General features: G+C 33.8%; 44 protein-coding genes (2 of these 44 only partly in view). 23 read left to right on the forward strand and 21 right to left on the reverse strand.

Annotation, left to right across the window (positions count from 1 at the left end; genetic code table 11):
• Together NYQ10_RS03475 and NYQ10_RS03480 are read left to right on the forward strand one after the other, a co-directional pair.
• Positions 1 to 76, forward strand: partial view of a hypothetical protein gene (locus NYQ10_RS03475; protein ID WP_095953867.1) — the 3' end only. 347 nt of this gene lie to the left of the window's left edge; 76 of the gene's 423 nt are visible here — the last part of the coding sequence; its start codon lies beyond the left edge, outside the window; the stop codon is at positions 74 to 76.
• A 91-nt stretch (positions 77 to 167) separates the two neighbouring features.
• Entirely contained in the window at positions 168 to 659 is a 492-nt protein-coding gene (locus NYQ10_RS03480) for a septal ring lytic transglycosylase RlpA family protein (protein WP_184159255.1), read from the forward strand.
• Between the two features lie 30 nt (positions 660 to 689).
• On the opposite strand, the gene NYQ10_RS03485 is transcribed toward NYQ10_RS03480, so the two are convergent.
• Positions 690 to 1,145, reverse strand: coding sequence for a DinB family protein (locus tag NYQ10_RS03485; RefSeq protein ID WP_289880996.1), 456 nt, complete (start codon positions 1,143 to 1,145; stop codon positions 690 to 692).
• A gap of 80 nt (positions 1,146 to 1,225) precedes the next feature.
• Here NYQ10_RS03485 and NYQ10_RS03490 point away from each other — a divergent pair, with 80 nt between their 5' ends.
• The 6 genes from NYQ10_RS03490 to NYQ10_RS03515 all read left to right on the forward strand — a co-directional run bounded on the left by NYQ10_RS03490 (position 1,226) and on the right by NYQ10_RS03515 (position 5,116).
• Positions 1,226 to 1,573: an arsenate reductase family protein gene (locus NYQ10_RS03490; RefSeq protein WP_289878910.1), complete on the forward strand. Its 348-nt coding sequence runs from the start codon at positions 1,226 to 1,228 to the stop codon at positions 1,571 to 1,573.
• Between the two features lie 94 nt (positions 1,574 to 1,667).
• Positions 1,668 to 2,528, forward strand: a complete 861-nt coding sequence (locus NYQ10_RS03495; protein ID WP_289878911.1) for a YicC/YloC family endoribonuclease — start codon at positions 1,668 to 1,670, stop codon at positions 2,526 to 2,528.
• 5 nt (positions 2,529 to 2,533) lie between these two features.
• Positions 2,534 to 3,124: a hypothetical protein gene (locus NYQ10_RS03500; RefSeq protein ID WP_289878912.1), complete on the forward strand. Its 591-nt coding sequence runs from the start codon at positions 2,534 to 2,536 to the stop codon at positions 3,122 to 3,124.
• Positions 3,125 to 3,148: 24 nt separating this feature from the next.
• A complete protein-coding gene (gene gmk, locus NYQ10_RS03505; RefSeq protein WP_276171791.1) occupies positions 3,149 to 3,721 on the forward strand; it encodes a guanylate kinase in 573 nt (190 codons plus the stop codon).
• Positions 3,722 to 3,832: 111 nt separating this feature from the next.
• Positions 3,833 to 4,414 (forward strand): nicotinate (nicotinamide) nucleotide adenylyltransferase, encoded by a 582-nt coding sequence (gene nadD / locus NYQ10_RS03510; protein WP_289878913.1) that lies wholly within the window; start codon positions 3,833 to 3,835, stop codon positions 4,412 to 4,414.
• The gene (locus NYQ10_RS03515; protein WP_289878914.1) at positions 4,415 to 5,116 is read left to right on the forward strand and encodes a hypothetical protein; all 702 of its coding nucleotides are present in this window, start codon (positions 4,415 to 4,417) and stop codon (positions 5,114 to 5,116) included.
• Between the two features lie 42 nt (positions 5,117 to 5,158).
• On the opposite strand, the gene NYQ10_RS03520 is transcribed toward NYQ10_RS03515, so the two are convergent.
• The 5 genes from NYQ10_RS03520 to NYQ10_RS03540 form a co-directional block, all read right to left on the reverse strand.
• On the reverse strand, positions 5,159 to 6,628 hold the full coding sequence (locus NYQ10_RS03520) for a nicotinate phosphoribosyltransferase (RefSeq protein ID WP_289878915.1): 1,470 nt from the start codon (positions 6,626 to 6,628) through the stop codon (positions 5,159 to 5,161).
• A 7-nt stretch (positions 6,629 to 6,635) separates the two neighbouring features.
• Entirely contained in the window at positions 6,636 to 7,469 is an 834-nt protein-coding gene (gene prs, locus NYQ10_RS03525) for a ribose-phosphate diphosphokinase (RefSeq protein WP_289878916.1), read from the reverse strand.
• Between the two features lie 74 nt (positions 7,470 to 7,543).
• Positions 7,544 to 8,236: an NUDIX hydrolase gene (locus tag NYQ10_RS03530; protein ID WP_289878917.1), complete on the reverse strand. Its 693-nt coding sequence runs from the start codon at positions 8,234 to 8,236 to the stop codon at positions 7,544 to 7,546.
• A gap of 111 nt (positions 8,237 to 8,347) precedes the next feature.
• Positions 8,348 to 8,716, reverse strand: coding sequence for a PKD domain-containing protein (locus NYQ10_RS03535; RefSeq protein ID WP_289878918.1), 369 nt, complete (start codon positions 8,714 to 8,716; stop codon positions 8,348 to 8,350).
• 84 nt (positions 8,717 to 8,800) lie between these two features.
• Positions 8,801 to 9,706: a LysR family transcriptional regulator gene (locus tag NYQ10_RS03540; protein ID WP_289878919.1), complete on the reverse strand. Its 906-nt coding sequence runs from the start codon at positions 9,704 to 9,706 to the stop codon at positions 8,801 to 8,803.
• A gap of 85 nt (positions 9,707 to 9,791) precedes the next feature.
• Between NYQ10_RS03540 and NYQ10_RS03545 the strand changes: the two genes are divergently transcribed.
• From NYQ10_RS03545 to NYQ10_RS03575, 7 genes are all read left to right on the forward strand, one after another.
• Complete coding sequence (locus NYQ10_RS03545) at positions 9,792 to 10,562, forward strand: type 1 glutamine amidotransferase domain-containing protein (protein WP_289878920.1); 771 nt, start codon at positions 9,792 to 9,794, stop codon at positions 10,560 to 10,562.
• 414 nt (positions 10,563 to 10,976) lie between these two features.
• Positions 10,977 to 12,134: an iron-containing alcohol dehydrogenase gene (locus NYQ10_RS03550; RefSeq protein ID WP_289878921.1), complete on the forward strand. Its 1,158-nt coding sequence runs from the start codon at positions 10,977 to 10,979 to the stop codon at positions 12,132 to 12,134.
• A gap of 353 nt (positions 12,135 to 12,487) precedes the next feature.
• A complete protein-coding gene (locus tag NYQ10_RS03555) occupies positions 12,488 to 13,483 on the forward strand; it encodes an NAD(P)H-dependent glycerol-3-phosphate dehydrogenase (protein ID WP_289878922.1) in 996 nt (331 codons plus the stop codon).
• Positions 13,484 to 13,883: 400 nt separating this feature from the next.
• Positions 13,884 to 16,556 (forward strand): TonB-dependent receptor, encoded by a 2,673-nt coding sequence (locus NYQ10_RS03560; protein WP_289878923.1) that lies wholly within the window; start codon positions 13,884 to 13,886, stop codon positions 16,554 to 16,556.
• 18 nt (positions 16,557 to 16,574) lie between these two features.
• Positions 16,575 to 17,885: a DUF4876 domain-containing protein gene (locus tag NYQ10_RS03565; protein WP_289878924.1), complete on the forward strand. Its 1,311-nt coding sequence runs from the start codon at positions 16,575 to 16,577 to the stop codon at positions 17,883 to 17,885.
• A 12-nt stretch (positions 17,886 to 17,897) separates the two neighbouring features.
• On the forward strand, positions 17,898 to 19,490 hold the full coding sequence (locus tag NYQ10_RS03570; RefSeq protein ID WP_289878925.1) for a DUF6850 family outer membrane beta-barrel protein: 1,593 nt from the start codon (positions 17,898 to 17,900) through the stop codon (positions 19,488 to 19,490).
• A 3-nt stretch (positions 19,491 to 19,493) separates the two neighbouring features.
• Entirely contained in the window at positions 19,494 to 20,633 is a 1,140-nt protein-coding gene (locus NYQ10_RS03575) for a cytochrome-c peroxidase (protein ID WP_289878926.1), read from the forward strand.
• A gap of 143 nt (positions 20,634 to 20,776) precedes the next feature.
• Here NYQ10_RS03575 and NYQ10_RS03580 read toward each other — a convergent pair whose 3' ends face one another.
• The 4 genes from NYQ10_RS03580 to NYQ10_RS03595 form a co-directional block, all read right to left on the reverse strand.
• Positions 20,777 to 21,184 (reverse strand): hypothetical protein, encoded by a 408-nt coding sequence (locus NYQ10_RS03580; RefSeq protein ID WP_289878927.1) that lies wholly within the window; start codon positions 21,182 to 21,184, stop codon positions 20,777 to 20,779.
• A 91-nt stretch (positions 21,185 to 21,275) separates the two neighbouring features.
• Complete coding sequence (gene pheS, locus NYQ10_RS03585) at positions 21,276 to 22,295, reverse strand: phenylalanine--tRNA ligase subunit alpha (RefSeq protein WP_184159214.1); 1,020 nt, start codon at positions 22,293 to 22,295, stop codon at positions 21,276 to 21,278.
• Positions 22,296 to 22,379: 84 nt separating this feature from the next.
• The gene (locus NYQ10_RS03590; protein WP_354669347.1) at positions 22,380 to 22,892 is read right to left on the reverse strand and encodes a hypothetical protein; all 513 of its coding nucleotides are present in this window, start codon (positions 22,890 to 22,892) and stop codon (positions 22,380 to 22,382) included.
• A gap of 29 nt (positions 22,893 to 22,921) precedes the next feature.
• The gene (locus NYQ10_RS03595) at positions 22,922 to 23,278 is read right to left on the reverse strand and encodes a hypothetical protein (protein ID WP_276171780.1); all 357 of its coding nucleotides are present in this window, start codon (positions 23,276 to 23,278) and stop codon (positions 22,922 to 22,924) included.
• Between the two features lie 245 nt (positions 23,279 to 23,523).
• On the opposite strand from NYQ10_RS03595, the gene NYQ10_RS03600 reads away from it, so the two are divergent.
• The 4 genes from NYQ10_RS03600 to NYQ10_RS03615 all read left to right on the forward strand — a co-directional run bounded on the left by NYQ10_RS03600 (position 23,524) and on the right by NYQ10_RS03615 (position 27,316).
• Positions 23,524 to 24,069 (forward strand): CvpA family protein, encoded by a 546-nt coding sequence (locus NYQ10_RS03600; RefSeq protein WP_289878929.1) that lies wholly within the window; start codon positions 23,524 to 23,526, stop codon positions 24,067 to 24,069.
• A 267-nt stretch (positions 24,070 to 24,336) separates the two neighbouring features.
• On the forward strand, positions 24,337 to 25,482 hold the full coding sequence (locus NYQ10_RS03605; RefSeq protein WP_289878930.1) for a helix-turn-helix domain-containing protein: 1,146 nt from the start codon (positions 24,337 to 24,339) through the stop codon (positions 25,480 to 25,482).
• A 159-nt stretch (positions 25,483 to 25,641) separates the two neighbouring features.
• A complete protein-coding gene (locus NYQ10_RS03610) occupies positions 25,642 to 26,634 on the forward strand; it encodes an alpha/beta fold hydrolase (RefSeq protein WP_289878931.1) in 993 nt (330 codons plus the stop codon).
• Positions 26,635 to 26,641: 7 nt separating this feature from the next.
• Positions 26,642 to 27,316 (forward strand): hypothetical protein, encoded by a 675-nt coding sequence (locus tag NYQ10_RS03615; RefSeq protein ID WP_289878932.1) that lies wholly within the window; start codon positions 26,642 to 26,644, stop codon positions 27,314 to 27,316.
• A 187-nt stretch (positions 27,317 to 27,503) separates the two neighbouring features.
• Here the strand turns inward: NYQ10_RS03615 and NYQ10_RS03620 are convergent, their stop codons facing one another.
• From NYQ10_RS03620 to NYQ10_RS03670, 11 genes are all read right to left on the reverse strand, one after another.
• The gene (locus NYQ10_RS03620) at positions 27,504 to 29,900 is read right to left on the reverse strand and encodes a glycoside hydrolase family 95 protein (protein WP_289878933.1); all 2,397 of its coding nucleotides are present in this window, start codon (positions 29,898 to 29,900) and stop codon (positions 27,504 to 27,506) included.
• A 323-nt stretch (positions 29,901 to 30,223) separates the two neighbouring features.
• On the reverse strand, positions 30,224 to 32,170 hold the full coding sequence (locus NYQ10_RS03625) for a sialate O-acetylesterase (RefSeq protein WP_289878934.1): 1,947 nt from the start codon (positions 32,168 to 32,170) through the stop codon (positions 30,224 to 30,226).
• Between the two features lie 115 nt (positions 32,171 to 32,285).
• Positions 32,286 to 33,785, reverse strand: a complete 1,500-nt coding sequence (locus NYQ10_RS03630; RefSeq protein WP_289878935.1) for a cellulase family glycosylhydrolase — start codon at positions 33,783 to 33,785, stop codon at positions 32,286 to 32,288.
• 95 nt (positions 33,786 to 33,880) lie between these two features.
• A complete protein-coding gene (locus tag NYQ10_RS03635; RefSeq protein ID WP_289878936.1) occupies positions 33,881 to 36,118 on the reverse strand; it encodes a glycoside hydrolase family 3 C-terminal domain-containing protein in 2,238 nt (745 codons plus the stop codon).
• A 90-nt stretch (positions 36,119 to 36,208) separates the two neighbouring features.
• Positions 36,209 to 37,765: a GH39 family glycosyl hydrolase gene (locus NYQ10_RS03640; protein WP_289878937.1), complete on the reverse strand. Its 1,557-nt coding sequence runs from the start codon at positions 37,763 to 37,765 to the stop codon at positions 36,209 to 36,211.
• 272 nt (positions 37,766 to 38,037) lie between these two features.
• Complete coding sequence (locus tag NYQ10_RS03645) at positions 38,038 to 40,044, reverse strand: glycoside hydrolase family 97 protein (protein ID WP_289878938.1); 2,007 nt, start codon at positions 40,042 to 40,044, stop codon at positions 38,038 to 38,040.
• Positions 40,045 to 40,312: 268 nt separating this feature from the next.
• Entirely contained in the window at positions 40,313 to 42,712 is a 2,400-nt protein-coding gene (locus NYQ10_RS03650; protein ID WP_289878939.1) for a glycoside hydrolase family 31 protein, read from the reverse strand.
• Positions 42,713 to 42,907: 195 nt separating this feature from the next.
• Complete coding sequence (locus NYQ10_RS03655; protein ID WP_289878940.1) at positions 42,908 to 45,394, reverse strand: glycoside hydrolase family 2 TIM barrel-domain containing protein; 2,487 nt, start codon at positions 45,392 to 45,394, stop codon at positions 42,908 to 42,910.
• Positions 45,395 to 45,530: 136 nt separating this feature from the next.
• Positions 45,531 to 46,400 (reverse strand): hypothetical protein, encoded by an 870-nt coding sequence (locus NYQ10_RS03660; RefSeq protein WP_289878941.1) that lies wholly within the window; start codon positions 46,398 to 46,400, stop codon positions 45,531 to 45,533.
• An 18-nt stretch (positions 46,401 to 46,418) separates the two neighbouring features.
• Complete coding sequence (locus NYQ10_RS03665) at positions 46,419 to 47,996, reverse strand: RagB/SusD family nutrient uptake outer membrane protein (RefSeq protein WP_289878942.1); 1,578 nt, start codon at positions 47,994 to 47,996, stop codon at positions 46,419 to 46,421.
• A 12-nt stretch (positions 47,997 to 48,008) separates the two neighbouring features.
• Entirely contained in the window at positions 48,009 to 51,095 is a 3,087-nt protein-coding gene (locus NYQ10_RS03670; protein ID WP_289878943.1) for a SusC/RagA family TonB-linked outer membrane protein, read from the reverse strand.
• A 577-nt stretch (positions 51,096 to 51,672) separates the two neighbouring features.
• Here NYQ10_RS03670 and NYQ10_RS03675 point away from each other — a divergent pair.
• The 4 genes from NYQ10_RS03675 to NYQ10_RS03690 form a co-directional block, all read left to right on the forward strand.
• Positions 51,673 to 52,389, forward strand: coding sequence for an NUDIX hydrolase (locus NYQ10_RS03675; RefSeq protein WP_276171763.1), 717 nt, complete (start codon positions 51,673 to 51,675; stop codon positions 52,387 to 52,389).
• 58 nt (positions 52,390 to 52,447) lie between these two features.
• Positions 52,448 to 53,149, forward strand: coding sequence for an NUDIX hydrolase (locus tag NYQ10_RS03680; RefSeq protein WP_289878944.1), 702 nt, complete (start codon positions 52,448 to 52,450; stop codon positions 53,147 to 53,149).
• Positions 53,150 to 53,311: 162 nt separating this feature from the next.
• Positions 53,312 to 55,108, forward strand: a complete 1,797-nt coding sequence (gene lepA / locus NYQ10_RS03685; RefSeq protein ID WP_109190982.1) for a translation elongation factor 4 — start codon at positions 53,312 to 53,314, stop codon at positions 55,106 to 55,108.
• Positions 55,109 to 55,369: 261 nt separating this feature from the next.
• Positions 55,370 to 57,671: the 5' portion of a fibronectin type III domain-containing protein gene (locus NYQ10_RS03690; protein ID WP_289878945.1), read on the forward strand. Its footprint extends 1,166 nt past the window's final position; the window shows 2,302 of its 3,468 coding nt (coding positions 1-2,302); the start codon lies at positions 55,370 to 55,372; its stop codon lies beyond the right edge, outside the window.

Genomic DNA, 57,671 nt, shown 5'->3' on the forward strand with positions numbered 1-57,671 from the left:
TAAAACCTTTGCTATATTTTACGGATTAGGATTATTGCTTATTTTAAGCAGAATTCCATGGAACCTTTGGTTCTAGAAAAAACCAATTAAAAGCCCTTTCAACAGGGCTTTTTTTATCTCGGCATATTATTTGTACAAACTCCCCCAAGTCTGAAAAAAAATAACCCATGAGAAATAAAAAAATCATTTTATTCGCCACAATCGCTTTCACTTTAATTAGTGGTTTTACCTATGTTATAAGTCAAACAAAACCTGCAACAGACCCAAAAATTACTCAAGACACTGTAAAAAATGCAAGACCAAATATTATTGCATTGCCAGTTGACTCAGTTTTCACAGACAAAGGCTTGAAACTTCGACCATACAAAAAAAACGCACATGCCTCCTACTATGCAGATCGTTTTAATGGAAAAAGAACCGCTAACGGAAGCAGATTCAACAACAACAGTTATACTGCAGCTCACAAAAAACTTCCTTTTGGAACTAGAGTAAAAGTAACCAATGAAGCAAACGGAAAGTTTGTTATTGTAAAAATTACCGACCGCGGTCCATTTGTAAAAACCCGTGAGATTGATTTATCCAAAAGAGCTTTTATGGACATTACCAAAAACAAAGGTGCCGGAGCAATGAAAGTTACAATCGAAACAATAGTAGAATAAAAAAATCCCGCTCTTGAGCGGGATTTTTATTTAAACCAATTTTCTCAAAGTCATCGCGATTCCAGTATGAATTCCTTCGTGATAATTATTAAAATCTAATGCATCTTGAACATTACTTAATGTAAATCCCATGCTTGTTGTGTATTCATTATATTCGACAAAAAGACCACTTTCGAAATCATTTTTTGTTTTTTCGAATGTACTCAAAAGCAAAGTTTTAATTTCATTCACTTCTTCTTCCGAAACATCTCCTTCAGGTTTTGTTCCTTTTCGATATTTCGAAATAAATTCTTCCGAAACCATTGTTGGAAGTCCCGATAATTTGTACACCAATGTTTGCTGTGCAGCAACGCAGTGCGCTACATTCCAGATAAGATTATTATTAAAACCTTGCGGAATTTTATTTAATTGTTCTAAAGAATGTCCTTCTAAGATTTTTAAGAGAATTTCTCTGATTGTTTTTTGCGTTTCAAAAACCGAACTCATATTATTATTTTTTTTTCTAAAATTAATCATTTTTAAGTTTCAAATGATTTTTCTTTGTAGTCTAATACAATTCAAAAATCATGGACAAAATATATTATTTAGCTTCTTGCGATACGTGCAGAAAAATCATTAAAAGCTTACCAGAAAACAATTTGGTTTTTCAAGACATTAGACAAGATCCAATTACTGAAGATCAGCTTGAAGAAATGTACCAACTTTCAGGAAGTTACGAAGCTTTATTCAGCAAAAAAGCACAGTTGTACAAATCAATGGATTTAAAAAACAAATCTTTGACCGAAACTGATTTTAAAAAATACATTTTAGAACATTACACTTTTTTAAGCCGTCCGGTTTTTATTATTGACGGTAAGATTTACATCGGCAACAGCCAAAAAAATGTCGCAGAAGTTATAAAAGCATTATCGTAAGAATCCTATTCTGTAATTTGTACGAAACTGATTTACAATTTACAACACAAAGCAGCAAACTTTTAATTATCTTTGCGCCTTTATACTCAATTATATGATACAATCTATGACAGGGTTTGGCAAAGCTTCTTTGCAATTGCCTACAAAAAAAATTACTGTTGAAGTAAAATCCTTAAACAGCAAAGGTTTAGATCTAAATGTAAGAATGCCATCGCTTTACCGCGAAATGGAATTAGGATTACGTACTCAGATTTCGACCAAACTGGAGAGAGGAAAAATTGATTTTGCGATTTACATCGAAAACACCGCAGAACAAACCACAACTAAAGTAAATGTACCTGTTGTAAAATACTATATCGCACAGTTAAAAGAAGTCAATCCTGATGCAGATGAAACGGAATTAATGAAAATGGCAGTTCGTATGCCTGACACATTAAAAACAGAACGTGAAGAAATTGACGAAGATGATTGGGAACAAATTCAGGTTATTATTGACGAAGCGCTTCAAAACATTTTAAATTTTAGAAAAGACGAAGGTGAATCTTTAGAAAAAGAATTCAATCTAAGAATTGGAAATATTCGCCAATTTATGAACGATACTTTAGCTCTTGATCCAGAACGCATTCAAGCAATTAAAGATCGTTTGCAAAATGCTATTTCAGAATTACAAGTTAATGTAGATGAAAACCGTTTTGAGCAGGAATTAATCTATTATTTAGAGAAATTAGACATTACGGAAGAAAAAGTACGTTTAGGAAACCATCTGGACTATTTTTTAGAAACTTTAAACGGTTCTGAAGCTAATGGTAGAAAACTTGGTTTTATTACTCAAGAAATGGGGCGTGAAATCAATACAATGGGCTCAAAATCAAATCATGCTCAAATGCAGAAATTGGTTGTAATGATGAAAGATGAATTGGAAAAAATTAAGGAACAGGTATTAAACGTTCTTTAGTTGTTATGAGACTATATTTCATTTTCTTCTTTCTAATAATATTTAAATCTTTCGGTCAAGAAGTCTCTGAAATAAATAAAGCGTTAGGAATATCTGATTCTTTAGAATATCAACAAGAAATTCGCATTTATAAAAATTCAATAGGCAATAATACTGTTATTTTTAGAATGTATAAAGAAAAGAATAATTGGTTAGGGGAAATATCTTACTACGATTCTAGATTAAAACAAATAACTAAAATCAATGGCATAGTTTTTCCAAAAGAAAAAATTGGAAAATTAAAGCCAGTAGATCCAGAATTAATTTGGCTAAAAATTCTGATGACGAATGTTGAATTTTTGCCCAATATTAAAGATATCAGCTATAAATTTGGCACACCAAAAATAGAATTCGAAAAAGGTGAGCCAACAATTGTAACGAAAAAAAGACTTGTTGTAGACGGAGAAGGATATGATGTTTACATCAGAAATAGAAAAACCAAAAACAGTTTCTATTTTGACAATCCTAAAACTTATTTAAAGTATTATCCAACAGTAGATGAATTAATTTCATATAATGAATTACTATCTGTTCTAGAGAAAGAATTTAGCTTTTAAAGGCAGATCACACATAAACACACAATGAACAAAGGAAAATTAATTGTTTTTTCGGCACCATCAGGATCGGGAAAAACAACTATCGTAAAACATTTATTAGGGCAAGAAGATTTAAATCTTGAATTTTCAATCTCGGCTGCCTCACGTGACCCGCGCGGAGAAGAAGTTCACGGAAAAGATTATTATTTTATTTCGTTAGAAGAGTTCAAAAAACACATTAAAGCAGAAGATTTCTTAGAATGGGAAGAAGTATATCGTGATAACTTTTACGGCACTTTAAAATCTGAAATCGAACGTATTTGGGCTTTAGGAAAAAATGTAATTTTTGACATTGACGTTGCCGGAGGATTACGTATTAAACATAAATTTCCGGAACAAACTTTAGCCGTTTTTGTAAAACCACCAAGTGTTGACGAACTTAAGCGTAGATTAAAAGAACGCTCTACAGAAAGCGAAGACAAAATCAATATGCGTATTGCAAAAGCATCTGTAGAATTGGCAACAGCTCCTCAATTTGACGTAATTATCAAAAATTATGATTTAGAAGTTGCTCTTGAAGAAGCGCATCAATTGGTTAAGGATTTCGTAAATAAATAAATTCTATTCCGCAGAGAATCACAAAGAAAAATACACAAAGATTCGCAGAAGCTTTTTAAACTTTGCGAATCTTTGTGCTATCTTAGCGACTCTCTGCGAAACTATAAAAAAATGAAAGTAGGTCTTTATTTCGGAACATATAATCCTATTCATGTTGGTCATTTAATCATTGCCAATCATATGGCAGAATTTGCCGATTTAGATCAGATTTGGATGGTCGTTACGCCACATAATCCATTAAAAAAGAAAGCGACTTTATTAGATGATCATCATCGTTTGCAAATGGTTTTTCTGGCGACGGAAGATTATCCGAAAATAAAACCCTCAGATATTGAGTTTAAATTACCTCAGCCGAATTATACCGTAATTACTTTAGCGCATTTACAAGAGAAATATCCAAATCATGAATTTTCTTTAATTATGGGCGAAGACAATCTGAAAACGCTTCATAAATGGAAAAACTATGAAGTAATTTTAGACAATCATGACATTTATGTTTATCCGAGAATTTCTGATGAACCTGAAAATGTTGAGCTAAAATCGCATCCAAAAATTCATGTAATTGATGCACCAATTGTGGAAATTTCTTCGACTTTTATTCGAAAGAGCATTAAAGAAGGTAAAAATATTCAACCTTTATTGCCTCCGAAAGTTTGGGAATATATTGATCACAATAATTTTTATAAGAAGTAAATGCTTTTTTCTGCTTCAATTTTTATTCCTGAAAAACCTAAATTCTTTAATTTAACCCTTTCAGAAAAATTATCATATTTGTCTATTGGAACAGTTATTTTGTATGGTTTAATATTACTTCTGATTGAACGATTTTTAGGTTATAAACTATCTCAGTACTTTTACTACCCTATAGCAGTTCTTTTGCTCTTTCATTTAGCCGGAACTTTTATTAGGCTTGCAGAATTTGAAAATTTCAATGGATATTTAAAAGGGAAAATTGCATTTGACGAAGATTTTCTCGTAGTAAATGAAATAGAATACAACTATTCAAATCTACAAGATCTTGTGATTTATGGAAATTCTTTCTCAGGAGAAAAAACACAAAACTATAGATCTGGTCCCATGTATGGAAATGGCACTAAAAACCTTATTTCATTTACTTATGATGGGATTAAAGTTGAAAAGTATTTTCAGTTAAACTCAGAAAGGCATCTTGACGAATTACAAGAGGTTTTAATTCATATTTTAACAACTGAAAAACTTCCTTATAAAAGAGAATATCTAGATTTTATAAATGATGAACATCGTTCATTTTTACTTTTCGAATTATTTATTGGAAAATTAATCCGCGAAAAACGAATGGAATGCAAAGAAGGAATTAATTTAATCGGTCTTAATTCTAAAGATGCAGCAGAGTTTAGAATAAAGTATTGTTCTTAAAATAAAAAACCTGAATTTTAAATTCAGGCTTTTCTTTTATAATTATGCTTCGATACTTACTTCACTTTTCACTCGAGTTCTAATCTCACTAAGTGATTGATCTACTAAAAGTTTTCCATCTCTAAAAACCTCTTTCAATTCACCTTGTTTTTCTTCTTCCCAAGAAACATTATCAGTTAAATGATACTTTCCATCGATTAAATCAATTTTCATCAATCCTTTAGCAGATTTTTTGGTTCCGTCATCTGTAATCGGGTCTTTGAATATCGCTCTTCCCTCTCCGTTTACTTCTCCGTAAGTTGCTTTCATCGCAAATCCGAAAGTATCTCTGGTATTGTATTGATAAGTAAAAGATCCAATTCCTAATACGACATTCGTAGAAGCAAATCCTTTAGCTTTTAATCGTTCGCAGATTTGAGTTGCACGTGCTACGGTGATACTATCTCCATAAATCGCACCAATTTGAGGCACTAATTCTTTAAACCCTTTTGTATTTGTAGAACCTCCAAAAACATCCCAAAGTAATTCAATAACACCTTTCTTTTCTTGTTCTGTTTTTCCGTTCGGATTTCCGCAGATAATATCAACTGGATCACCGCTATCAGGACGAATTACGACTTTTCCTTCTCTAGAAACAATTTCTTCTTTTAATCTTGGAAGATAATCTGTTAAAACTTTCCATAAATCCCAAGTATCAGAAACGATAGAAACAATTCCTTTTGGATAAACTTGCGTAATCAATCTCTTGAAAGTTTCATATTCACCTTCTGTTGTTCCCATGCACATTACAGAATGTTCTGTTGCAGCTACAGAACCCGCTACAAGCTCTAAATCTGAATTAGCATTGTAATATTCTTCTAAGAAATCGATCGCCGGAATAGTATCAGAACCTGTAAAACTCAATAAATGTCCCGCTGCAGAAGTCAAAGCCGCTTCGATTCCACCCATTCCTCGCATTGAGAAATCGTGTGCTTGCCAATCTACAAATTCTGGAACAGAAGAAGTTTCCGCCGCATATTTGTCTAACACTTTTCTGTATTGTTTTGCCAAAGTCGCAGAATTACAAGGAAGCCAAACCACAGCAGAAAGTAACGTTTCAAAATAATTTGTCAACCAGAAAAATTCTGGAATTGTATTGTACATCGTAAACATCGGCACACGCAAAGGAACACTTGCTCCTTCTGGCAAGGCTTTAAAAACCATCGGAATATAACCTAAATCGTGCAAATCTACGATATGTTTTGTTCCAACTAAATTTTCTCCCAAATAGTTATTGATTCTTTTCGCATATTTATTTACGACTTCTTCTTTTGGCTTTTTAAAGAAATATTCTTCAAAATCATGAATGATATATTTTTTAATGAAGTATTGCAGTCCAAAAAATACAACTTCGTCTAGCTCCTCGATTCTAGATTTTCTTGGTGTCCAGTTAGAATACACAATTGTTGTTCCGTCTGGATATTGTCTTCTGTGGTCAACTTTGTAACCGTCGGTTAATAGTAGTGGGTTCATATATTTTTTATATTAATTTTTCTAATTTAATTTGGATAACACTTTGATCGTCAAAATCTTTAAATGAATTTGTTGTAAAAATGCCATCAAAGCAATTTAAAACTTCGAAACCTTTATTGAAAATTCCGTGGCTTACGGCTAAGTATAATTTTCCGGCATTTTTCTTTTTCAATTCTTCGGCCAGTCCGACAAAAGTTCCACCACCGTCGCAAATATCATCTACAATTAAACAATCCATTCCGTTTAAATCATCTTCGTAAACTTTAAACCCAGACAATTTTCCAGTTTTCACATCGCGGCTTTTACTGCATTCTACAACTTCTACTCCGCCTAAAAACTCAGATACTTTGTAGATTTTTTTCAAAGCGCCTCCGTCTGGAGAAATCAATTTTACATTTTCTCCAATTCTATTTAAAACTTCTTTGATAAAAGTATAATTTGGAATAACTGTACTATTATTCAACAAAGCTGGAGTAACTTCTGAGTGCGCATCAAAAACATAAACTTTGCTCAATTGTAAAGCATTTATAATATCAGCATATACTTTTACAGAAAGTGGTTCGCCTGGAATCATCACGCGATCTTGTCTTGCCGCTGGAAAATAAGGAATAAAAAGATCGATAATTTTAACGTCCATTCTACGTAAAGCATCAACTGTGACACACAATAAACCTAAATCATTGAAAGAGTTTAGTCTATGTGTAATTGTAATTTTTCTATTCGGATCAAAATCTGGATTGATTTTAATATGTGGCTCTCCTCCAGAGAAAGTAAAACTTTGAAATTTGATTTCTTCCTGATTTTGAAAAGGAGCGAATTTTGGGTCAAGATTTAGTATCATAATTTTTTAGTTTGCGTTAATTATACGCAAATGTAGAATTTAATTTTAAATAAACAATTTATTTTGTGTAATATTTACGCAAACTTTATTTCGAAGTGAAAACCTTTTTCTATTAACTCTTTGTACTTTAATTTATTAAATCTAAAAAGTTTAGCTGGACGTCCGCTTTTTACAGGTGAAATATTTTCAGTTTGCTCTAAAATATCAAAGCTTAGTATTTTTTTTCGAAAGTTTCTTCGGTCGATTTCTTTTTCTAAAATAGTACAATAAAGGTTTTCAAGATCCGAAAACAAGAATTCTTCTGGAAGTAAATCAAAACCAATTGGTTCGTAAGTTAGTTTAGCTTTTAGTCTTTCTATTCCTTTTTTTAAAATCAAATTATGATCGAAAGCCAAAGACGGAATTTCGTCAATTTTAAACCATTGCACTTTTTCGGCATCTGTATTCGCTTTAATTTCTAATGTAGAAGCATCGATTAAAGCGTAATAAGCAACAGAAATAACACGATTTCTAGAGTCTCGGTAAATATCATCGCCAAAAGTGAATAATTGTTCCATAAAGGTTAATTGCACACTAGTTTCTTCATGCAGTTCACGAATAACGGCATCGCTCAAAGATTCTTCATCTTTTACCAAACCGCCAGGCAAAGCCCAATATTTATCAGAAGAACCAAATTGCTGTTCAATCAATAACGCATACAAACCGCTGCTTTTATATCCAAAAACAATTGCATCGACGGCAATTCTAATATTTTGCAATTTTTCCATATTTAAAAATCATATCGAACAAATATAACGAATGAGGATCAACTTTGTAATCTATGCATACGCAATAAATTACAAAGTTGATCCTCATTACTATTTTTTACTTGTGGTATTTTAGTTCACTGTTACACTTTTCTTTGGGCTAACTGTACAGCTTCCGCCACCTTTTTTTAGTGTTACATCTGCTTTAACTTCAAAAGTTCCTGCAGCACTGTAAGTATGCGATACGGCTCCTGTCGAAGTATTTATGGTTTCGGTTTTTCCGTCGCCAAAAGTCCATTTTACAGACGTTACGGTATTCTCTCCACTATATTGAATGGAGTAATTAATTATTTTTGAATTTGTTCCGTCAGCAGTATGCTTTAGTTCGGTTAATATTGAATCACCAAAACAATCTACTATTGCTTCATCATCGCTTTTACTGCAAGAATTGCTCATAAAAAACACGATGGTAATCATCAAAACTGTCGCGATCTTTTTCATAATTTGTTTGTTTAGGAATTTACTTACCAAAGTTATTCTTTTTTCAATACAAAATAAAACAAAACACTGAATTACAACACATTATTACAACCTATTCCCAAAAAACAGTTTTAACTCTTTAGCAATAGTTTCGAAAAACGAATTTGAATTGGTATTCTTTGCCGTCAATAAATACACAAATTCTTCTGGAACGTGAAAACTATTCCAAACCAATTGCAGTTTATTTTCTTTAATTAATTTTCTAGCGTTGCAATTCCATGTTGCCGCAACGCCATCATTTTTAGCCAAAAGTCTCAACATTTCAGATTCTGATGGAATAATGTAATTGGGAACCATAGAGGGTCTTTTTTTGTTGAAAGCATGCAGCCAAAAGACTTTTATGTGCGGAATTCGCGCATCATGACTGTACCATTTTTGTCCGTTGAGCCATTGCTCAATTTCTGTATAATTATCTGCTTTTAACCTCTGGCGAAATTCTGTTATATCCAAACTTGTTGGTGCGACCAATATCAATTTGATTTTACCGACAATTTCGTAAGTAGTATCAAAAGTATCGAACCTTTTTGTTGTAATGGCAAAATCGAGTTTTTTGGCATCGACCAATGCAAAAAGTTCTTCATTTTCTGCGAAAGTGAAATCGATTAAATCAAACTTAGAAATAAGAAGATCGCCAACGCAGTCAAAAAGATGTTTTGAAATCCCGACTGAAATTAATCGATTGGCATCTTCGGCTTTGGTTCTAAAGCTAGTTTCCACATTTTCAAGCCTTTCTAACGCATCTATTATCAAATTATTTAGTAACTTAGCATATTCGGTTGGCTCAACTCCTTTCGATTTCCGGTTAAATAATTTATTTCCGACGTGCGCCTCAAGCATTGAAATCTGCTGACTAACCGCTGGCTGACTCATAAATAATTCCTTCGCAGCCACTGAAAAATTACCGTTTTTGTAAACTGCCTTAAAAGTTCTGTACCATTCTAGATTTACCATGATATAAATATATTTATAACAAACATAGTTTATTTTATTTTTACTGATATCACATAAGCCGTAAATTTGTTGAAAATTTAATCTTATGAAGAAAATAGCATTACTCGCAATAACTGCATTTACAGCCGTAAGCATTTCTGCTGAGGCTCAAAAGTCTAATAAAAAAAGTATGAAAAAAGTCTTATTTGTTGTTACCAGCAATGATAAACTGGGCAATACAGGAGAAAAAACAGGATTTTGGTCAGAAGAATTTGCTGCGCCATATTATGAATTACTAGATCAAGGCGTTGAAATTACAATTGCTTCTCCGCTTGGAGGACAACCGCCAATTGATCCAAAAAGTGCCGATCCGGCTTCGGCAACAGAAGACACGAAACGTTTTGATGCTGATAAAGTTTTACAAGAAAAATTAAAAAACACTTTAAAACTTTCTACAGTTGACCAAAAAGATTACGACGCAGTATTTTATCCAGGAGGTCACGGTCCGCTTTGGGATTTGGTTGAAGACAGAAGTTCAATTGCTTTAATTGAATCTTTCTACACGCACAAAAAACCAGTTGCTTTTGTTTGTCACGCTCCTGCCGTTCTAAAAAACGTAAAAGTTGATGGACAATATTTAGTGAAAGGTAAAAAAATTACCGGTTTTACTAATGAGGAAGAAGAAGCAGTAGGTTTGACAAAAGTGGTTCCGTTTTTATTGGAAGACGCTTTAGCATCAAACGGAGGAATTTTTTCTAAAGGTCCAAACTGGCAACCATACGCAGTTGAAGACGGACTTTTAATTACAGGACAAAATCCAGCTTCATCGAAATTGGTGGCAGGGAAATTGTTGAAGGAATTAAACCGTAAAAAATAATTATAATATATTTTGAAAGAAAAGGAAATTACATATTACAATCAATTAAATGAAACATTAGAAAATTGTGAATTAGAATTTTTAATAAATGAAGAATCTGCAATATTCAAAATGATAGATTTATACGAAAAACTTCATGAAATAAATTATCATGACCTTTCTAATAGTATAGAACTTTGGATTTCCTAAAATCCTAAAGGAAATATACTGGAATATATTAGATTGAAACAATATTTAAATTGCACAACAATAATCGAGATTGTGCAAAACCATAATCTTTGATTCTTTCAAAATCATAAATTAATAAAAAAATTAAATAACAACGATGCTAAGTTTGCTGAATAAGTTCAAACAAAAAACTTAGAACCTCAGTCCCGAAGCCTCGGGATAGCATCTTAAAACCTTAAAAAAAAAATGCTCAACTTTGAATTATATAATCCGACGAATTTAATCTTCGGAAAAGGACAAATTGAAAAACTTTCGACTTTAGTTCCAAAAAATGCTAAAATATTATTGGCTTATGGCGGCGGAAGTATTTTTAAAAACGGAATTTACGATCAAGTAATCAACAATTTAAAAGGTTTTGAAATTGTAGAATTTGGCGGAATAGAACCAAATCCAAGATTTGAAACTTTGATGAAAGCTGTTGATGTAATTAAGGCTGAAAAAATCGATTTTATTCTTGCTGTTGGCGGAGGATCTGTAATTGATGGCGTGAAATTTATTTCAGGAGCCGTTAATTTTGAAGGAAATCCGATTGACATTCTACAAAAAAGAATATTAATTAAAGAAAATGCTTTACCGTTTGGAACTGTTTTGACGCTTCCAGCAACAGGAAGCGAAATGAATTCTGGTTATGTCGTGACAATTGAAGCAACTCAAGAAAAATTATCTTCTGGTGGAAGTGCTTTGTTTCCGCAATTCTCTATTTGCGATCCGACTGTAATTGCTTCTTTACCAAAAAGACAACTTGAAAATGGTGTTGTAGATGCTTTTACACACGTTATGGAACAATATTTAACGTATCCGACTGATGCTTTTCTACAAGACAGAATTGCAGAAGGAATTTTACAGACTTTAATTGAAGTTGGTCCAGGCGTTGTAGAAAATCCGACAGATTATACTTTGGCTTCCAACTTTATGTGGAGCTGTACAATGGCGTTAAACGGATTAATTCAGAAAGGTGTTCCGAGCGATTGGGCAACGCATATGATTGGTCACGAACTAACAGCACTTTACGAAATTGACCATGCTAGAACTTTGGCGATTATCGGTCCGAGTTTGTACACTGTAATGTTTGAAAGTAAAAAAGGAAAATTGGCTCAATACGGAAGACGAATTTTTAATTTAACAGGTTCTGATGACGAAGTGGCAAAAGAAGCAATCAATAAAACGGTTGAGTTTTTCCATACAATGGGAATGGATACGAAACTTTCTCAATATACAAACGACTATTCAAAAACAGCAGAATTTATCGTAAATCGCTTTGATGAAAGAGGTTGGAAAGGTTTAGGCGAAAAGCAATTAGTAACTTTAGATAAAGTGAAATCTATTGTTGAACTTAGTTATTAGTCGCAGTACTCAGTATCAGTTTACAGTTAGTATGTCACTGAATACTGTGACTGAGACTGAAAACTATTTCATATAAAAATCAAAAAAGGCGTTCTTAATAAATTTAGGAACGCCTTTTTAAAATACTAAAACAAAACTAACTAACTCAATTCCTTGTAAATTCATTAAAATTCTAATTTATAAAGTATTACAACGTAAGTCGTGTGTTTTTATTGTATAGTGTTTGAAAAAAAATATTTAATCGCAAAAACTCTTGAAAGTCATTGTAATTAAAGGCTTTTTTAAAATTTCTTAAATCAGGTTTTGCTTTATTAGCACATTATTAAGTACTTTTGTTTTAAATTATTAAAATAATGAGCGAAAAATTAAAATTTGCAGTGATTGGTGGTGGAAGTTGGGCAACGGCAATTGCGAAAATGTTATGCGTTAATCTTTCAGAAATTGCTTGGTACATGCGAAATGATTCGGCAATCGAACATATTCAAAAATACAAGCACAATCCAAACTATTTAAGTTCGGTTGAATTTGACACTAATAAACTCAAATTAACTAACAATATAAACGAAGCGATAGAATATGCAGATTACATTATTTTTGCAATTCCTTCTGCGTTCCTTGATGCTGAATTGAAAAATATGACGGTTTCTTTAGCCGATAAAATTATTTTTTCTGCCATTAAAGGAATTGTTCCTGAAACGAGTTTAATTGTTGGGGAACATTTTCATATTCAATATGATATTCCATATTACAATATCGGAGTAATTACAGGTCCATGTCACGCAGAAGAAGTTGCATTAGAAAGACTTTCGTACTTAACCATTGCTTGCGGTGATCCAGATAAAGCAAAAATGGTTGCTAAAACACTTTCTGGAAATTACATTAAAGCGAAAATCTCAGACGATATTATTGGAACGGAATACGCAGCAATGCTAAAAAATATTTACTCTATCGCTGCCGGAATTGCTCATGGTTTAGGTTATGGCGACAATTTTCAGTCGGTTTTAATGAGTAATGCAATTCGCGAAATGAAGAAATTCATTAGAAAAGTGCATAAAATGAAACGTAACATTAATGATTCTGCTTATTTGGGCGATTTATTGGTTACAGGATATTCTGTTTTCTCTAGAAATAGAATGTTCGGAAATATGATTGGTAAAGGTTATACCGTAAAAAGCGCCATGATGGAAATGAGTATGGTTGCTGAAGGTTATTACGCAACAAAAAGTGCTTATAAATTAAATCAAGGTTACGGAGCAAAAACACCAATTATCGATGCTGTTTATGCCGTTTTATACGAAGGAAAAGATGCTAAATCTGTTTTTAGAAAACTGACTGAATCTTTGGATTAAGTTCTTTTTAGAAAGAGACAAGAAGCAAGAAATAGATTAATCTTAATAATAGAAAAAGAGCTGGAAAAGTATTTCTGGCTCTTTTTTTTGTTTTAAAAAATTAGAAAAAGAATAAACAAAACAAGAAACTAAGATTCCTTTTAACAGGAATTATTCTGTTTTAGAATACATCAAACCTACATCTTAGCTTAAAAAATACCTATTTATATTCTTACAAAAAAAATTAAGAAAAATTTAACTGTTTATCAGCACTGTAGCTTTTAAACTATGCCTCTATATTTTCTTATTTTCTCACAAATTGAATTGTACTCCATTTTACAAATTCCTTATTTTTCATTGCTTCGCAAAGAATTATTGATATTTTTGCATCACTATTTTTATTTGTTCTAATTAAATACAGATGCGTTTTATTACAATTCTTCTTTTGTTTACCCAGATTCTTTTTTCTCAAAAGACGATTTCGGGTAAAGTTTTATCTAAAGAAACTTCTACATCTTTGGCAGGTGTTTTTGTTCGCGATACCAAAACTGAAAACTGGACTATTTCTGATAAAGATGGAAATTTCAGTATCACTATTCCCTATTTTCAAGATATTGAATTGAACTTTTCCATTCTTGGAAAAAAAGATGTTAATCAGATTTTGAAGAACAATCAAAATTCGATTACGGTTTATTTGGAAGATAATACGCTTTTCCTTAAGGAAGTTGTGGTTACAGCCGAAAAGAAAAGGCAGTATTCAGAATTAATCTTGGAAAAAAATGCAATCAATAACGTACAAGCATTTTCTTTGGATGATGTTTTACAGCAACTTCCAGGACAAACCATTACAACTTTTGACCTAAACGAGTTTAAAAACATTGTTTTTAGAACTGCAGTACCATCTAGTCCTACTTCAACCGTTAAAGCATTTGGAACTTCTTTTGTCATGAATGATATTCCGATATCAAATAACGAGAATATGCAAGCTTTTAATCCAAATGGACTTACGTTCAACACATTTGGAACAAGAGATAAAACTTTTACAAATGCAAACGCAGGAGTCGATTTAAGAGAAATCTCAACTAATAACATTGAAGAAATTAAAGTTATTCAGGGAATTCCATCTGCAAAGTACGGTGATTTAACTTCTGGACTTGTCTTAATAACAACGAAAGTTGGTAGAAGTCCTTACAGGGTTTCTGCTTCTCTAAGAGATGCTACATCAGAATTAAATCTAACTAAAGGCTTCAAATTAAACGCAAACAATTCGATGAATATAGCGCTTAATTACCTTGACAATAAAGCAGATCCAAGAGATAATTTATTAAACTATGAGAGAGTTAATGGAAATATGTCGTGGTTATATAAGAATCAGTCTTCAACCATAAAAAACACCGTTAATACTTCATTCCGTCTAAACTTAGATGAAGCTAAAACTGATCCTGATGATATTAATGCTGCAGTAGCAAGAAATCAGAAAAAGGGTTTTTCAATTTCAAATAACTTCATGTGGAAACCCAAAAACTTATGGATTGACGGTATTAATATTAACGGAAGTTTTAGCTATGATAAACAATTTTCAAGAAGAGACAGATATATTAATGTTGCCAATGCCGCTGCTACTGATAGTTACGAAGAAGGTATTCATGATGCTATTATACTTCCTTCTCAATATACTAGCATCAATACTGTCGAAGGTATTCCAATTTCGACTTTTTTAACTTTAGAGACAACCAAAGTATTAACTAATGAAAGCAAATGGATTCATAGTCTTGTTTTAGGAATTTCAAATCGAACAAGTGCTAACAAAGGTGAAGGAAGAAAAAATGCAGTTACAGGTTTACTAAATTTTTATGCACTAACACAAAACAATGACAATACTTTAGGTTATAGAGATTATCAATTTACTAACTCTAAAACTGAGAATCAAATGTCTGCTTATGCTGAAGACAGAATTTTTAAAAAATTTCAAAATGAACAGATTTTAAATGTCGATTTAGGAGTTCGATTTGACAATCAGCTAGGTAATATGTCTTTACAACCTCGTATTAATTCATCTTTTACATTTAATAAAATAATTAAAGTTCGAAGTGGATTTGGGATATCATCTAAAGCTCCATCATTAAATCAGCTTTATACTGGAGACCGTTTTTTGGATAAAATTGTTGGAAGTGGAATTTATACTTATCCAGGAATTTATCAAAAAGCGTGGATTCAAACTCTTATTACTCCTGGAGATAATTTAAATCTTAAGCCAAGTAAATCTTATCGAACCGAATTAGGTTTTGATTTTAACCTGCCATTTGGAATATTAAACTTCACAGGATATTATAATAAACTTTACAATGGTTTTTCGAGCGAAAAACATCCTGAATATAGAGTGATTCCAAAAGCTGAAGTTGTAATTGTTGGAACGGAAATTCCGACTTACCAAATTGTTGGAACTGAAAATTTTTATTATTTCACGAATACCTTAACTAACAATAATTCTTCTGAAGATAAAGGGATAGAAGCCATTATAAATTTTAAAAAGATTAAGCCTCTGAACCTTGACATCAGTTTAAATGCGTCTTACGTTCATACTAAAGATTTTTCTAATGTAAAAACATATGTGGCCTCGGCTAGTCTTTTATCACCCGAAACATACGGAGTTTTTGATCCTAGAACAAGTTTATACGACAATTTTACTATTAGCTCAAATTTCAACTATCATATTCCCTCAGTTGGATTATTAATTTCGATGAGAACAGATCATGTCTTATTAAAAAACACAAAATCTCCTACATCAAATTTTCCAAATGGCTATTTAGACAAGGAATTGGTATATCATGATATTCCAGTTGAAGACAGGACAAATGTTCAAAAATACGGACATCTTATTCAAAAATATAATGAAAGCGAAAATAAACTGCCGAAAGCTGTTCACAATTTCCATTTACGAGTTTCCAAAGATTTTTTAAATGGTTTTAGTGTTTCTCTTTATGCAACAAATTTCTTAAATGTAAAACCATACTATTATGATGATTCTGGCGACAAAATACTATCAAATGTTGCTACATTTTCATTTGGGACAAGACTTGACTACGAATTTTAAATCTCTAAATATTATACTATGAAAAAATCTTTCCTTATTACTATAACATTATTATTTGCAATACTTATACAATCTTGCAGCAACAATGATGAAAATGAGGCTTTAAAGCCCGTTAATTTCTCCATCAATGTAAAATATGATGAAACATTCAACAATGTTATTACCCAAAATTCTGATGTCACCATAGTAAACAATGAAACTGGAAATAAATACACCGTAAAATCAGATGTAAATGGTGTTGCTCAATTTAATCAAATCATACCTGGAGTATACTCAGTTTCGGCAACCAAAGTAATGCAATCAGCAGAATTCACTGAAACTTTTGGTTATACTCCAACAGAAGCAGAAATTAATTTTAATGGCTCTGAAAGCAGTTTAACGGTAACCAGCACTACAGCTCCAATAAATATTGTAATGAAAACTTCAAAAGTAGGTGATTTTGTAATTAAACAAATTCACTATGGAGGTTCCGATACTCAAAAAGGAGCTTCGATAAGAGATCAATTTATAGAAATATACAATAACTCAAATACTGTGCAATATGCCGATGGATTATACTTCGCACAATTGTATGGATCATTTGCAACAACTGTTTATGCCTATACTTTAGCAAACGGGCAATATGACTGGAGTAAATCAGAAGGAATGACAATTGGTAGTTCGGCAAATACAGATTATGTTTATGCTTCTAACATATTTAAAATCCCTGGAAATGGAACACAATATCCTGTACAACCAGGTAAAAGTATTGTAATTGCTCAAAATGCTATTAACCATAAATCAAATTACACAGATAATAATGGAAAATCGGTTAGCATATTAAGTCCTGAACTTACCCTTGACTTAAGCACTGCAGATTTTGAATCATTTTTAGGAACCTATTTAGGAGACACTTACCTATATGATATCCAGAATCCAGCTGTTCCAGATTTAGATATTGCTTATTGGGGCAACAAAAACAAAGACATGATTTTGGACACAAATGGAAGATATGGATATGCTATTTTAAAAATGTCAGCAACTGAACTCGCAAGCTTAAAAAGCTATAAAAATCCAAAAGGAGATGCTACCCTATATCTTCAAGTACCTAATACTGTAATTATCGATGGTGTTGATACTACAAAAGATTTAGGATCAAATTATATTCCTAAAAAACTAGCTACCCAAATTGATGGTGGTACAACTTATTTACCTTCAGGAGCATTTTCTTCTAAATCTGTAATCAGAAAAACTAAAACTACAATTGCTGGAAGAATTGTTTTACAAGACACCAATAATTCAAGTAACGATTTTGTAGAAATAACGGCTAACCCAAGAGGATTTAACTAAAAATTTTCATTAATGAAAATTAACAACATGAATATTATTCAAAGTAATGCCCAGAAATACTGGGCTTTACTTATTTTTTTTATTTTTCACGTTTTTTCCGCACAAGCACAAGATAGCATAGCGGTAACCAATCATATTATCGATTCACAAGTTAAAAATGAAATCTTCAAGTTTCCTGTGAGTTATACGAATCAATACATTAAAGATTTTACTTTTACGGAAATATCGTATCAGTATCAGAAGAATGAATTTGCTAGGACGCAAGTCGCCAACGAAATAAACACTTATAATTTTTTAGCTCAAGGTTATTACACCACAAAATCTAAATGGAAGTTATTTGGTGACCTATCTATTTCAAAATTTGACGAGAAAAATCTAGGCTGGATACTTTCAGATGAGCGCACAGAAGACCAAGAAGTTGTAGCACCTCATTATTTTCTTGTTCCAAGAGAAGCAAATTGGACCAATCAAAAATATGATTTTAATGGAGGTTTTTCTAAAGAAATTACAAACAAAATATCATTTGCAGCGAAAGTAAATTACAGTACTGGAAAATTTACAAGAAATCTAGATCCAAGGCCACAAATTATTACAAGAAAAATAGGGGGCGAAGTACAATTTGGCTACTCTTTAATAGAAAATCATAAAGTTTTTGTTTTGGCAAATTACTCTCGACTAGACAAAGATTTTACATATACCTACAAAGATGATCATTTAAATGTTGAGACGAAACCTGAAACGTATTTAAGGTTTAACACTGGTTACGGAAGAATTATTAATTATTTTAAATCTAATTATTCTGGAGGAAGACGTTTCCTGTATAAAGACATAATCACTAAAGCAGGTTTAGGTTACACTTTCAATAATAAAAATAATACATTTACCATTTCATATTACAATCAAAAATCAAACAATAATTTCTACAACAATGTATTTGGCACAGAAGATCAAGAAAGATTAAAATATGAAACTACCACCAACCATGTCGAATTGTTTTCTTTCCATAAATGGGATAAAAAAGAAATAAAATCAACTGCAAAATTTGATTTTAGTAATTCCCGTAATTTTGACGTAAACAATAACGGTTATAATTATAAAAACAGTTTAAATACTATTAGCTGGTTAACCTCAATTTCAAAAAGAACGAAATCATACATTGACTATTTATTTGGTTTCGACATTTTGTATAGGCAAAACGAATACAATGACGTAATGGCAACTGCTGATATAGAAATTAACGCTCTAAATATTGGAATATTTGGTAGCAAAGATTTCGCTTTCGCTAAAAGCAAATTAAATGTAACCACAAGTTTCAATATGTATTTCCCGCTTCCATCAAAACTGGAATATTATGATACTTCTGGTGGAACAAATGTCAGATTTTTTGATGAAGTAATTATTCATGATTACGCCGTAAGCACAACCAATTACTTTGCACCTGCATTACGCTTAGAATACAGCTATCCTTTAAAAAACAACAAAACGGTGGTTTTCTTTACCGATTTAAAAGAGAAAATCGCATTAAAAAAACAAACTGATTATCCAGTCAGTATTAATACCAATACCACCTATTGGGTTCAAATGGGTGTACAATTAAATTATTAAAGAATGAAAACGAAATTAATTGGCATCGGAGTAATGATATTTTCACTTATCATGCTTTCTTATGCCAAAATTGAACCAAACCTATCTATTTCAGAATTAAAAAGATTATACAGCAGTGGCGATTATCAAAAATGGCCAAAGCCTGAAGTTGACTCTATGGTTTACACCCAAGGATTTGAAGATATCGGAGTTTTAGGTAAACCCGAATTTCCAGAAAACAATCCGTATTCGGAAGAAAAAGCAGAATTAGGTAAAGTGCTTTTCTTTGACCCGAGATTGTCTAAATCTGGACAGATTTCGTGCGCCAATTGCCACGATCCCGAATTAAATTGGGGCGATGCCAGAAGAGTTTCTTATGGAGAAGGAAGATTGCAAGGAATTAGAAATGCGCCAAGTTTAATGAACATCGCTTATGCTAAAGTTTTCTTTTGGGACGGAAGAGCTGCAACATTAGAAGATCAAGCTAGTTTTCCTATTCAAGATACTAAAGAAATGAATTTTCATATCGATTTGGCAACAAAGCGTTTGAATAAAATAAAAGGTTATAAACCATATTTCAAAAAAGCTTTCGGAAAAGAAAAACTAACACAAGAAGAAATTTTAAAAGCAATTGCCACTTTCGAAAGAACGCTAATAAGTCCAAAAAGTAAATTTGACAAATTTGTCGCTGGAGATTCTACACAATTGACCAACAGACAAGTTGAAGGTTTACATTTGTTCCGTACCAAAGCACGTTGCATTAATTGCCATAATACAGCGAATTTCTCCGACAATAAATTTCACAATATTGGTTTAACATATTATGGAAGAGAATACGAAGATTTAGGAAGATACAATGTTACCAAGAAAGCAGAAAATGTAGGCGAATTTAAAACCCAATCTTTACGCGGCGTGACGCAAAATGCACCTTATATGCACAACGGTTTATTTCCAAACATTCGTGGCGTTTTGAATATGTACAATGCGGGAATGCCTCAACCCAAAAGAAAAGAACACCAGTTAAACGATACTTTATTCCCAACTACTTCGAAACTGATAAAAAAATTAAACCTAAACAAATCTGAAATGGATGCTTTAGAAGATTTTATTGGAAGTTTATCAACTGGAGCTTATAAAATGCGTCCGCCTGTTTTACCGCAGTAGTTAGTTTACAGTCGCAGTCACAGTTTTCAGTCTTTGCAATCGTAAAAATCTCAAAAATATCATTTCATAAAAAAGGTCGGAAAAGTATATTCCGACCTTTTTTATATTGTTTATGCACTGAAAACAGTGACTGCGACTGAAAACTATTTCACCATAATCCCTTCAACAAACAAAATCGGCACTTCTTCCGTTTTGTTTTCGTCAAGCGAATTAGCTTTGAAGATAAATTTCTTATCGTATAAAGTATTCCCAATGAAGAAAGTTACCATAAATTCGTTATTTAGAGCCAAAAGACTTTTCTCAACTAATTCAATTTTCACAACAGAAACCGAAGGAACTTCAACAAATACATGACGCAAAATCGAAGTTTTTTTCATTTCACCATCAATAGTTCCAAATGCTTTTGAAACCACCATTACGCTGTCTAAGTTAAAATCGCTGTCATTAACCAAATAAGCGTACCACACTTTTTCCATAAAATCGTCGCTCCATTCCTGCACGGCTGCAAGAAATACGTTTTCGACTTCTGGAATTATTATATCTTTTTTCATATGAGTCAAAAGTTTTAAAGTCGAAAGTCGAAAGTCAAAAGCCATCACTTTGAGACTTTTGACTTTCGACTTTACAACTTTATGACTTAAATTAAATATTTGCTTTGAATTGCTCTAAGAAACGAACATCATTTTCGTAGAACATACGAATATCACCAATTTGGTATAAAAGCATTGCGATACGCTCTACTCCCATTCCGAAAGCAAATCCGTTGTATTCATCTGGGTTGATATCACAGTTTTTTAAAACATTTGGATCTACCATTCCGCAACCTCCAATTTCTAACCAACCAGTTCCTTTTGTGATACGGTAATCAGTTTCTGTTTTTAATCCCCAATAGATATCAATTTCAGCACTTGGTTCTGTAAATGGGAAATAAGACGGACGAAGACGAATCTTAGATTTTCCGAACATTTCTTTAGTGAAATAAAGTAACGTTTGCTTCAAATCGGCGAAAGAAACATCTTTGTCAATGTATAATCCTTCCACTTGATGGAAAATACAATGCGAACGAGATGAAATTGCTTCGTTACGGAAAACACGTCCTGGAGAAATTGTACGAATTGGCGGTTTATGATTTTCCATATAACGCACCTGCACAGATGATGTATGCGTACGCAACAACACGTCAGGATTGGTTTGAATGAAAAATGTATCCTGCATATCTCTTGCCGGATGATATTCTGGCAAATTCAATGCGGTAAAATTATGCCAATCGTCTTCGATTTCTGGCCCTTCAGAAACGTTGAATCCGATGTTAGCAAAAATATCAATAATTTGATTTTTTACGATAGAAATAGGATGACGAGAACCAATAATTACTGGTTCTGCCGCACGAGTTAAATCTCCGAAAATACCTTTTGATTCTTCTTTGCTTTCTAAAGTTTCAACAATTGACTTAACTTTTTCTTCAGCTGCATTTTTCAATGCATTTATAACTTGTCCAAATTCTTTTTTCTGATCGTTTGGAACGTTTTTAAATTCTGCGAAAAAATCATTTAAAACGCCTTTTTTTCCTAAGAATTTTATACGGAATGCTTCTAGTTCTTCTTTGTTTTCAGTTGAAAAAGATTGGGCTTCCCCAATATAATCTTTAATCTTATCTATCATTTTCATTCAGTTCTTGAGAATACAAATTTAGTGTTTTTAGTTGAAAGTGTACAGTCGCAGTCGCAGTTTTAAGTTTTCCCTAAATTATTTTATCAGATTTAACTTTTCTTCAACTTGTTTAATCTTGACATGCCAATAATCTAAACCTTCTTGATTGGTTACAATTTCCTTTTTATAATTAGAAGAAACACTGCTTAATTCATGCCAATTTTTATTTGAATCCCTTTCTTTTTCTTGTTTTGTTGAAGGTTCAATTCTTGTACGCCAAAAATCCATATTTTTAAGATATATCTTTTTTATGTCTTCAAAATATTCGATTAATTTTTCTTTTGAATTCGGAATATAACCTGGTCCACTGCAACCACAGGAATGAAATGTAATTCCGACAGAATATAAACTTTTAATATGCTCCCATTTTTTTAGATCATCTTTTTTAGGTGATTCAAAATCGAGCCCCATATTTGCCATTAATCCATTACACTCAGGGCATTTAACTTCAAGATTTGGTTTCTCACCTCTTTTTATATCTTTTATAAGTCTTCTTTTAAATGTTTTACGACAATTAAAACATGCATAATGCGGTTTATATATTGTCATTCCATATCTACACATCTTATTTTTATTTCTTACTCTATCAGTTTTCTTTCTAAAAAATAATTTACAATCGCTTCTTTCATTAAAACCGATTGTTCACCCGCTTTTAAAGCTGGTAATTGTTCTTTTACTTTATAATGTGGCCATCCTTCGGCATCAAAAAAGTCGAATTCATAAAACCCGTAAGGCTCTAATAATCTACATATTGCAATATGCATGAGATTTAATTTTTCGTCTTTTTTGAATTCGCGGTGTACTTTTCCAAGTTCCTGCACTCCGATTAGGTAAATTATGGCATCCAAATCTAAATCTTCGCCTTGCGAAAATTGATTGGAAAGTATATCAACGAGCTTTTCCCATCGCTCTTTTAATTGTGTATCTCTAGACATTTAATTTATGATTTATGATTGTAGATTTTAGATTGCTGATTTAAAAATCTATTCTGAAGGGGGCAGAATCGCAATCTATACTCTAAATTTTGATTTGCAAAGATACATAGTTCAATACATTGCACCTAAAAAAATAAACGTATACAAAAAGACCACTATAAAAAACCTCTGAACCTTTGCAACTAAGAATCTTTGAACCTAAAAAAAGATATATCTTTGCGCCTCATTAAACACCAAACCAAAACATGAGTTTTTTTGATATTATTGTAGCCGCACTTTTAGGATACAGTTTGTATAAAGGCATTAAAAATGGACTTTTTGTAGAAGTTGCTTCTTTTATTTCCTTGTTGTTAGGAATTTATTTGGCAATTAAATTTTCGTCTTTAATGACGGGAATGATTTCCAAACACGTTTCTTGGAATCCGACTAATATTCAAATCACGGCTTTTATCTTAACTTTTATCTTAGTTGTAATTGGTGTTTATTTCTTAGCCAAAATCTTAACTGGAATTGCAGATTTTGCAATGCTTGGCTGGATGAATAAACTTGGAGGCGGTTTTTTCAGAGTTTTAAAAACAATTCTGATTCTGAGTATTTTTATTGCTTTGTTTGAGAAAATCATTTTCAATAATACTTTCGCCAAAAAGGAAACTTTGGATAATTATATTTTCTATAATCCAGTGAAAAAAGTTGCTGCTTTTGTATATCCATCAATTGAAAAATGGTATGAGACGTTTAAAAAGGAACATTCTCAAAAATCTGAGGAAGACAAAGGACAGACAGAAAAATAATTTTTATATGTCCTATAATTAAGCCCGACAGGTTTTTGAAACCTGTCGGTGTTTGTTATTAAAAAGCTTCGGAGAAGCGAAATATTTATAGAAATTAAATCGTGCTAATGTAAAAAAGCTCCAGCGGAGCGACATATATTTCGCTCCGCTGGAGCTTTATATTGTAACTATCTATATTATTCTATAAATATTTCGCTTCTCCGAAGCTTATTTTAATAATCTTTAGAAAACATTTCATTTTCAAATATTTGCAAGAAATATTTTATCTTGCTCCGTATTTCAACAACAGATTTAACCAAAATCAAAACCGATATGTTGTATTTAACGGGCATCATAATTACCTTTTTTCTGGTTGTTATTCTCGCCAGCAAAAAGAACAAAAGTCAAGCCGATAAAATTCTGACTTTTTGGTTGTTTTGTACTGGATTTCATTTGTTTTTATATTATCTGCATTATAAAAAAGACTTTGTTTCATTTCCATTTCTTTTAGGTTTAGAACTTCCAATGCCTTTATTACAAGGTCCGTTTTTGTATTTGTACACTTCGGCTTTGACTAATCAAAACAAAAATAAAAAATACAATTGGTTGCATTTTCTACCATTTGTAATTGCTGTATTGGTTTTAATGCCGTTTTTCACTTTATCATTTCAAGAAAAATTAAAAGTTTTTGAGAATGACGGAAAAGGATATGAAAATCTGATTCTGATTCTGTACAGCGCTATTTTAATTTCTGGAATTACATACGCATTGCTTTCACTTCGAAAACTTTCAAAACATCAAAAAAACATTTCAGAAGCTTTTTCTTCTACAGAAAAAATCAATTTACGCTGGCTTCAATATTTAATTCTCGGATCAAGTATAATCTGGCTTGTTGTGATTTTTTACGAAGACGAATATATTTTTTCATTCGTTGTTTTTTATCTGATGTTTATTGGTTATTTCGGTATCAAACAGGTTGGAATTTTCACCAATCAAACTATTTCTGAAAATATTGTTTTAAATGTTCCTTCTAATGAAAATATTAAAATCGAAACCAATTCAGAAAAAATTAAATATGAAAAGTCCAGTTTAAGTTCAAAAGAACTTCAATCCATTCATCAAAAATTAATTCAAATAATGGATGATGAAAAACTCTATAAAAATCCTGATTTGACTTTGACAGAATTGTCTCAAAAACTAAATGTTCATCCAAATGTACTTTCTCAGGTTATCAATTCAGCCGAAGGAAAAAACTTTTACGATTACATCAATTTACAACGTGTAGAAGAATTCAAAAAGTTAATTCTGCTCCCCGAAAATCAAAAATTCACTTTACTTTCCATTGCTTTTGAATGTGGTTTTAATTCAAAAACGGCTTTCAATAGAAACTTCAAAAAAGCAACTGGACTTTCTCCTTCTGAATTTTTAAAATAAAGTCATAGATTTTTTAATCTCGCAAATTCCCACACAAAAAACCTTAGCAACTTAGTTCCTTAATAACTTAGCCTCTTAAAAAAAGAACCACCTTACAAGTTGGTGCGACCAGCATAACATTGAAATACATCTTTGCAGAAATTTTAATCAATTCTTGCAATGAAAACCAAAACACTTTACTCAGCCATAATAGCTGTTTCCATTTTCTTTTTTATGGGATGTGAAAATGAAAATGACATTAATGAATCTGGATATTTAGTTCCGAAAACGGTCGATGAAGATCCGTCGATTCCATCCATTTTTGTAAACGGAACACAATTTCATTCGGAAACTTTTGGAAATCTAAACGATCCAATGTTAATCTTTTTACACGGCGGTCCTGGTTCTGATTACCGAAACGGATTAAATGTAAAACAATTAGCAAACGAAGGCTTTTATGTTGTTTTTTACGATCAACGCGGTTCGGGATTATCCAAAAGACACGATAAAAAAACGTATTCCATTCCATTAGTTTTAGACGATTTAACTGAAATTATCAAATACTACAGAACTTCTCCGAATCAAAAAGTTTTTCTATTCGGTCATTCATGGGGCGCAATGCTCGCTAGTGCTTATGTCAATCAATATCCAAATTCTATAAATGGAGTAATTCTTGCCGAACCGGGCGGACTTAACAAAAAACTACTTGACGAATATGGTGAAATGAGCCGTAAAATCAATATTTTCTCAGAAGTCACAAGTAATCTTTTGTATGTCGATCAATTTTTAACGGGAAAAGAAAATCAACATGCAATTTTAGATTATAAATACGGAATTTCTTCGAGTTTTACCTATGCGAAAGGAAATGACGAAGGAATTCCGGGTCCGTCGCCGTTTTGGAGAATTGGCACAACCGTTTTAGAGAGTTTTATTGATATATCTGAAAATGAAGGATTTGACTTTACAACCAACTTAGATCAATATCAGACAAAAGTTTTGTTTTTGTATGGCGAATTGAATAAATCTTACGGATTGCCTTTTGCCCAAAAAGAAGCGGCTTATTTTCCAGTTTCGGAAATTGCAGAAGTAAAAGGAACAGGACACGAAATGATTTATTTTAAATGGGAAAATGTCGAGCCTTTGGTGTTGAATTATTTAAACAATCTAAAATAGTTCGGCCATGAAAGCAATAATAGCACTAATCGTATTTCTCTTTTCGCTTCTTACTTCTCACATTTCACAAGCACAAACGATTAATTGGGAAAGTCTTCAAGAAAATCAAAAACATATTTTAAACGTAAATGCAGGCTGGGATTATAGTTTTGTTTACGGATTGAGTTATGGTTATCATTTAAAAACCAAAATGCCAATTGTTTTAGAAAGTTCCATTTCTTTCGCATCTGGCGAAGTTATTTTTGATGATTTTAAAACCAAAATAGGCGGACAAATGAATGTTTATCAAATTGAAAATTTTCGTTTTAATGCTTCAATTCACGGAATTTACAGACGATACGAAAATCCTTTAGTAACACTTCAGAATTTTGGCACCGATGCTGGAATTGTTATTGGATATTATAAACCAAAATGGTTTGCTTCTGGAGAATTTAGTTTTGATAAAGCAATCGTTACCCATTTTAAACATTCTGCTATTTACAGAGAAGTTTATCCCGATGTAAAAAATGGTTGGTATGAGCCTGCAACGGGAGGAAATTTCAATTTCGGAATTCAGGGCGGTTATTCTTTTGGTCGAAATGATGTTACGTTGCGGGCAGGAAAAGTGATGACACAAGATTTTAAAACAACGCCATTGATTCCGTTTTATGTGCAATTGGGATATAATTATAAAATGGATTAAGTTCCATATTTATAGAAAATTATGCTCAATATAAAAAAGTCTCTGAGAGGCAAAATATTTATAGAAATCCAATTGCATAAAGACAAGAGCTCCAGCGGAGCTTTATAATGTAAATGTCATTATTTGCTATAAGCTACCTAAAAACACAAAACCCGGCAGGTTTTAAAACCTGTCGGGTTTTGTGTTTTTAAAAATCGATTTCCTTCTTTTCTCCTTTTTTCAAAACAACCTCTTGTTTTTTGTCTCCAAAAATCAAAGTTGTTTTACCTCCATTTTTAGAATAAATAATTACTTTTTGCGGTTTTTTATTGCTCCAAGTCATTTCGATTTCAAATCCGCCTCGTGCGCAAATTCCTTTTACAGAACCTTCTGACCAAGCGTCTGGTAAAGCAGGAAGTAATCGGATTTCGTTTTCGTCGGATTGCACTAACATTTCGGCAACTGCAGCTGCGCCACCAAAATTACCGTCAATTTGAAATGGCGGATGTGCGTCGAATAAATTTGGATATGTTCCTCCTCCTCTTCTTGGTTTATCCGTTTTCTTTCCGTCGGGATCTACATAGCGAAGTAATTCTCGGAACATTTTATAAGCACGATTTCCGTCCCAAAGTCTTGCCCAAAGATTGATTCTCCATCCTTTTGACCAGCCTGTGGTTTCGTCGCCTTTTATTTCTAATGTTTTCTTTGAAGCTTCAGCTAAATCAGGCGTTTTTAAAGGCGTAATATGATCCCCAGGGAAAAGTCCGAATAACTGTGATTGATGACGATGTTTTGGATCATTATCTTCCCAATCGAAATACCATTCCTGCAGATTTCCTTTTTTACCAATTTGATACGGATGCAATTTTGAAAGAGCTGTTTCCAGTTTTTTTCTGAAATCAGTATCCGTATTTAATACTTTTGATGCTTTTATGGTTTTATCAAAACATTCTCGAATCATAGCTAAATCAGCCGTTCCACCATAAAATGTTGCACCAACAAAACCATCTGCCAGTTTATATTGATTTTCTGGCGAAGTCGATGGCGATGTAATTAGATTTCCGTTTTTATCGGTAACCAACCAGCCTAAACAAAATTCGGCTGCGCCTTTCATCAATGGATAACCTTCTTTTTTTAAATAAGTCAAATCTTGCGTAAAAGTGTAATGTTCCCAAATATGAGTGCTCAACCAAGCTTGCGCCATTGGCCAGCACGCCCACATTGGATCTTCTTTTCCAAACTGTCCAACCGGATTGGTCATTGCCCAGATATCCGAATTATGCGCTGCCGCCCAGCCTTTATCTACTCCATAAAAAGTCTTTGCCGTAATTTTTCCTGTCACCGAAAGATTTTTAATAAAACTCAAAAGTGACGAATGCATTTCGGAAAGATTGGTGTTTTCTGCCAGCCAGTAATTTTCTTCCAAATTGATATTCATCGTATAATTACTGCTCCAAGGCGGACTTAAATGCGGATTCCAAAGTCCTTGTAAATTGGCAGGAACACCCAAAGTTCTTGACGAACTGATTAATAAATAACGTCCGAAATTGAAATATAAAATTTCTAGGTTTTTATCTTCTTTTCCATCAGCGTAGCGTAACAAACGTTCGTCGGTTGGTAAATCTGGAGCGGTTGTTTTTCCTAAATCTAAAGTGACACGATTAAAGAATTTTTGGTAATCAGCAATATGAGATTCTTTTAGTTTATCGAATGGTTTTGCGTAGGCGTTATTCAGATTCCCCAATGCAATTGAAACATCATCTAAACCTTCTGATGCTGGATTTTTGTCAAAACCATTAAAACTTGTCGCTACAGAAACAAAAATAATCGCTTCGGTCGCATCCTTTAAGGTTAAGGTTTGTCTAGAACTTGTAATTTTTCCGTCCGTTTTTTTGATTTGGACTAAACCTGTAAATCTTGTTCCTCTATCTTTTAAATTCAAGGATTTTGGCAGAACATTATATCCAGCATTTTCATGAATTGGTGCGGCACCTTTTAAAACCAAAATATTGTTTCGCACTTCAACATTTGATTGTAAAAGGCTTTTTAGATTAATATCAAAATTTAAAGCACCTTTTTGATCGGCTGTCAATTTTATAATCATGACTTTGTCTGGAGCTGATACAAAATATTCACGTGTATATTTTATTCCAGCCATTTCGTAACTTACTTTTGAAACAGCATTTGAAAGATCTAATTCGCGATGAAAATTTACTGCTTTTCCTTTTTCGGAATTATTGATTTCTAATGTTCCTAAAGGCGCATACGATTCGGAATTTTTTCCCTGAACTTTTTTATTGAGTTCTTCTGCCAATTTGTAGTTTTCGTTTTGTAAAGCTTCACGAATTGCCTGAATATTTTTGTAAGCTTCGGGACTCATATTGGCATTTACGGGTTCACCTGACCAAAGTGTAATATCATTCAAATAAATTTTATCTGAATTGGCGCCTCCAAAAACCGTTGCTCCCATTTTTCCGTTTCCTAAAACCAAACTTTCTTCAAAAAATTCTGCTGGTTGTTTGTACCATAAAACATGTTTGGATTGAGCCGAAATGTTTGTATAATAAGATGTGAGAAGTAAAATGAGAAATGTTTTTTTTATCATATCTAAGTTTATCTTATCCTAACAGGTTTCCAAAACCTGTTAGGTATTTTATTGAATATCTAAAAACTAATAAAATCTATCTGATACCTAACAGGTTTTGGAAACCTGTTAGGATAGAAATGTACAATGAGTCAGATGTTTCTACGGAACATTCTTGCGGTCGTAACTTATATCAACGGATTTCATCCGTTGCTACCGACCAATTGTTCCTAACGGAACATTTTTAATTTATTTTCATTCAAACAAATTTCAAAAACCTTTCAAATGACATTTTACTTCTCACTAATTACTAAGGACTAATTACTATTCACTAAGAACTAAAACTATTTACTCACTTTATATTTCTCATTTGCCGTAATCATTTCCCAATTATCAGTTCTAAATGGCGATGCAGGAAATTTTTCTTTATTGAAAAGATTGATCGTCGTATCATCATCTGCCCAACCGTAATGAACTGCAACAGGATTTTGAACTTTATCGCTCGACACAATTATTTTGTTGTCTTTTATTATCGCTTTCGCGGAATGAAAAACTTTATCTGAACCAGCGATTTCGAAACCTTTTAATTCATCGTTATTTGGCGTTGATAACCCACTGCCAATGTTATCGAAAGTTAGGATAATTTGATTTCCTTTTATTTCTTGAGATTTATACGTTGGTCCGCTGTGAATTTGTTTTTTACCGTAAATATTGTTCAGCGCTGTTGCTGCCAAACGCAAACCAATATCTTGTTTGTTGGTTGGGTGAATGTCTTTTGCGTTTCCGATATCGGTTGTAACGGCCATTCCTGTGTTTGGTAGTTTTAAGGTTTCAGATTGTGCTTCGCGAAGTTCTGCCCAACGGCTTCCTTTTTGGCTGTTTCCACCAAATTCATCAAATGTTGATAATTGAACGAAATAGAAAGGAAAGTCACCTTGTTTGAATTTGGTTCTCCAATCGTTGATCATTAAAGGAAATGACTTTTTGTATTCTGCTGCTCTCCAAACATTGGCTTCACCTTGATACCACAAAACGCCTTCAATCGCATACGGAACCAACGAATTTACCATTGCATTGTACAATAATGATGGATAACTGTTTGGTGAAACGGCAATTTTTACCTGAACAACATTGAATTTCCAAAGTCCGTCAAGCGGAAAATTTGAATCTTTAAAATCGATTTTTAAATCGGTTGGATCGCCGTAGATTCCGCCGCCGCCGCTGTAATCTGTAATTCTTACGGCGATTACGTTTGTCCCTTCTTTTAAGACATTTGCCGGAATTTTATAAACTCTTAGTTTGTCCCAAAGGTTATTGGTTCCAACTTCTACTCCGTTTACATACGTTTTGTCTTCGTCGTCGACTTTTGCTAAATGTAAAGTAGCTTCTTTTTTAGCTTGTTCTGCAGTCAAAACAATTGTTTTTCGCATCCAAACTATTCCGTCGATATTGCCGATTTGCTGATTTTCCCAAAGTGAAGGCACTTTTATTTCCGGCCAGTTTTTATCCTGAAAATCTGGTTTTTTAAATTGATCTTCGTTTTCCATCGAAACATCAAAACCTTGTATTTTTTTAAGATTATCAAAAACTGATTTTTTATAAACTTCTAAAATTGCATTGATATCTACATTTGGAACATTTGCAATCATCGATTTAAATTCGTCGCTTTTTTCGAATGCTTCACGGCTTGTCCAAGTTTCTACATTGGTTCCGCCCCAAGAAGTGTTAATGATTCCGATTGGGATTTTTAATTCCGAATATAATTTTCTAGCGAAATAATAACCGACTGCTGTAAAATTGCCAACGGTTTCTTTGTTAGCTACTTCCCATTTTCCTTGTTTCAAATCGTCTTTTGGAGTTCCGCTTAAATCTTGAGCAACACCAAAATGACGAATCATTGGATAATTAGAATGAGCAATTTCTTTTTCGGAATTCATGGTTTTGACAACCTGAAATTCCATATTTGATTGTCCGCTGCAAATCCAAACTTCTCCAACCAAAACATTTTTGATTGTAATTTTATTTTTTCCGATAATGATTAATTCGAAAGGTCCTCCAGCTTTTTCAGCATTTAAATTTAGTGTCCATTTTCCGTTTTTATCGGCTGTTGTTTTCTTGATTTGTTTATTAAAATGAATTTCCACATTTTCATTCGCGTCAGCAAAACCCCAAATCGGAATTTGTTTGTCTCTTTGCAAGACCATTCCGTCAGAGAATATTAAAGGCATTCTCACATTAGCATTAGCTAAAACACTAATAAACAGAAAAATAAATATTACACTTTTTTTCATTTTTTCTAATTTAAATATTTTGAAACCATATAAGTGATATAAGTTATTTTAAGTTTTTATTTCACGATGTGCTTAAATTTACTTATATCACTTATATTGGTTTAACTTCATTTTTTTACTTTAATCCGTCTATTAACGCGTTTAAAGCTTGTGTATCGAATACGGTATTATTTGTTCTATTCATGATTCCGAAACCGTTGTTTCCTAAACTTCCTTCGTCCCAATAAAAAGGTAATAATCCGTTTGCTTTTGCTGTTTTGACTACCGTTTTTAAATAATAGGCTCTTGAATTTAAATGTAAAGTAAGCGCATCTCCTGTTAAAGTTGTTCTGCGGATGGCTCCAAATTCGCCTAATAAAACCGGAATTCCTTTGTCTACAAATTGGGTTTTCATCAATTTAAAGCTTTTTTCTAAATCAGCTTCTTCTCCCCAAGTTGCATTTCGTTCTGTATCTGTTGTAGAATGAAATCCTGCGCCCCAATAATAGAACATTTTGCCCCAAGTTTCGTCTTTGGTTAAACCAGCAAAATTCCAAGGAGAATAATAATGAACTTCGACCATCATTCTGCCCGTTACTTTATCTACTGGCAATGTAGTCATTAATTTGTTTGTTTTTTCAATATCTGTTGTTGGACCTTGAACGACTAAAACACGCGTTGCATTTTTTCCGCCTGTAGAACGAACTGCATCTATAAAAGTTTGATGATAAGAAGTTAAAACTGCCATTTGAGTGGCATCTTCAACCGCTGGTTCGTTGGCGCTGGCGAAAAGTAAATGTTCGTCGAAACCTCTTAAATGCGTTGCGATTTGTTCCCAAAACGCTTTTTGTTTGGCATTGTTTTCAACTTTTTTGGCTTCGGTAATATTGTTTTCCAGCCAACCGCCGTCCCAGTGAATGTTTACTACGACATACATATCGTTATCAACGCAATATTGCACGACTTCTTTCACTCGGTTTAACCAATCTATTTTGATTTTTGCTGTTGCAGCATTTTCCAGATTCTGATTCCAAGAACACGGAATTCTAATAGCATTAAAACCGTTTGCTTTTACAGCATCAATTAAAGTTTTAGTCACTTTTGGATTTCCCCAAGCGGTTTCGCCTCCGGTTGCTTCCAAAGTATTTCCGATATTCCAGCCTAATTTAATTTTTGCTGCTAATTCAACCGCTGAACTTCCCATTCCGGAAGCATCAGCCGCAATCGGATTGGTATTGTAACTTGGATACAAACTTCCTGCTGCCTGCGAAACTGAAATTTCTACAGATTTAGCTTCGCTTGAAGTTAAAGTCAATATTGAATTTCGTGCAGAAGTTGTAGCATTTTCTGAAGCGGTAATTTTTACTACTGTACCTCCTGAAGTTCCGGTAGTCTGGCTTAATTTTATCCAACTTACCGGATTACTTATGTTCCAGTTAACGCCAGTAGAATTAATTGTTATTTCAATTGTATTTTCTTTGCTTTCAAAATCAATTTTGCTTGTGCTCACAGAAAGCATTTTTATACTTATCGGAGTTTCTTCTGTATCTGATTTATCTGAACTGCAAGCTAAAACGCCTAAAAAAGCAAAGCATAATATAAAACTCAAGATATAATCTTTGATTGGTTTTTTCATTTGGTTTGGTTTAAGTTAAGTGTAAGTTTTTAAAATCAACGCCAGCTTTTTATGGGCTGGCGTTGAGAGTTTGGTTATTTTAAGCAATAACAGTTTTATTTAACTGTTACTTGAATTTCTTTTTTAATATCTCTTGAAGAAGTTCCTAATTTAATCGTGTATTTTCCAGGCTCAACTGTCCATTTTTTAGAAGCAACATCATAATAAGCCAATTCTTTTACTGGAACTTTGATAGTTACTTTTGCTGAACTTCCAGCTTTTACATCTGCTTTTTTGAAACCTTTTAGTTCTTGTGCTGCACGTGTAATTTTAGAATCAGATTTTGAAGTGTATAATTGAACTACTTCTTTTCCGTCTACTTTTCCTGTGTTTTTAACGTCAACAGTAACTTCAATTACATCGTTTTGAGCGTATGAATCTTTATTTGCTTTTGCATTATCAAGCGCGAAAGTCGTGTATGATAATCCGTAACCGAAAGGATATAACGGCGCCACATTTTTAGTATCAAACCAACGGTATCCAATTAAAAGTCCTTCTGCATAATTTACCGCTTTGTCTCCAGGGAAACTGTTTGTAGCATGCGCAGGAGAATCTTTTAAAGCAACTGGCATTGTCCAAGGCAATTTTCCTGACGGATTTACTTTTCCTAAAATCACATCTGCCAAAGCATTTCCTCCTTCAGAACCATTAAACCAACTCCAAACTAAAGCAGAAGATTTTTTGCTTACTTCATTAATATCGAAAGGCGCTCCGGCAACCATTACTACAATAGTTTTTGGATTAACTGCCAATACTTTTTTGATTAATTCTTCTTGTCCGAAAGGCAAATGTAAATCTCTACGATCCGAAGCTTCTGTTTCGTAATCACGGTTTGAACCTGCAAAAATGATCGCAACATCTGAATTTTTAGCCGCATCAACAGCTTCCTGAACTTTTGCTGGATCTAAGGCATCAATTGTAACTGGCCCATTAGCCGTAATATTTCCTAAATTTCCTTTGTTTTTCTCATCGTAACGCTCTAAATATCCTTCAGCATAATTAATTTTGATTGATGAAGGCAGTCTGTTTTTAAGACCTTCAAGAGGCGTAACTTCTCTTTTTGTTTTTACACCCGCTCCAAATCCGCCAAGAGCGTTTTTCTTTGTTGCGTTGTTTCCGATAACGGCGATTGATTTAACTCCGTCTAGTTTTAGTGGTAATGCATTGTTTTCATTTTTCAACAATACGATTGCTTCTGCAGCAATTTTGTAAGCGTCTTGATAATGTGCTTCGGTTGCGATGCTTCCTTTTGCACGTGTTCCGCCACCCATTGCTTTTACCTGAAATAATGTTCTTAAAATACGTTTTACATGAAGATCAATTTCTTTTTCTGAAACTTCTCCCGATTTAACTGCAGCAATTAATTTATCTGCCAAGAAAAATTCATTGAAAGGTTTTGGTGTTCCCATTTCAATATCTAAACCGCTTTTCAAAGATTTTGCTGTAGAATGCACCGCAGCCCAATCTGAAACGACTACACCTTTAAATCCCCATTCGTCACGAAGGATTTTGTTCAGCATATAATCATTTTCACATAAATATTCTCCTCTGAATTTATTGTAAGCGCCCATTATGCTGTATGCTTTTGCTTCTTTTACCGAAGCTTCAAAAGCAGGAAGATAAATTTCGCGAAGTGTACGCTCGTCAATTTGTACATCAACAAAATCACGATTTGTTTCCTGATTGTTTGCTGCGTAATGTTTAACACAAGCCATTACATCTTTTTCTTGTAAACCAACGATCAACGGCACTGCGATTTTTTTATTCAAAAACGGATCTTCTGACATATATTCATACGTTCTTCCTCCAAGCGGTGTTCTTACCATATTGATGGCTGGCGAAAGCAACATATCTTTGTCTCTTGCACGTAATTCTTCTCCTAAACTGGTTCCGAAAGTGTGTGCCATTTCTGCGTTCCAAGTTGCCGCCAAAGCACCACCCGCAGGATAATAAGTCGCAAAATCATTTGTCCAACCAGCCGGAGCCCAATTGTCTCTTGAAATTTCCTCACGAACTCCCAACGGACCATCGGCCATTTTTAATTCTGGAATTCCTAAACGTTTTACGCCTGCATTGGCAAACATGCTGTTTCCGTGAAGCATTCCGATTTTTTCTTCTAATGTCATTTGCGAAATCAGTTTGTCGATTTCTGCATCATGATTTGTGCTTATTTCTTTTCCAACGTATTCTTCGGTTTGTGCCGAATTTGAAGCCAAAGTCTGCGCATCATTTTTACACGAAGTAAATAATGCAAAAACCAAAGCTGCTGAAAGGAACATCATTTTGTTTTTCATAGATAGTTAGGTGTTTTGATTTAAAGATTTTGATCCTCACGCATTGTCTTTAAATACCGTTAATATTATATGTTTGTGGTTTTATCTCAATTATTGTTTGATTAAATTCAGCATGACAACATCATTTTCATTGATTTTAAATTCTTTGCTGAAAGTTCCTTTTGCGTCAATTGTAATTTTTTCTGTTGCAATTGGCGCGCCGTTATTTTTCTCTTTTATGGAATTGACTTGCTGACGTGTTAATTGACTTGGCTTATTCATTGCTAAATAATCCGCGAAAGCGTCGTTTACTTTGTAACCCACTTTGTAAATTTCTAAAAGATATTTTCCTTTCTGCATTCCGTCAATCTCCACTTTCACTTTTCCTTTTTCTTTTGATGGAAGGTCTTTTATGTAATAGGTTTGATTCAATTCTTTATCGCCTGGATGTGTATTGGTAAAATCCCACAATAAAACCTGAACATCTCCTTTTGCATTTTTAGAAGTCCAAGAAGCTTTATCACTGTTTTGAAGTTCTGTTTCTCCTAATTTATTCATTAAATAATAAGAGAAATAAGCTGGCTTTTTAATTCCTTGTGTATTCAATAATCCGAAACCGCCGTGAAATGGCGTAAATCTTGGCCCAGCTTCTTCAAAAATATCAGTAAAAACCCAGTATGACATGGAGTTTGCAGCATTGCCAACTTGTTTTATTTTTTGCAGAATATAAGCTGCTGAATGATAACTGTCGTGAATTGGATCTGCTGGTGTATAAGATGTACTCCATTCTGTGTAATGCAATTCAAGATTTGGTTTAGCAGATTCTGAAATCTGTTTGCGAGAATTTAAAATATCGCCACTTACGCCGAATTCATCCTGACTTAAGATAGTTCCCGAAGTTCCAAATTCGTCCAGATATCCGTGTTTCACTCCGTAAGTATGTGTTGAAATAAAATCAATCGGAACATTATTCTTTTCACAAAAAGCAATTGTTTCAGGAACCCAAGCTGCGCCGGCAGTTGCAGGTCCTCCAACTTTATAAGCAGGATTTACTGCTTTTACACCACGAACTGCATAATCGTATAATTTATAATATTCTTCTTGTGTACTGCTCCAAAATCCAGGTGAAAGATTCGGTTCGTTCCAAACTTCAAAATACCACGTTTTTACTTCTTCATCTCCGTATCTTTCTTTAAAATGAGCTGTTAGATTTCGAACTAAATCTTCCCATTTTTTATAATCTTTTGGAGGCGTAACGTTTCCTTTCCACCAGAAAATCGTTTCTTTTCCGCTTGCCAATGCATTCGGCATAAAACCTAATTCCACAAACGGTTTCATTTTCAGACTCACAATATAATCAAACAAGACGTCTACATATTGATAATTATATTCTGGATTTCCTTTTTCGTCTTCACGATAAACCGCCATATCATCTGTCAATAAACCATGAAATCGAATGTATTTAAAATCACATTCTTTTTTTACCAACGCCAATTGTTGCTGCCAGTCAGCTCTCAAACCTTCGTTTGCTCTTCCCGCACCAATGCATTCTTTGAACATGGTGTTTAATTTTCCTGCTTCTTTTTTGAAATCGACTTTTATCGTTCGATTTTGTGCCATCAAATGGACTGAACTAATTAAAACTGCCGCTATTAAAAGTTTTTTCATCTGAAAATGGTTTTGTTTATTTTTTTGCCACAGATTAAAAGGATTCTAAAGGATTTTTTTCTTTTTTCTCTCGCAGATTTGGCAGATTGCTTCGCCTGTTCGCTATCGCTCGAGTGAGCTGATTTAAAAAAATCTGCATGATCTGCTAAATCTGCGAGAGCAATAATCCTTTTAATCCTTGCAATCTGTGGCTAAATATTTTATTTTTTAACTATATGTTAGACGCACTGCAGTGCATCTCTACAAATGCATTTGTCAAAAAACTGAACTGATTATAATTTCTTGAATCTTACAGCTCCACCGCCTGCGCCGCCTAATTTCAATTGTAATTTATCTGAAGCTTTTACAGTTTTCTTCGAAATTGCTACGGCTTCTGGATTGTGTGTTTGATCTGTTCCTTCGGCATCAACATAAATCTGTGCTTCGTAAGTTGCATTTGGATCTAAGAATGATAATGAAACCTCAACATTTCTTGGTTTTTCATTTGTTAAAGTTCCTAAATACCAATCAGCGCTATTTCTGTCTTTTCTTGCTGTTGTGATGTATTCGCCAATTTTTCCTTCTAAGATTTTAGTATCTTCCCAATCTGTTGGAACATCTTTTAAGAATTGCAACGCTGGTTTTCCTTCGTAATTTTCTGGAAGATCAGCTAACATTTGAATTGGAGAATAAATCGTTACATACAATGCCAATTGCTGTCCAACTGTTCCTTGAATTCTTTTTCCTGGATAACCTTGTTTTACTTCAACATCAAAAATTCCAGGCGTAAAATCCATTGGACCAGAAAGCAATCTTGTAAACGGAATAATGCTTAAATGGTTTGGCGGATTTCCTTCGCTCCAAGCATTATATTCTTGTCCACGCGCTGCTTCTCTCGAAACCATGTTTGGGAAAGTTCTTCTTTCTCCCGTATCTTTTATTGATTCGTGGTATAAAACTGCTAAATCATATTGCGCTGCTTTTTCTAAAATATATCTGAAATAATTTACTCCAAATTGCCCGAAATGCATTTGTTTCATATTCAATTTCGAACCTACATGACCGATTTTTACGGTATGAATTCCCAATTTTTTGTATAAAGCAAAGCCTTCGTCAACTTCTTTTAGGTAGTTAATTAAGTTTGAACCTGTTTCGTGGTAACCGATTAATTCGATGTTCTTTTTCTTTCCATATTCAACCACTTTTTCTAAATCGAAATTGTCAGCACTTTTTGTGAAACTGAACATGTGCATACGGTTTTCATACCAACCCGGTGTCCAACCTTTGTTCCATCCTTCGATTAATAAATGGTGGAAACCTTCTTTTGCTGTAAAATCAATATATTCTTCAGCGTGTTTGGTTGTTGCGCCTTGTTTGTCGCTTTCCCAGAAAGTATATTTCCCGATGTGCATTCCCCACCAAATTCCTAAGTATTTGTAAGGCTTGAAATAACTTGCCGTATTCTTTAATTTGTTTGGTTCGTTTAAGTTTAAAACCAAATAAGAAGTAATCAATTCTCCAGGATTTTCACCAATTTGAAGAGTTCTCCAAGAAGAAGTAAAAGTATCTTTTACACGAACTTTTACACCGTCAGGCCAAGGCACTAAATCCGATTTTAATTCTGTTCCCTTAGTATTTACCAAAGTCATACTCGCAAAATCAATCAAGTTTGCTTCGTGGAAACTTAACGCTAATCCGCTTTTACTTTCGATTGTTAGTGGAGTTAAAACGGTATCCAAAGTACTTACTGGCGCATCTTTGAAAAGATATTCGTCACGATTTTCTCTGTTTGCTGGAATCCACCAAGCTTTTCCGTCTTCTTTTAAGTTGAAAGTTGTTTTTTCATCTGTAATGAAAATACTGTCTTTTACATTTTGTTTTGGATAAACATATCTAAAAGCAACTCCGTCATCGAAAGCACGAAACTGAATTTGCAGTTTTCTTTTATTTCCAATTTTTTGCTGTAAATCAACGACCAATTGATTGTAGTGATTTCTGATGTTTTTCTTTTCTCCCCAAACTTGTTCCCAAGTTTCATCAAACGTAGAAGTTTTTGCTCCTTTTATTTCAAAGTTTGAACTTAAATCTTCGTTTCCTTTCAATACAAATCCCATATCAGACGGAGAAATCACTTCTGTTTTTCCATGAGAAACGGCGTATTTTGGAGCGTTTTTTACCAGCTCAAATTTGATTTTGTTTTTTCCGTTTGGCGATGCCAATTCGTAAGCGTTTTTCGTTTTTTGACTGTAGCCTATTGCTATCGAAAACAATACGGCTGGGAGAATTAGATAGTTTTTCATGTTTTTTGGAATTATTCTTTTTTGCCTAAATGCTGGCTATATTTTTTAAACACATAGAATCATAGTTCATTGGAAACTTAAAAAAGGCATTTCACCTGTTCAAATTCATATAGCTATGTGTTAGAAACTAGTTTCTTTTTATTTTCTTTTTCACAAACAAAAACATATGTTTCTAAGTGTTTAAATATTTTATTTTTTTACCACAAATTCCGCAAATTATCACAAATTCAATTCGTGTTAATTCGTGTAATTCGTGGCAGACTTACTTTTATTTTGCCCACTCAATTTTAAAAGTGGTTTTTCCGTTTAATGGATTTGAAGCTACTTCAAAATTGTTTCCAGTTTTGTTCACTTTTATTTCTTGTACTGCATCGCCTTCTGGTAAAAATACTTTGGCTGTTGCCGAAGTGGTTTTGTCGCTTGCGTAAACTTTCAATGTCAATTTGCTCCAATCCATATCTTTTGTAGACTGTGCTAAACCAATGTGTGGAATTGCTGTTCCGTCTTTGATTAAAACGATGATTGGCACTTCTCCGGCTTTAATTTTATGCCAACCCGATTGATACACTTTTTTAGTTTGGTAATCGATCCAAGTTCCTTCTGGAAGATAAACATCTCTTTCTTCAACTTCTTCAAAAAGTGGTGCAACCAACATGCTTGAACCAAATAAATATTGATTATCCACTAACCAAGCTCCCGGATCGTTTGGATATTCTACAAATAAAGCACGCATCATTGGCAAGCCTTTTTGAGAACTTTCTTTTGCTTGAGCGTAGATATATGGCATTAATTCGTAACGCATATTATCTGCTTTTCTAAATCCTTCCAAGAAATCTTTGCTGTACAACCAAGGTTCGCGAGGCGGTTCTCCATGGCTTCTTACGTGTGAAGTCAACATTCCGAATGGTGTCCATCTTCTGTAAATGTTCTCAGGCGATTTTGTTGCAAAACCTCCAACGTCATGACTCCAGAAACTGAATCCGCTTAAACCTAATGAAAGTCCGCCGCGTAATTCTGCAGACATTGCTCCGTTTGTAGTTTCAGAATCTCCTCCCCAATGTAAAGGATAACGCTGACTTCCTGCCCAAGTACTTCTTGCCCAGATTAAAGTATATCCTTTTTCTTTTTGAGTGATTTCGGCGACTGCTTTGTTGTAACGTAACGGATATAAATTGTGCTCATAAAAACCAGTTCTTCCTGAATGGTAGATTCCATCTGGCGGAGCTGCTTCTCCAAAATCTACTTTGAAAACTGCAACGCCTTCATCAAATAACTTTTTCAATTTTCCTTGGTACCAAGAAATGGTTTCTGGGTTTGAAAAATCTAAAACAGCATCTTCATATGGGAGATTTCCTTTTCTGTCTCTTACCGCCAAGTTTTTATCCATAATTTCTGGGAACAAAGTATTCTTTGGCGTGAAGTATGGTAATTGCCAAAGACAAACTTGGAAACCGTCTTTCTTTAAATCAGACATCATTTTTGTAGCATCTGGGAAACGAGATTTTGCAAACTCGTAGTTGTTTCTCCAATCTACATCAAACCAGCCTGTGTCAAAATGAATAACATCGGTTGGGATTTTGTATTTACGCAAATCCCTTGCTACTTCTCTTCCTTCTTTTTCAGAGAAATAAGTAATTCTGCTCATCCAAAAACCGAAAGACCAAAGTGGTGGCATTGCTGCTTTTCCAGTCAAATTCGTGTATTGGTCTAAGATATCTTTTGGTTCTCCGATGAAGAAAAACAAATCGGCTTCGTCGTCGCCAATATACATTTCGTTAGCACTTGAAAAATATTTTCCGAAGTCAACTGTAATTGGTGTTGAATGGTGCATGAAAACTCCGTAACCACGGCTACTCATATAAAACGGAATCGGTTTGTACATCGTTTCATTTTGGATTCCGTTTGCATCGTCCGTCCATAAAACTACTTTTGAACCACGTTTGTTGAATTGTGTGAATGATTCTCCACAACCAAATATTTTTTCGTCTGGTTCTAAGCTAAACGCAGCACCCATACTTCTTGAATAATCGCTGTTTCGGCGAACATAAGAAAACGGAAGTGTCGGCGTGTATGTATTTTTGAAATCAGTATCGTGAAGTGTACTTGTTAGCAGTTTTCCTTTTTCATCGTAGATTTTTACGTGCCACGGTTTTGTCAAAATCTCGACTTTTCCATGTTTGCTAGTGTAACTGTGACCGCCTTCGATTTTAGCATATTTCCATAATTCTGGATGATTTGGCGCAACGCCATCAACCAACATTAGAGATTCTTTTTCTGGGTGAAATTGTGGACCAGAAGTGGTTTTGATTCTAACTGTTCGATCTGAAACAAATTGAATTTCGAATGGCAAAACAGGAGATTCTGCATATTCTGTTGTTGGAAATTCGTTTGCTTTTTCCACATCTGGTTTCATCATCATGTTGTTGAAAGCCTGACGTGTTTTATAATTGTATCGCAGATATTTAATGGTTCCTTTTCCTGTTGCAGGATCAAAAGAAGCCAATTCGTCTGCGAAATAAAAAGTATTCAGATAGTTCTGAAAATCTTTACTGATATCGATTGGCGCATTTAATACGTCTGCATTTTGGATTTGAGCGTTAGCATTTGGAACTGCTAAAAATCCAAACATTAAAGCAGAAAACAATGCGGTTAGTTTTGAGTTTTTCATGAGTTAGTTTTATTCTTTATATATCTTAAAATCTTTTAAACACATAGAATCATAGCTCATCGGAGTCTTTAAAAAGGCGTTTCACTTGTTTAAATTCACATAGCTATGTGTTAGAAACTAGTTTCTTTTAATTTTCTTTTTTACAAACAAAAAATCTATGCTTCTATGTGTTTAAAATTTAACGTATTATGATTATCATTCCGTTGTGATTACAATTGTGGATTGTTTCAATCCGTTTGCTGTTGCTGTTAATTCCAATCTTCCAGATTTGTCTCCAGATTGAACAATTACTAAACATTTTCCTGCCATTGCAGTATGTTTATTTCCTTTGTACGATTCGTGGCTAACTGGATCTCCGCTGCAAACGCCTACAATTTTTCCGTTTCCTTTTAAAGAGAAATTGATTTCGTTATTAGCATTTGGAGCCAAAGTTCCTTTTGCATCTAAAATATCAACTGTAATAAATGACAAATCATTTTTATCAGCTTTGATGGTGCTTCTGTCGGCAGTTAGTTTTAATTGAGAAGGATCTCCGGCTGTTTTAATTTCTTTTTCTAAAACCACTTTTCCATCTTTACGAGAAATGGCTTTTAGAGTTCCCGCTTCAAAAGGAATTCTCCACATTACGTGTAAATCATCTCCTTTTTTGCTTCGTTTTCCAACTGATTTTCCGTTTACAAAAAGTTCAACCTCATCGGCTTTATTATAATATGCCCAAACGTCAACGGTTTGTCCTGCTTTCCAGTTCCAATGCGGAAAAATGTGCAGAACGGTTTTATCTGTCCATTCGCTTTGGTACATGTAGTACACATCTTTCGGGAAACCGGCTAAATCTACAATTCCGAAATACGAACTTACCGATGGCCATTCGTATGGCGTTGGTTCTCCGATATAATCGAAACCTGTCCAAATGTACATTCCGGAAAGGAAATCGTGTTTTTTAATGACTTTCCAAGTTGCTTCGTGCGTAGAACCCCAAGGCGCCTGAACTTGATCATAGGCTGAAACCGTATTTCCAGGATTTCCTTGCGTAAATTTAAGATCCCATCTTACTGGCCATTTTTTTATAGTATCTGAAACCGCATCATAATAACCTCTTGTTTCTAGACCTGAAGTAGTTTCCGTTGCAATGAAAGGTGTGTTTGGAAAGTTTTTTTGATGATGTTCGTACGTTTGATGCGCATAATTGTAACCAATCAAATCTAAAATACCAGATTTTGCAATAGCATTAAACTGAACATTTTTTTTCTCAAATTGTAAAGTCACTTCATCAATATTCATGTTTACTGGCGGATTCATGGCTGCAGTCAACGGACGAGTTTTATCGTATTGACGCGTAATCGCCGCTAATTCTTTGGCAATTTCGACACCTTTTTCATTCCATTGTTCTGGAATTTCATTTCCGATGCTCCAAACAAAAATACTTGGATGATTTCGGTCGCGAAGCAATTGATCGATTAGATCTTTTTTGTGCCATTTGTCCCAATCATTTGCGTAATCGTATTTGGTTTTGTTTTGTTTCCACATGTCGAAAGCTTCATCCATGACAATGAAACCCATTTTATCGCAAAGATTTAAAAGTTCCGGAGCGGGCGGATTATGAGAAGTTCTGATTCCGTTTACGCCCATTTCTTTTAGAATTTCCAATTGACGCTCGATGGCACGAGTATTAATTGCAGAACCTAATGCGCCCAAATCGTGATGCATACAAACTCCTTTTATTTTGACTTGTTTTCCATTCAAAATAAAACCTTTGTTCAAATCAAATTTGAAATCTCTGATTCCGAAAGTGGTTTTGTATTGATCAATTATTTTATCGTCGAGCGAAATTTCCGTAACTGCTGTATACAATTCCGGTTTTTCGACCGACCATAAAACTGGATTTTCGACTTCGGCAGTTTGCTTTATAGTTTGATTGGCATTGGCACCAATTGTAATATTTTGAGTAACCGATGTTACTTTAGTGTCTTCTTTAAAAATAGTTGTTGTGACAATTGCTGTTTTTGAATCTTTATTCTGATTTTGAATTGTAGTTTCAAATTGAACAGAAGCTTTTTCAGCAGAAACTTTTGGAGTTGTAATATAAGTTCCCCATTGTGCTACATGAAGTTTGTCTGTAGTTTCAATCCAGACATTTCTAAAAATTCCTGAACCCGAATACCAGCGTGAATTTGGTTGTTTTGAATTGTCAACCTTAACAATTATTTCGTTGTTTTTTTCTCCGTAATTTAAGTACGGCGTAATTTCATATTGAAAACCAATATATCCGTTTGGGCGTTTTCCTAAATGATGTCCGTTTATCCAAACTTCACTGTTTCTGTAAACGCCGTCAAAAGTGATTGAAGTTATTTTTGTACTGTCTTCATACTCAACTTTAAATGTTTTTTTGTACCAGCCCAGACCTCCGTTAAGCGATCCTCCGCCATAACCTGCTGGACTTTTTTCATCAAATTTTCCTTCGATACTCCAATCGTGCGGAACATCTAAAGTTCTCCATTTTGTTGAAGTTCCAATTGTATCTTTATCAACAATACTATCATTAAGATGAAAACTCCAATCTGTATTAAAAGAAACTTTTCGGTTTATAAATGCATCTTCCTTTTTAGTGCAGGAATTCAATAAAATAACTCCCGCTGCGATTGCCCATAAACGTATACTTTTTATGTTTTTTTTAATTTGCATAGGTACTTTTTTGTTTTTGGAATTTGAAGATAGAAATAAAAATCGATATCATTTATTTCTCAATAAAATAATTTAAGTCTCAGTCTTAAAGAACATTACAAATGCTTTTATGACTGAGACTTCAAAACTAACTAACTTATGATTTTGGAACTAAATGATAAATTAAATAATCGCCATCTGCTCTAATAGCGATAAAACATAAACTTGTATCTGTTAGTTCAACAATTTTTACGTTGGTAAAACTGAAAGAAGGACTAAAATAACTTGGCTCGTTTGGATGCAGCATTTCTGTTCCTCCATTAAAAGAAATTCTATCATTTGTTTCGCCTGTTGTAAGGTTGAAATTGAATGTTCCTACTTTGGTTGTTTTTTGCGTACTTCCTAAAGTTGGGTTGGTTTGGGTTACCGAAACATTATAACCTCCATTAAGATTAAATGTAATTTCTCCCCAATCTTTGTTCTCTAAACCTGCCCAAGAAATGTCTGAAAGATTTGGCCACCATCCTGGACCGCTTACAGCTCTGTTGACATAGCTTGGCGTGTTTCCAATAAACTCTAATGGAGCGGTCATGTATAAAACCCAAGTTTTTCCAGCTTGTCCGTTGGTCAGTTTATTCCATCTCGGATCACTGAAAAAAGTATTATCATTTTCAGGAACATCTACTGTTACTGGAGCAGCTTCTACCGAACCTCCTCTAACGAAGGCTGTATAAAAGACCGTATATTTTCCAGCAAAAGGAAAAGTTATTTTATCATCACTTTTATTAGAATGTCCAAGTTCGTTTCCGTTTGCATCAACGTATCTCCAATATGGAATTACGGTAGGATCTTCATTTTTTAAAATTACTTCATTCTTTTTTGCTGCATTTTGAGTTATCGAGAACTCAAGTTTTTCTGGCGTAAGTGTTACTGCCGGTAAACTTTCACGATCTTCAACTGGCTCGCAAGAGAATAAAAACGAACTGATTGTTACAGCCGCTAATACTATATATAATATACGTTTCATAATCAATTTGTTTAAATGTTAATTCCAACCTGGATTTTGTTGAATAGTACCATTTGAAAGTACTATCTGCGACTGTGGTAATGCAAACCAACCTTGAGTTTCTGTTCTAAAGGTTACAGCAAACTGAGAATCTCCCGTGTTATCTATAGCTGCTTTCATGGCAGGCATTCCTTGTCTGATTAAATCGAAATAACGTAATCCTTCCAACGCAAATTCTAAACGACGTTCTTCCATAATACGAGCTTGAGTTATAGGAAGTCTGTGTAAGGTATTTTTGAAAGCACGATCACGAACTCTGTCATAATCTGTTTGTGCCAGCGCTGCGCTTGTTGTTAAGTTTAGTTCGGCAGCCATTAATAATACATCTGAAAAGCGAATAATAGCATAATCCTGATAGTTATCAATTTGGAAGTTTCCTCCGTTAGCTTCTACAACTGCTGTTCCAGCTTCATTTGTAATCGGACAATATTTTTTCCAAGAATAACCCGTGTACTGACGCTGTTCTCTCGCTTGAGCATCAAAATTTAAACCTTCGCCAACATAATCAATAAACGAAGCTGCTTTTCTAGAATCAGCATTATCATAAGCCGCAACCAATTTTGGGTTAACTGTTGCTCCTCCCCATCCTGTTGCATATTTACCTATTGAACCTCCACGCGGCGCAATGTTAACCTGAAAACGGTTTCCTTCGTGAAGATCCCAGTTTCCTTTTCCTGAACCGTTGAAACGAACCGCCCAAACCATTTCTGTATTATCTTCTCCTGCAAAATTGGCAAAAGAAGCTGCCAGCCAAAGATTAGCAAAATCAGCCACCAATCCGTGTCCGCTGTTGTTAACAGCATCGTTGATGTAATTTACTGCCTGAGCTTTTGTAACTACTCCAGCTAAATCTGTTTTACCGTAAGTTCCAGTATAGAACAAAAATGTTCTAGCCAAATAAGCTTCAGCAGCCCATTTTGTAATACGTCCGTAGTTGGCATTTCCTGCTTGCGAATAGTTTTCTGGTCCTAAATTGTCTGCAGCAAATTTTAAGTCGTTTGCTATTAAAGCATACGTAACTTCTGGCGCTTGTCTTGGCAATTCAAATTCGCTTGTTGTTACCGTGTGATCTAACGGAATTATGTCTCCAAACATTTTTGCTGCCTGAAAATGAAAGTGTGCTCTTAAGAAACGTGCTTCTGCTTCGTATCTCGTTTTTAAAGCTGTATCTGAACCCCAGTTTACTTTATTCAAGTTTTCTAGTAAAATGTTAGCTCTGTAAATTCCAAGATAAGAGTTTGTCCAAGTTAGGGCATTCATGTCTTTATCTGTAGTATACTGAAAACGGTCCCATTGTAAATCTACCGTTGGATCTGCAATACCAAATCCGCCAAAACAGTTATCAGAAGCTTGTTCACTCACAATCAATTGTGTTCCGTATGCTTCTCTTTGCAATACGTCGTAAACGGCTACCAAACCTTCAAAAGCATCAGAAGGAGTTTTATAAAAATTCTCTGTTACTTTATCTGTATAAGGTTCGTTTTCTAAAAAATCTTCCGAACAAGAACCTAAAACAAGTAAGCTTGAAAGGGCAAATAATTTTATATATGTTTTCATCGTTTTCAAAATTTAAAAGTTAACATTTAAACCCATCATGTAGGTTCTTGGCTGTGGGTAATATCCAACATCAATTCCTTTAGCCCAAGACTGATTTACGTTTCCGAAACCAATTTCCGGATCCATTCCTTTGTATTTTGTGAATGTATAAATGTTATTTCCAGCTACATACACTCTGAATTTAGAGAAGAACTTCAATTTGTCTGTTAACTTTGTTAAATCACATCCGATTGTAGCATTTTTAATTCTAAAGAAATCTGAATCTTGAATATATAAATCAGCGAATTTTGTGTAGTTACCATTATCGTCTGTTCCGTAAGTTACTCTTGGAACTGTATTTGAAGTTCCTTCACTTGTCCATCTGTTTAATACATCTGTTGTATTGTTTGTATAAGCACGAGTGTAATCATGAATTCCGAAAACGTTTTGTCCGCCAGCAGTACCGTAAGTATTAATTGTCAAATCAAAAGCTTTGTATGAAATATCCAAATTGATACCGTAGTTAAAATCTGGATTCGGGTCTCCGATTTGAGTTTTATCGTTTGCATCGATTTGTCCGTCGCCATTCAAGTCTACGAAACGAACGTCTCCAGGTTGCGCATTTGGCTGAACTCCCGCTGCTACTTCAGCTGCATTTTGGAAAATTCCAGCTGTTTTTAATCCATAGAAATAACCCATTGGTTTTCCAACCTCAACACGGTTCATCTCGTCTAAACCTTGGAATAAAATGTTAGATTCTCCGTGAATAATTCCTTCGTTGTTTGCAATACGCAATACTTCATTTTTGTTTTTAGAAAGGTTGGCATTAATTCCAAAATTCCAATCTTTTCCAAAATGAGTTCTGTACGCTAAACCAATTTCAAAACCTTTATTGCTTACGTCACCACCATTAATATAAGGCGCAGTTGCTCCCGCATAAGTTGGGATTGAAGCTAAAACTAACCAATCTTTGGTTTTCTTATCGTAATAATCAAAAGTTAGAGTAAAGTTGGTAAACAAAGTAGCATCAAAACCTAAATCTAACTGTTCAGAAGTTTCCCATTTTAAATTGCGGTTTGCTAACTGATCTGGGCTTGAACCTACTAAAAGAGTTTCATCTCCAGTTCCAAAATGATAGGTTTTGTCTGTTGAATTTACAGTTGACAAATACGCAAATCTTCTGCCAAATTGGTCGTTACCATTTTGTCCCCAGCTTGCTCTTATTTTAAAAGTATTTAAAACTTTATTTTCTTTAAAGAAAGCTTCTTTATCTAAATTCCAACCCGCAGAGAACGAAGGGAAAATAGCATATTTGTTGTCTGGACCAAATTCTGAAGATCCGTCTCGACGAATTGTTGCAGAGAATAAATATTTGTTATTATAATCATACAACAAACGTCCGAAGTAAGACTGAATGGCATAATCTCTACGATTTCCTTTTACAACATTTGATGTTGGATCTTTTGCATTATCTAAATAAGCGTGTGCAAAATCATCAAAAATCAAGTTTCTTCCTTGTCCTTCCATATAATCAGAAGTATTCTTTTTAGCAGAAGTCCCCACTAAAACATCAAAATTATGAGAAGAAGCTAAATTGAATTTATATTGAAGTGTATTTTCAAAAATCCATCCTAAAGATTTTGTACCACTTTGCGTAACGCTCGAAACCGTATTATTATCATTTGAAGAAAGAGAATAAACTGGTCTAAAAGAACGGTAATTACTGTCTGTCATATCAACACCAAAACTAGTTCTGAAAGTCAAATCTTTTATAATTTTTAATTCTGCAAAAATGTTACCTACATAACGGTTTGTTTTTGTCTGATTGAAGTTATTGTAATATAAAGATCCTACAGGATTTGTTACGTCATTCGAAATAACAGAACGCGCAAAACCTCCATTTTCATCATAAACCTGATCAATTGGAGCAGCATTTAAGAACGCTCTAATAGCATTATTATAAATACCATCATCTGCAATACCGCTTGATTTTACATTTGAAAACGTAAAGTTTTCTCCAATTTTCAAATAATCTTTAATAACTTCAGAAGTAGAGTTTACCGTAAAAGTTACACGATCGTATTGCGACTGACTATTAGCCCCGCCAATCATACCTTCTTGTCCGTAGTAAGACAAACCAGTTGCAATTGTAGATTTTTGGTCACCACCAGTAATCAATAAAGAGTGGTTTTGTTTAATTGCACCTTCATTAAACAGATAATCTTGCCAATCAGTATTAGGAAATGCAGCAATTTGAGCTTTAGTGTATAATGGAGAATATCCAGAATTTACACGAGCTTCATTGATAATAGTTGTATACTCTTGCGTATTCATCAAATCTAGTTTTTTAGCAATCTGTTGAAAACCTGTATACGAACTGAAAGACACATTCATTTTACCGTCTTTTCCTTTTTTAGTTGTCACTAAAATAACTCCGTTTGCCGCTCTCGCTCCGTAGATAGAAGCTGCAGAAGCGTCTTTTAAAACGTCAACCCTTTCAATTACAGAAGGATCCAAATATCCGATTCCGTTATCTACCACAACTCCATCTACAACATAAAGCGGATCACTGTTTCCTGCTGTTCCCGCACCACGAATATTTACCACCATATTCGCACCCGGCTGACCAGAAGAAGAAGTTACAGAAACCCCAGAAGCTTGACCTTGTAGAGCATTTGTAACATCAAGACTCGCAACTTGCTGAATGTCTTTTCCTGATACCAAAGAAGTTGCAGCGGTATTTACTTTCTTCTTTTGAGTACCGTAACCAATTACAACAATTTCTTTAAGTTCTGATGTTTCTGGCTGTAAAACCACATTGACAACTTTTTCGGTCCCAACTTTAATATTTTGTGTTTTAAATCCCACGAAAGTGATTACTAAAACATCGCCTGTTTTGGCTTCCACTTTATATTTTCCATCAAAATCGGTAACAGTACTCGATTTTGTTCCCTGTACAAGTACAGTTGCTCCCGGAACTCCCAATCCGTCTTCAGACGAAGTGATTGTTCCACTTACAGTTTTAGATTCTTGTGCCAATCCAAACTGCATCATAAATACGCTAAGCAGTACCGCCATAAAATATGGAAGCCTTGTTTGAATACAATTTTTGCTTTTCATAATAAGAAATGATTAAGTTTAAGTTATAGTTAGTAATTTTTACCCTAAGAGAAATCTGGAAAACTTCCCAAGCAGGTCATGCCAAAAATGAGGGCCTGAATCTCATTTCCAACATTTAGTACTTGCAGACTATAAGCAGTTCTTTCGAACATCAAAATCAATCCTAAAATCAATTTCTAAAAAAACAATTGTGGTAAGTTTAAGTTAAGTTGTAGCTTTGCCTTTTTTACTTATGGTCAATTTGAATTTATCTTATGGTAAATTTGACTACAAGTGTAAAACAAATTTTCTATATTAACAAAATATTAGGGTTAATTTTTTTCTATTCTAATAAATACTATTTCATTTTTATGAATGCCATAAAATTTGAATTAGATTTGAAATAAAAAATAAAGAAAATTTAGTGTTTTATAAAATTGACAATCAACCACTTAAGAATCATTCTAATTAAAAGCATTTTTTTATCAGACTTTAACCCGTTGATTATCAATTTCTTGTTTCGTTAAAAAAAATATAAAGCTTTTAAGAAGCTTCTTAATCATTTTATTTATTTAATTTGTCAAAATTTATCTCGAGTATGATTGAAAATGTAGATGACAAACCTGCATCAAAAAACGAACACAGTGCCATGAATGCAATCACGATTGACTGCGTTATTTTTGGTTTTGATAAAGGAAGTTTAGAAGTGCTTTTAGTACAACATGGCGAGGGAATCAGTAAAGGAAAATGGGGTTTGCCTGGAGGATGGATTTACAAAAAAGAAAGTACAGATGCCGCTGCCCATCGTTTATTGCACGAACTTACAGGTCTTGAAGATATTTATCTGGAACAGCTGAAAGCATTTGGAGATCCAGATCGTTTTCCGCTTCGACGTGTTATTACCATTGGATATTATGCTTTGGTAAAAAGAGAAGATTACAACATTAAAGCTGGTTTTACAGCTTCTGATGCAAAGTGGTACAAAATCAACGAAATTCCAGATTTGATTTACGATCACAATGAAATTTTAGATTACAGCATAAAACATCTTAGAAATAAAGTTCGCCAGACTCCAATTGGTTTTAATTTATTGCCAGAAAAATTTACTTTATTGCAATTGATGCATTTGTATGGAGAAATTTTAGGAATCGAAATGGACAAACCAAACTTTAGAAGAAAAATTCTTCATATGAAATTATTGGTTGCTTTAGACGAAAAACAGCAAGATGTATCGCACAGAGCCGCTCAATTGTACAAATTTGATCCAGAAATTTATACTAAATTAACTGAAAAAGGATTCAATTTTGAATTTTGATTTTCGTCTAAAATGAATTAGAAAAAACACTTTTTGCACTTCGAAACAACATAATACATTGACAGAAATAACTACTCAGCAACAAAAACCAGCCGTAGACGGAATCACAATTGACTGTGTTTTCTTCGGTTTTAACAAAGAGAGTCTCGAAGTTCTCTTGGTTCAGCACGCTCAAGGCGAAAGTAAAGGCAAATGGGGACTTCTTGGTGGATGGCTTCAGCTTGATGAAAGTGCCGATGATGCCGCACAACGTATTTTGCAAGAACTTACAGGTCTTGAAGATATTTATCTGGAGCAATTAAAAGCTTTTACCAATCCAAAACGTGTGTTAGAAAGACGTGTCGTTACAATTGGTTATTACACATTAGTCAACCGAGAAGATTATAATATCAAAGCGAGTTTAAAAGTTATAGAAGCAAAATGGTATAAGATCAACGAAATTCCAGAATTAATTTTTGACCATAATGAGATTTTAGATTTCAGTTTATTGCAATTAAGAAACAGAGTTCGTCAAGCTCCAATTGGCTTTAACCTTCTTCCAGAAAAATTTACTTTATTGCAATTAATGCATTTGTATGAAGAAATTTTAGGAATAGAATTGGACAAATCCAACTTTAGACGAAAAATTCTGCATATGAAACTTTTGACAGCATTGGATGAAAAACAACAAGACGTTTCACACAGAGCAGCCAAACTTTATAAATTTGATGATGAGATGTACAAAAAATTAACTGAAAAAGGGTTTAATTTTGAATATTAACACCAATTTTAATTCACATCTTTCAACTATCTGAGATCAGCATTCCAGAATCCAAAACTTTGCGCTATCTTTGCGCCTTAATAACACGCTTTAAAGCAATTGTTTTAGTGTGAATTATTCCCAAAAAAGACTTAAACTCGTTTAGAGAACTGATATATTAAAATGAAGAAGATACGTAACTTTTGCATTATTGCACACATTGACCACGGTAAAAGTACATTGGCGGACAGATTATTAGGCGCAACACAAACCGTTACAGCTCGTGAAGAAAAAGCACAATTGCTTGACAACATGGACTTGGAGCGCGAGCGTGGTATTACCATTAAGAGTCATGCCATTCAGATGGAATACAAATACAAAGGCGAGGAATATATCTTAAACCTAATTGACACTCCTGGACACGTAGATTTTTCGTATGAAGTTTCTAGATCTATCGCTGCCTGCGAAGGAGCTTTATTGATTGTTGATGCTGCGCAAAGTATTCAGGCACAAACGATTTCAAATTTATATTTAGCACTTGAGAATGACTTGGAAATTATTCCAGTTTTAAATAAAGTCGATTTACCAAGTGCAAACCCGGAAGAAGTTAGTGATGATATTATCGATTTATTAGGTTGTAAATTAGAAGATATTATTCATGCTTCTGGTAAAACAGGTTTTGGTGTTGAAAACATCTTAGCGGCCATTATCGAAAAAATTCCTGCTCCAAAAGGAAATCCAGAAGAACCGTTACAAGCTTTGATTTTTGACTCGGTTTATAATCCATTCCGTGGAATCGAAGTAATCTTTAGAGTTGTAAATGGTGAAATCAAAAAAGGCCAGAAAATTAAATTCATGGCGACTGACAACGAATATTTTGCTGACGAAATTGGAACTTTAAAATTAAATCAGGTTCCTAAAAATGTAGTTTCGGCTGGAGATGTTGGTTATTTAATTTCTGGAATTAAAGAAGCACGCGAAGTAAAAGTTGGAGATACGATTACAGATGCAAAAGTTCCGACAACCAATATGATTACAGGTTTTGAGGACGTAAAACCAATGGTATTTGCTGGTATTTATCCAGTTGATACTGAAGATTACGAAGATTTACGTTCTTCAATGGAAAAATTACAATTGAATGATGCTTCATTAGTTTTCGCTCCTGAAAGCTCTGCGGCGTTAGGATTTGGTTTCCGTTGTGGATTTTTAGGAATGCTTCACATGGAAATTATCCAGGAACGTTTAGAGCGTGAGTTCGATATGACTGTAATTACTACAGTTCCTAACGTTTCGTATTTGGCTTACACTAAGAAACATCCAGAAACACCATTAGTTGTAAACAATCCTTCAGATTTACCAGAGCCTTCAAAACTAGACAGAGTTGAAGAGCCTTTTATTAAAGCAACAATCATTACAAAAGCTGATTTCGTTGGAAACGTAATGAGTTTATGTATTGAAAAACGTGGTTTAATTACCAACCAAACATACTTAACAACTGAACGTGTGGAATTGAATTTTGACATGCCTTTGGCGGAAATTGTATTCGATTTTTATGACCGTTTAAAAACAGTTTCTAAAGGTTATGCTTCTTTTGATTATTCTCCAATCGGAATGAGAACTTCGAAACTGGTAAAACTTGACGTTCTTTTGAATGCACAAACAGTCGATGCTCTTTCTGCATTAATTCACGAAGACAACGCATATAATATCGGTAAAAAAATGACCGAAAAATTACGCGAATTGATTCCGAGACAACAATTTGACATTCCGATTCAAGCTGCAATTGGAGCAAAAATTATCGCTCGTGAAACGATTAAAGCACTTCGTAAAGACGTTACCGCAAAATGTTACGGTGGAGATATTTCGCGTAAGCGTAAACTTCTTGAAAAACAGAAAAAAGGTAAAAAACGTATGCGTCAGGTAGGAAACGTTGAGATTCCTCAAGAGGCATTTATGGCTGTTTTGAAATTGAATGACTAAAGTTAGTATTAAGAATTTAGTACTAAGTATTAAGATAGAACCCAATGATGTAAAAGTTGTTGGGTTTTTTGTTTCTATATTTTATTTAAGACTACAAATAACAAAATATTTTAATACTTTTTTTTATAAGTAAAAAGCTATAGATTTACTCACAAAAACACTAATTTTTACTAATTTGGAATAAAAGTGATTTTGAAATTCAATTGACTTAAAAACCAAAACATTAATCCAAATCAATCAAAACTACTAAACCGTTCTAATATGATAATAACTCTACGCAAAATTAAATTTCAAGTTATTTTACAAATTTTATTATTACTTCCTATTGTAGCTTCTGCAAATTTTAAATTCGAAGTTTATTTATCAGAAAATTTTCAATCAGAAGATACAGAAGCACCTAGTGCACCAAAAAATCTAATTGCCTCGCAAACATTTGGAACCACAACAGACTTATCTTGGACAGAATCAACAGATAATATAGGTGTAACAGCTTACGAAATTTATAGTGGTACAAACTTAATAGCCACAATAGATGCACCTGCAAAGTGGTACAGAGTTACTAATTTAGAAAATATAACAAATTATACTTTTACAATCAAAGCAAGAGATGCTGCTGGTAATATTTCTGGTTCAAGCAATCGAGTTTCTATTACTACTTTAGACAGTACAAGACCAACTGCACCAAGTAATCTGACAGCTTCTGAGCTAACTGGGACTTCGGTGCTCTTTAACTGGACGTCTTCAACTGATAATGTGGGAGTTGTGGCATATGAAATTAAAGATCTCTACAGATCATGGGGCAAAACTGAGGCAAATATTAATTCTTTTAAAGTAACAGGATTGCAACAAGCAATGACATATCAATTTTATGTTATTGCAATTGATGCCGCAAACAATAAATCTTCGTCCTCTAATTTTGTTTCAGCAAAAGCCTTAGACATTACGCCTCCAACAACACCTTCAAATATTAAAGTAACTAAAGCTACAGAAACATCTATTAGTTTAACATGGGATCAATCAAAAGATCTTGAAGGAACTGTGACTTATGATATCTATCAAGGAGGAAATTTATTGATCCAATCTACAACCAGCAGCAGTGCAATTATAAATAATTTAATTCCGAACAACTCTTATTTATTTACGATTAAAGCAAGAGATGATTCAGGCAATATTGCCGCTAGCTACCCAATATTATGCGAAACTGTGGATACTTTGCCTCCATCAGCGCCAACAAATTTTATGATTTCAAATATCACTGAAAACTTAGCCGAATTATCTTGGAATCCATCAAACGACAATAGAGAAGTAGTTTCTTATAACTTATATTACAGTGATGGTGACTACAGTCCTTTAAGCACTACAAAAACAAGCATGATAATCAATGTCTTTCCTGGAAACACTTATAATCTAAACATTAAGGCAGTAGATGGTTATGGAAATATTTCAGGTAAAAGTAATACGGTCTCTTTTGTGACCGCGCCAACACCTCCTCAATATTGTAAATCTGTGACTTCTGGAACAAACTTGGGCGGATTAGGGACAGTAAAATTTGGCGCCATGAATGATTTCAATTCTAATCCCGATTATTCTTCTGTCTTGATAAAAGGAGAAACATATGCCATAAATATCACTCCTGCATGGCAAACTACAATAGGATTTTCAGCCGGCTATTATGTATGGATTGACTACAATGGTGATAAAATATTTAATTATTCGGACGAATATGTCTGGGGTAAATATTTTGGTGATTATAAAGAACCTGTAGTAGGAACTTTTAAGATTCCAGAAGTAGTTCCTACAGGAAATACGACCTTGAGAGTTGTTATGGATTTAGGCGGAAATTCAGGTCCTTGTAATAATGGTGAAATTGGATATACTTATGGAGGATCCAGAGATTTTATTGTAAACATTAAAGATGCTGTCAAAAATCCAAATGCTCCAGCACCACCAACTGCTCTAACAGCATCAAACACTAGTTGGACAACAACCAAATTAACATGGACAGCTAGTCCAGAAAACACTGGTGACCTAACGTACGAAATCTATGAAGGACCAACTTTAATAGGAACATCGAATTCAACTTCTTTTTCTGTAGAAAAATTAAAGCAAGCTACCACATATTTGTTAACGGTAAAAGCAAAAAATGAAAACGGAAACCTTTCTGTATCGAGTAATCCGATTTTGGTAACCACACTAAAAGCAACCGTAAACCCTACCACTCCAACAGATCTTAATGCTTCAGAAACTACCTACCATTCTACTGTGCTCTCTTGGAATCCATCTACAAATGCCTCTAATGATGTTGCATATAGAGTGTATCGTGATGATGCTCTAATTACAACAGTAACAACAAATACATATTTGATTTATGATCTTAATGGCGGCAGGAAATATAATTTTAAAGTGCAGGCGGTAGATACAGGAAAAAATGCTTCCGATTTTAGCAATGTAGTTTCGGTAGTAACACTAAAAGATGAAATAGCTCCGACTGTACCAACAGACTTAAAAGCAACAAATATAGCAACCACTACTGCCACTCTATCTTGGACTGCCTCAGAAGACA

The organism is Flavobacterium johnsoniae, assembly GCF_030388325.1.
Classification (GTDB): Bacteria; Bacteroidota; Bacteroidia; order Flavobacteriales; family Flavobacteriaceae; genus Flavobacterium; species Flavobacterium johnsoniae_C.

What these genes read in the sequence shown, in the direction of transcription:
- NYQ10_RS03635 (WP_289878936.1), bottom strand. Translation starts at nt 36,118, where the DNA reads ATGAAAAACAAAATGATGTTCCTTTCAGCAGCTTTGGTTTTTGCATTA.
- NYQ10_RS03555 (WP_289878922.1), top strand. Translation starts at nt 12,488, where the DNA reads ATGAGCGAAAAATTAAAATTTGCAGTGATTGGTGGTGGAAGTTGGGCA.
- NYQ10_RS03640 (WP_289878937.1), bottom strand. Translation starts at nt 37,765, where the DNA reads ATGAAAAAACTTTTAATAGCGGCAGTTTTAATTAGTTCAGTCCATTTG.
- gmk (WP_276171791.1), top strand. Translation starts at nt 3,149, where the DNA reads ATGAACAAAGGAAAATTAATTGTTTTTTCGGCACCATCAGGATCGGGA.
- NYQ10_RS03600 (WP_289878929.1), top strand. Translation starts at nt 23,524, where the DNA reads ATGAGTTTTTTTGATATTATTGTAGCCGCACTTTTAGGATACAGTTTG.
- NYQ10_RS03655 (WP_289878940.1), bottom strand. Translation starts at nt 45,394, where the DNA reads ATGCAAATTAAAAAAAACATAAAAAGTATACGTTTATGGGCAATCGCA.
- NYQ10_RS03615 (WP_289878932.1), top strand. Translation starts at nt 26,642, where the DNA reads ATGAAAGCAATAATAGCACTAATCGTATTTCTCTTTTCGCTTCTTACT.
- NYQ10_RS03550 (WP_289878921.1), top strand. Translation starts at nt 10,977, where the DNA reads ATGCTCAACTTTGAATTATATAATCCGACGAATTTAATCTTCGGAAAA.
- NYQ10_RS03530 (WP_289878917.1), bottom strand. Translation starts at nt 8,236, where the DNA reads ATGGAAAAATTGCAAAATATTAGAATTGCCGTCGATGCAATTGTTTTT.
- prs (WP_289878916.1), bottom strand. Translation starts at nt 7,469, where the DNA reads ATGATACTAAATCTTGACCCAAAATTCGCTCCTTTTCAAAATCAGGAA.
- NYQ10_RS03545 (WP_289878920.1), top strand. Translation starts at nt 9,792, where the DNA reads ATGAAGAAAATAGCATTACTCGCAATAACTGCATTTACAGCCGTAAGC.
- NYQ10_RS03520 (WP_289878915.1), bottom strand. Translation starts at nt 6,628, where the DNA reads ATGAACCCACTACTATTAACCGACGGTTACAAAGTTGACCACAGAAGA.
- NYQ10_RS03650 (WP_289878939.1), bottom strand. Translation starts at nt 42,712, where the DNA reads ATGAAAAACTCAAAACTAACCGCATTGTTTTCTGCTTTAATGTTTGGA.
- NYQ10_RS03515 (WP_289878914.1), top strand. Translation starts at nt 4,415, where the DNA reads ATGCTTTTTTCTGCTTCAATTTTTATTCCTGAAAAACCTAAATTCTTT.
- nadD (WP_289878913.1), top strand. Translation starts at nt 3,833, where the DNA reads ATGAAAGTAGGTCTTTATTTCGGAACATATAATCCTATTCATGTTGGT.
- NYQ10_RS03535 (WP_289878918.1), bottom strand. Translation starts at nt 8,716, where the DNA reads ATGAAAAAGATCGCGACAGTTTTGATGATTACCATCGTGTTTTTTATG.
- lepA (WP_109190982.1), top strand. Translation starts at nt 53,312, where the DNA reads ATGAAGAAGATACGTAACTTTTGCATTATTGCACACATTGACCACGGT.
- NYQ10_RS03540 (WP_289878919.1), bottom strand. Translation starts at nt 9,706, where the DNA reads ATGGTAAATCTAGAATGGTACAGAACTTTTAAGGCAGTTTACAAAAAC.
- NYQ10_RS03575 (WP_289878926.1), top strand. Translation starts at nt 19,494, where the DNA reads ATGAAAACGAAATTAATTGGCATCGGAGTAATGATATTTTCACTTATC.
- NYQ10_RS03495 (WP_289878911.1), top strand. Translation starts at nt 1,668, where the DNA reads ATGATACAATCTATGACAGGGTTTGGCAAAGCTTCTTTGCAATTGCCT.
- NYQ10_RS03580 (WP_289878927.1), bottom strand. Translation starts at nt 21,184, where the DNA reads ATGAAAAAAGATATAATAATTCCAGAAGTCGAAAACGTATTTCTTGCA.
- NYQ10_RS03625 (WP_289878934.1), bottom strand. Translation starts at nt 32,170, where the DNA reads ATGAAAAAAAGTGTAATATTTATTTTTCTGTTTATTAGTGTTTTAGCT.
- NYQ10_RS03595 (WP_276171780.1), bottom strand. Translation starts at nt 23,278, where the DNA reads ATGTCTAGAGATACACAATTAAAAGAGCGATGGGAAAAGCTCGTTGAT.
- NYQ10_RS03620 (WP_289878933.1), bottom strand. Translation starts at nt 29,900, where the DNA reads ATGATAAAAAAAACATTTCTCATTTTACTTCTCACATCTTATTATACA.
- NYQ10_RS03485 (WP_289880996.1), bottom strand. Translation starts at nt 1,145, where the DNA reads ATGAGTTCGGTTTTTGAAACGCAAAAAACAATCAGAGAAATTCTCTTA.
- NYQ10_RS03610 (WP_289878931.1), top strand. Translation starts at nt 25,642, where the DNA reads ATGAAAACCAAAACACTTTACTCAGCCATAATAGCTGTTTCCATTTTC.
- NYQ10_RS03675 (WP_276171763.1), top strand. Translation starts at nt 51,673, where the DNA reads ATGATTGAAAATGTAGATGACAAACCTGCATCAAAAAACGAACACAGT.
- NYQ10_RS03565 (WP_289878924.1), top strand. Translation starts at nt 16,575, where the DNA reads ATGAAAAAATCTTTCCTTATTACTATAACATTATTATTTGCAATACTT.
- NYQ10_RS03660 (WP_289878941.1), bottom strand. Translation starts at nt 46,400, where the DNA reads ATGAAACGTATATTATATATAGTATTAGCGGCTGTAACAATCAGTTCG.
- NYQ10_RS03570 (WP_289878925.1), top strand. Translation starts at nt 17,898, where the DNA reads ATGAAAATTAACAACATGAATATTATTCAAAGTAATGCCCAGAAATAC.
- NYQ10_RS03665 (WP_289878942.1), bottom strand. Translation starts at nt 47,996, where the DNA reads ATGAAAACATATATAAAATTATTTGCCCTTTCAAGCTTACTTGTTTTA.
- NYQ10_RS03480 (WP_184159255.1), top strand. Translation starts at nt 168, where the DNA reads ATGAGAAATAAAAAAATCATTTTATTCGCCACAATCGCTTTCACTTTA.
- NYQ10_RS03670 (WP_289878943.1), bottom strand. Translation starts at nt 51,095, where the DNA reads ATGAAAAGCAAAAATTGTATTCAAACAAGGCTTCCATATTTTATGGCG.
- NYQ10_RS03560 (WP_289878923.1), top strand. Translation starts at nt 13,884, where the DNA reads ATGCGTTTTATTACAATTCTTCTTTTGTTTACCCAGATTCTTTTTTCT.
- NYQ10_RS03500 (WP_289878912.1), top strand. Translation starts at nt 2,534, where the DNA reads ATGAGACTATATTTCATTTTCTTCTTTCTAATAATATTTAAATCTTTC.
- NYQ10_RS03590 (WP_354669347.1), bottom strand. Translation starts at nt 22,892, where the DNA reads ATGACAATATATAAACCGCATTATGCATGTTTTAATTGTCGTAAAACA.
- NYQ10_RS03490 (WP_289878910.1), top strand. Translation starts at nt 1,226, where the DNA reads ATGGACAAAATATATTATTTAGCTTCTTGCGATACGTGCAGAAAAATC.
- NYQ10_RS03645 (WP_289878938.1), bottom strand. Translation starts at nt 40,044, where the DNA reads ATGAAAAACTATCTAATTCTCCCAGCCGTATTGTTTTCGATAGCAATA.
- NYQ10_RS03630 (WP_289878935.1), bottom strand. Translation starts at nt 33,785, where the DNA reads ATGAAAAAACCAATCAAAGATTATATCTTGAGTTTTATATTATGCTTT.
- pheS (WP_184159214.1), bottom strand. Translation starts at nt 22,295, where the DNA reads ATGATAGATAAGATTAAAGATTATATTGGGGAAGCCCAATCTTTTTCA.